The organism is Vibrio sp. S17_S38 (assembly GCF_014694375.1).
In the GTDB taxonomy this organism is placed as follows: domain Bacteria; phylum Pseudomonadota; class Gammaproteobacteria; order Enterobacterales; family Vibrionaceae; genus Vibrio.
Genome location: NZ_JAAUWW010000013.1, coordinates 1 through 57,671, shown reverse-complemented (window position 1 = coordinate 57,671; position 57,671 = coordinate 1). Strand labels below are relative to the sequence as shown.

The window sequence follows — 57,671 nt, the reverse complement described above, 5'->3', positions numbered from 1 at the left end:
AAATATAGTAATGAGTCCTAAAAATATCACGAAAGCAAAAATAATGGATGTAGCGGAAGTGCTATTTGCAGAGCATGGATTTAACGATACATCACTGCGTACCATTACCACCAAAGCAAATGTGAATTTAGCATCGGTTAATTATCATTTTGGCGATAAAAAAACATTAGTACGAGCAGTACTGAATCGTTACTTAGAAGCCTTTATGCCTGAGCTAGAGAAGTCACTTCAATCTCTCAATCAAAAAAATGATTACAGTATGAGAGATGTTTTTAATACGTTAAGCGCACCTTTGATGTCTTTAGATAAAGTGCGGCCGAATGGGGCAAGTCGTTTTATGTTATTGACGGGTAGAGGCTATACCGATGTACAAGGACATTTACGTTGGTTTATCACGACACGATACAGCAGTGTATTGAACTTATTTACAGAATCGGTCAAAAAAGCGAGTCCTGGAATTGAACCTGAAACACTCTTTTGGCGTCTACACTTTACTCTAGGTACGTGTGTTTTCACTATGTCCTCGAGTAAGGCGTTAGCAGAAATTGCATTTAATTCCTATGGAAAAAAAGTGGATTCGGACGCTGTAATTCAACAGCTTATTCCTTTTTTAGCGGCGGGTGTTGCGGCTGATATTTAGGGTTAATAAAAACAATAATAAACGATGGGTATTGATACCTTATATTCGATATGGGCTAGCTGCGATTTAAGTTCATAACAATTAATAACGTGGAAAAAGGAATAGATTATGAGTTCTTTACGACAAAAATGGATTAGTGAACCAGCGTTTAAATGGTTTAAACAAGTTTTACCGCCGCTATCCAATACTGAACGTGAAGCAATGGAAGCTGGAAGTGTCTGGTGGGATGGTGAGCTATTTTCAGGGTCTCCTGATTGGCAAACATTACATAGTTATCCTAAACCGCAGTTAACCCCAGAAGAACAATCTTTTATTGATAATGAAGTTGAAATTTTATTGAACATGCTGGATGACTATAAAATTGTTCAACAAGATCGAGATATGCCGAAAGAAGTTTGGGACTATATTCGCCATGAAAAATTCTTTGCTTTGATCATAGGTAAGGAATATGGCGGTAAGAGTTTTTCTGCACATGCAAACTCTACCATTGTCACAAAAATTGCGACTCGTAGTATCAGTGCTGCTGTCGCGATTATGGTGCCCAATTCATTAGGTCCTGGAGAGTTGCTTTCCCATTATGGTACGCAAGAACAAAAAGATTATTGGTTGCCTCGTTTAGCTGATGGCACTGATATTCCGTGCTTTGCTTTAACAGGGCCTGAAGCTGGTTCTGATGCTGGTAGTATTCCTGATATTGGGGTTGTATGTAAAGGAATGCATGAAGGCAAAGAAGTATTAGGTATTCGTTTAAGCTGGAATAAACGCTATATCACGTTAGCGCCAGTGGCTACTGTTTTAGGACTGGCGTTTAAACTTGATGACCCTGATCACCTTTTAGGCGATAAAGAGCACCTTGGCATTACTTGTGCACTTATACCAACCAACCATGATGGTGTAGAAATTGGTGAGCGCCATGATCCACTTGGTTTGGCTTTCATGAATGGCCCAACACGTGGAGAAGATATTTTCATTCCTATGGATTGGTTAATTGGTGGCGCTGATTATGCCGGTAAAGGTTGGCGTATGTTGGTGGAGTGTTTATCCGCAGGCCGTGGTATTTCACTTCCTGCTCTTGGTACCGCAATTGGCCATTTAACCAGCCGTACTACCGGTGCTTATGCTTATGTCCGTAAACAATTTGGTATGTCGATTGGTAAGTTTGAAGGCGTTGAGGATGCGATGGCACGTATTGGTGGTATGACTTATATACTTGAAGCCGCGCGTACTTTAACTACTACCTCACTTGATATGGGGGAAAAGCCCGGAATTGTTACGGCTATTGCAAAATATCATATGACAGAAATGGGGCGTACGATATTAAATGATTCAATGGATATCCATTCTGGTCGCGCTATTCAAACTGGGCCTATGAATTATCTAGCCCACCATTATTATGGTGTACCGGTTGCTATTACGGTTGAAGGGGCGAATATTTTAACTCGTAACTTGATGATTTTTGGCCAAGGAGCAACGCGTTGTCACCCATTTGTATTACCTGAAATGGAAGCTGCTGCTAACCCTGATGAAGCCGCAGGGGCAAAAGAATTTGATAGTCTATTGTTTAAACATATGGGTTATGCGATCAAAAACAGTGTCGGTGCGTTTAGCATGGCATTAACAGGTTCTCATTTTGCAAAGTCTCAAAGCTCGGGTGAAACTAAGCGTTACTATCAACACATGACCCGATTGAGTAAAGCGTTAGCGGTGACAACTGATTTTGCAATGCTGACATTAGGTGGCGAGCTTAAACGCAAAGAGATGATTTCGGCACGTTTAGGTGATGCGTTAAGTTATCTATATCTAGGATCCGCCGTATTGAAACGTTTTGAAGATGAAGGACGTCAACAAGCAGACTTAGACTATGTACATTACGCTATGACACATTGTTTACACCAAGCATCTAAAGCCTTAGAAGAAGCATACAATAACCTACCCAACAAGATTGCTGCTAATCTTCTCAAGTTATTAGTTTTCCCACTAGGTAACCGTTTTAAAGTTCCAAGTGATCAACAAAAAAATAAGATAGCGACAAGTATGATGATTCCGGGAGCAGATCGTGATCGTTTAACTAGGTTGTGCTTTATTGGCGATGATGAGCACGACAGTGTAGGTCTTATCGAACGCGCTTTTGTTGCGATGTATGATGTCCGCCATTTAGAAAGAAAAGTACATACTGCTGTGAAAGATGGGAAATTACCAAAATCAGGGTTATTGAAAGATCGCCTTGAGATGGCTCTTGAACAAAAAATTCTGACTCAAGATGAGGTAAAAGAAATCTTAGCAGCAGATGAATTACGTTATCGCTCTATTCAGGTTGATCATTTTAGCCATGATATGAGTGAAATTCTCACCCATAAAAAATCAAATGGTAAAGCTGGGGAAAAACAGAATAGTGCAGCTTAGTAAAACTACAACGTCACTGAATGATTAAATAGCTAAACCTCAATTGTGAAATGATCTTAATACTTGGATTAATTGCAATTGAGGTTTTTTGTGTCTAATTTATAGGTTTCTTATGTAAAAGACTCAATACAGGTCTAACCACAAGCCTATTTTGGTAAAAAAAAGAGAAATAGGGTGCGAAAATGGGGATAAACTTTTATCCTACAGATGTTTTTTAAAGGAAGCTGAATATGATTATCAAACCTAAGATCCGTGGATTTATCTGTACAACCACTCACCCTGTTGGTTGCGAAGCAAATGTAAAAGAACAAATTGAATATACTAAAGCTCAAGGTCAAATTGCAAATGCACCAAAACGTGTATTGGTGGTTGGTTCTTCAAGTGGCTATGGACTTTCTTCTCGTATTGCTGCGGCATTCGGTGGTGGAGCATCAACTATTGGTGTGTTCTTTGAAAAAGCGGGCACAGAAAAGAAATCAGGCACTGCTGGTTGGTACAATTCCGCGGCTTTTGACAAGTTTGCAAAAGAAGAAGGCTTGTATTCAAAAAGTCTAAATGGCGATGCTTTCTCAAATGAAGCGAAGCAAAAAGCCATCGATTTAATTAAAGCTGATCTTGGCCAGATTGATATGGTGGTGTATTCATTAGCCTCACCAGTACGTAAAATGCCAGAAACGGGTGAAGTCATTCGTTCAGCATTAAAACCAATTGGTGAGACATACACGGCAACAGCTGTGGATACTAATAAAGATGTGCTTATTGAAGCGAGTGTTGAGCCTGCAACTCAAGAAGAAATTAATGATACTGTAACGGTAATGGGCGGACAAGATTGGGAATTGTGGATGTCTGCACTTTCTGATGCTGGTGTTCTGGCTGAAGGCTGTAAAACAGTGGCATACAGCTATATTGGTACAGAGTTAACTTGGCCAATTTACTGGGATGGCGCACTAGGCAAAGCAAAAATGGATCTCGATCGTGCTGCAACAGCATTGAACGAAAAATTAGCAAGCTTAAATGGTACGGCAAACGTTGCAGTACTTAAAAGTGTTGTGACTCAAGCAAGTTCTGCTATTCCTGTTATGCCACTTTATATTGCAATGGTCTTTAAGAAAATGCGAGAAGAAGGTGTACACGAAGGCTGTATGCAACAAATCTACCGCATGTTTAGTCAGCGTCTTTATAAAGAAGATGGTAGCGCTGCAGAAGTTGATGATACTAATCGTCTACGTTTGGATGACTGGGAACTTCGTGATGATATTCAACAGCATTGTCGTAACTTATGGCCTCAAGTGACAACTGAAAATCTTAAAGAATTAACGGATTACGTTGAGTATAAAGAAGAGTTCTTGAAGTTATTTGGTTTCGGTGTTGAAGGCGTTGATTACGATGCTGATGTGGCGACTGAGATTAACTTTGATGTCCAAGATATTTAATAGCCGTTATTAAAATTCGTGTTAATTAAATATGTAAAAGGCGCTCTTGAGAGCGCCTTTTTTATTTTTAAGTTTTATTGTTTTATAAGATTATTGTTTTATAAGATCGTATCTTAGCGATGATAAGCCTATAGATGAAAAGCAACGAGAGGGCTGCTCTTCAAAATGGTTGGCTAACTTAAGATAATTAATAGTGTTCCTGCCAGCGTCATTAAGATATTGGCAATAGCATAAGTTCCTGCGTAACCAAGTGCTGGAATGGTAGATTTAGCATACTCATTGACGACATCCATTGCAGGTGCACATGTTCTTGCTCCGATAATGGCACCAAATAATAAGGCGCGATTCATTTTTAATACATAAGCGCCAAAAAAATATGCACAAATAACCGGGACAACACTGACAATAAAACCAAAGCCTATCAGTTTAAGACCAACGCTATCTAGATACTCAAACATGTTGCTGCCCGCATTTAGACCAATGCCAACCATAAAAACCATGAGCCCAAGATCTTTCACCATATTTAAGGCTCCTTGTGGAACATAGCCGAAAGTAGGGTGATTAGCTCTCAAGAATCCTAGCATGATCCCAGCAATTAATAGACCAACTGCATTACCAAGTCCAAAGGTTACTTGGCCAAATGTCATCGTAATTAAACCAAATAATAAACCAAGAATAAAGAAGCAACAGAAGGCAAGTAAATCAGCAATTTGGCTATGGACAGAGATGAAGCCAATTCGTTCAGCAAGACCTAATACACGGCTTTTTTCACCACTAACTTGTAAAATGTCGCCTTTAGCCAACACGATATTTAAATCCATCGGCATTTCAATTTGGGCTCTAACAACACGACTTAAAAAACAACCATATTCTGCAATATTTAAATCAGAGAGTTTTTTACCAGCAATACTGTCACTTTTAACCACGATTTCTTCTTCTGCGATACGCAAATCGAGTAGGTTACGATCAAAGACTTCTTTACCGTTACGAAAACTAGGATCTAATCGAGCATGGCTATCTGGGTAGCCTACTAACGCAATTTCGTCACCGAGCTGTAAAATAGCATCGCCATCTGGGTGGGCGAGAATACCGTTACGACGAATACGTTCTATATAGCATCCTGTTTGACGGTAAATACCAAGCTCACGTAGATTTTTACCATCGGTCCAATCGATCAGCTCTTGTCCAACACGATAAGCTCGTATAATTGGTAGATAAACTTTACGTTGTCCTGCGCCACCTAAGCCTCGTTCTTGAGCAATACGCTGGGCTGAGTCACTTAAATTTTCTTTTTGCAATTTAGGAAGTAACTTGGCAAACAAGATCATGCTTATTAAGCCGATAAGATAAGATAAAGCATAACCAACTGAAAGATTCGCTAGGAGCGTTGATAGCTCAGAACCTTCTGGAATAGTTCCAAGGCCTGAATTTAATGCATCTTGCGCACCTACTAAAATAGGAGTTGCAGTCATTGAGCCGGCCATAATACCTGCAGAAAGGCCAAAATCTAAACCAAGAAGATGACCAAGCCCATAGGTTAGTAATAGGGCAGTGACGAGTACGACTAAACTTAAGAAAAAGTAATGCTTACCGTCGCGTAGGAAGATACCAAAAAAATTGGGACCAGCTTCAATTCCGACACAATAGATAAAGAACATGAAACCAATGGTTAAAGCTTCAGCATTAAAATGAAAACCCAGATGCCCCATTATCAACGCGGTGAGCAATACACCAATTGAGTTACCAAGTTGAAATCGAGCAATACGAATTTTGCCAATGGATAACCCAATAGCGAGCACAACGAATAGAAGGAGGATTGAGTTTTGGTCTAGCAGCGATGCGACGTCTATGTTCACAAGTTATCTCAGAAGAATATTTATATAAAACAAAAGATTAGGTTGGCATCAAGGCCAGATTACAATGATTCAAAGTATATGAATGATAAAACGAAGCTCGAATAAATAGTACTAATATACAACCCACGAACATACTTAATATCAACACTGGAAGTGTATAGGATAAAGGAGGATTAAATAAGAGGAAAAGATGATTTTTAGTATTTAATTTTGTTTATGGAATTTAGGTTACAAGCATGCATTAATTTGCATTAAAAACCCACCGAAGTGGGCTTTGTTTATTACAGAATATAATACATCGTTGCTTATTAGCTAAATAGGCCAAGGTTTGCTTTAGCGTAAGCTTCAAATTCAGTAAATCCACCAACATGATCTTGATCTACAAATATTTGTGGCACGGTTTCTACTGGCTTGCCTACTGTCTTTTCAAGATCAGCCTTTGAAATGCCTTCAGCGTGGATATCAACATAACGATAGTTAAAATCATCACGATCTTCTTTTAATTTATCGGCAAGATCTTTTGCACGGACACAAAATGGGCAACCAGGACGACCAAAAATAACGACAAACATGTTTCTCTCCTCTAACTTGAATGCGTTTACTATGCCTTAAGATAAAGTGGTTTTAAAGATGGTTTTAGCTTTTATTTTAATAGATAAAATCGATGAATGATTTTTATCTTATTCGTCACTCAGGAAACAGAGATGTTTTTTCGTAGCGTGATGTTTTTAATGCATCCTTTACTCGCTTTAAGTTTTCTCTGAACCCAGAACCACGACGCAGAGTAAAGCCAGTAGCTAGGACATCAATGACGGTCATTTGAACAATTCGACTTGCCATTGGCATGTATACATCAGTATCTTCAGGGACATCTAAAGAAATAGAAAGTGAACTGACTTGCTCTAATGGTGAACCTTTTGCTGTTATAGCAATAACAGTAGCCCCATTTTCCTTAGCTAAAAGTGCAATTTCAACTTGGCTTTTAGTTCTGCCTGTATGAGATATTAACACCACGACATCATTTTCTGAGCAATTAATACAGCTCATACGTTGCATGAGTGGATCGTCAAAACATGAAATAGGGATGTTGAAGCGAATAAATTTATTTTGGGCATCTTTTGCGACAGATGACGAGGCGCCAAGACCGAAAAAGGAAATTCGTTTTGCTTGAGTTAATAGATCAACCGCACGATTGATTTGAAAAGGGTCGATGGTATTTTTTGCTACATCAAGACATGCCATGGTGGATTCGAAAATTTTATGAGTATATGCATCAGGTCCATCTGACTCTTCTACATTACGATTAACGTAAGGCGTTCCATTAGCGAGGCTTTGTGCGAGATGTAGTTTAAAATCAGGAAAACCCTTCGTATCTAATCTACGGCAAAAACGGTTAACCGTTGGTTCACTCACATCCGCAATTTTGGCTAGCGTGGCTATGCTCGAATGAATAGCCGTTTGTGGTGCTTCAATAATCACTTCTGCCACTTTACGTTCTGATTTACTAAAGATATCGAGGTTTTTTTGAATTTTCTCTAATGTATTCATACTGCTTCTCAGAAAAGGTTTACCAGTATTAAGTCATAAGTAAATAATGTGAGTACTGGTTAATTAGGATCGAGTTAATTTTCGAAACCGACTAGATAAGTTTTATAACAGTAAGTATACCGATTGTGATTACAAAACCGGTCGATTTCCCTATGTTTATTATCAGAATATGACAAAGCTCAAATTTAATTACAGTTTTGGAAGTTTTTTAGGATTTTTAAAGGCAATAAAAAGTAAAAATGAAATTTTCTATGCTTTTTAGAAAGAAAATTTCATTTTAGAACGTAACCCAGTTTGTCTTTTAACTACAGGTTTTTAGATGAGTTCTTTTGCAAGATGCTTTGAGTAAGCTGCTGAATTTTAGGTAAAACCAATGGGCTAGTTTGTGCAATGGCTCGTTGTTCTTCAATGATCGAATGTAATATCTCGATGGTTGTTAGTGGGTTTGCTAATACAACCCTTAATACAATCGTTTCCATTCGCTGCCACTGTTCCGGTGTTAAGCGAGTACGAGAAACAAAGGAACGGCCATTCTCTCGCTGACTTTTTTGAATGAACTGTGTGAGTTCATTTAAATATTGATGGAGTATTTTTAACTCGTCAGCGTCCGCCAAACGTAATGCTCGTTGAGTATCTTTAGGTATATAGCGGTAAGTGAGTAAGCATAATTCAGGTTCGGAAATTAACTCAAAATCGTCCTGCTTTTTAATGAGCTCAGCAAAATAATGGGCTTTTTTAATACTTTCATTAATTAACAGCTCATAACCTGGTCGACTAATAATATGCATACTTGAATAAACTAACATAGCCATGCCAGAGCGTGAACCCTCCAAGGTATGAGAGCCTAAATCTTTTGAGCCTTTACGTAGAATATATTCGGCATGGTGTTCAATGGAATGCATGGCGGTAGGATCTTTAAATAGAACCATACCAGCACCCATTGGAATATAAAGCTGTTTGTGGGCATCAATCGTGACAGAATCTGCAAGCTCAATGCCTTTGAGTAAATGGCGATGTTGATTTGACATTAAGGTTGCGCCACCCCAAGCTGCATCAACATGAAAATGACATTGCTCACGTCTTGCTATTTCGGCAATTTTATCTAAGGGATCAATATTGCCAGTTTCTGTCGTGCCAGCTACACCAATAATGGCAAAAGGTTTGATGCTTTGAGCTTTGAGTTGTTGGATTTTTTCATCCAAGGCTAATGGGCAAATACGATTATGTTGATCTGCTTTTATTGGGATAAGATTTTGCTGTCCAATGCCTAATACATCAGCGGCTTTTTTTAATGAATAATGCCCACGCTCGGAAACAAGAATAGCCATGCCTTTATAGCCATAGTGCATCATGGCATTAAATAATCCTTCTTTTTCGACGCCTTGAAAATGTCCATCGGCTTTTAATGCATTATTACGTGCTACCCAAAGGGCTGTAATGTTTGCAATCGTACCTCCAGAACAGAAAGCACCTAGTGAATGTTGTGCACTGTGCATCCACTGTTGATAGAAATGTTCATTTTGCGTATAGATTAAGCGATGCAGCATTCCTAGTACTTGACGTTCTAATGGCGTAAATGCTTTTGATGTTTCAATTTTTACTAAATTTTGGTTAAGCGCAATCATGATTTTTGATAGCGGCATTAAGAAATAAGGCAGGGCGGAAGTCATATGACCAATAAAACTTGGGGCAGACGTATGCACGGAATGAGAAACTACAGTATCTAATAGATGTTGTGTATGTTCAGATACAAACGTTGGCTGCTCAGGAATAGCGGCATCCGAAAAATCCTTTTCGATCTCTGATAGAGGCTTTTCTTCCGCAACAATATGTTCACGCAAAAATGCATTTAAATTCTGTGAAAGTTTTTGTTCTATATTCCCTAGAGTCGAGTCGGGAGCTTCTGGGACGGTAAAAATCCGTAATAAGCTTTCAAAGTTAACATCTACGATTCTGTCTTCGGATCCCATAAACGGCTTTCTTTAAATAGTAAAATTGAGCGAAACAATTTAGCTGAAAAATTCTGAAAAGTCTCGCCAGATATTAAGGTATTAACCACGAGAGTATTTGTTATCAAAGAATGGTTATTGGCAAACAATATCATTCGTTTTTTCTATCGCTTGGTTATATTTATCTAAAGCGGGGTTGATATTACTTGGATGACTTAATAATTCAGCAAAAGCCGATCGTAATTCATAGTTCATTTTATTGGGCGGAGCTTGGCGGTCATTAAATGTTGTTTTGGCGATTTTTCCGAGTTCATCATTACGTTGAGCAAGTTGCTTGATCTCTGGCTGGGTTAATTTTAACCAAGACTCTACCGGTTCCTTAACTGCAACCTTGGCCGGATCATTTGCTAAATAATAATGAACAGCGGCGCGATTTAACTCAAAGTGATGAGTACGTCCTTCTAAAAACCATTCCCCAACGTTTTTTAATTGAGGGTTTTGTTTGGTTGTAATAGAAACTAGATCTTGATACCACTCTAAAGAGGTTGCGATATAAGCATCATATTTATCATTTAAGCATTGAGAAACAGGCGTAGTGCTGGCCATCGCAACACTTGAGAAACCTGAGAGGGTAAGAATAAGCGCAATAACTGGTTTCTTCATGTTCTATCCTTGAATTATGACTATAAAACAGCCACCTAATAATATTGTCGCATTATTGTAAAGATAAGAAGGTGAGAAGCCAGATATTCTAGTTTTGGTGCGCTCGCTTTGTGATCTGGGGGTTATTTAACAATTGTTTAGTCTGAGATCACAATGTTTTAATCCAAAATTACAATGCATTCACCCCAGAGATACAAAAAATAAGATAAAAACAGGCACTAATAAACTAAGAATAAAACCACTAACAATCGCAATTGGAACACATTTCACACCGCCAGTACTTTGTATTATTGGTAACGTAAAGTCTAATGACGTTGCCCCTGCATAACCAATAGAGCAACATGGATAGCGACGAATAAACATTGGAATGGCCATTAATGCCACTAACTCTCTTAGTAATTCTAAGAAGAAAGACGCGCCTCCATATACAGGGCCGTAAGCATCTCCCATTAGTATTCCTGCCAATGAATACCAGCCAAAACCAGATGCCATAGCTAGAGCGTTAGTCAAAGGGATATTCAATATATATGCAGCAATTAACCCACCACACCATGATGTTAATACGACCACGAGAGCAATGATCATTCCGTGTTTGTTTAATAAGATTTGCTTGAGGGTTAAGCCACTATTACGAAGTTGGATACCAATTAAAAGCAACAACAAAAGTAAAATGCTTTCACTAGCACTGCCAACATAAGGTAATTTGAAAGGTAAGGACAAGCCAACGAATAAACCGGCACCAACCACTAAAATTAACTTTGCTGATTCTAATGCCATCAAATAAGTCGGTAGGGTTTTTGCTTTGCTGCCGGCTTCAATAGGCATTATTTTATCTATTAAAGGTAAGCTGGCTAAATTGCAGAAGCTAATCGCAAAAAAGAATGTTGCAGTATATAAGGCGATAGTTTGTAAATTAGCACCGAGATCGTCTAAAGCAGAAAGACTTAGACCCATCAAAAATAAAATGACATAAATAAGCTGAGATACGGTTTGGTTAATACGGCCTAGCCAATGCTCACTTTTTAAAACAATAAAATAACCGATAATCAATGGTAAGAATATTAGGAAAACACCAGAATACATAAAGGCCTCGGGTTATATGATAAATGACGTACATTTTATGCGAGACATCATAGCCTAATGATTATGCATCATAAAGATGAATTCATTTTGTGAGTGTAGAATTATATTCTATAGGTATTTTTTTATAGTGGTAGAGAGGTAACTTTTTTCTCGACGATTGTTATTTGTTCATATTGGTTGTTTTATTGTCAATGAATTGGTGTTTATGGTTATATTTTGCGACTGACATATCATTTTTTGTGGTTTTAAATCCTTTCGATGTGAGCTGCGCACTTACTTAATTTTCCTCATGAAGTATCATTTGAATTAGAAGTCAGGCATAAAAATGCTAATAAATAAGATGTGATTTTTATACTTGGAAGTACTTTTTATATTAGTTGTATATAAGGATATTTTGCTCGAAAGCCATTATATGGCACTTGTGGATTGATCGGGGGGTTAGTCATAAGTATGGAGGTTTTACAATGGGCACTAGCATGGAGCTGGCATTTTTTGAATACGTAACCAAGTTTGGAATATTTCAAAAACGGTCAATGTTTGGGGGTATAGGTTTATTTAGCGATGATGCGATGTATGCATTAATTTCAGGTAATGTCATTTTCATCCGCGGCGGTGGAGATTTAGATAGCTTTCTGAAAACTAAGGGGTGCAAGCGCTATAAACATGTAAAAAAACAGACAGTAGCAACAGTTAATTATTTTGATGTCACCGAATTGTTTGCCGAGAGAGATGATTCTTTAGACCATTTAATTTATTCATCTATCGAGTATTCTAAGCAAGAGAGAGCATTTCAAAAATCAGAGGAAAGTAAACGTCTTCGTGATTTGCCTAATATGCAATTAACACTAGAACGTATGGTGAAGAAAGCAGGAATACCGGATGTGAGTACATTTTTAAACTTAGGTCCGGAAGATGTATTTCAGCGTGTCAAAGACACTTACGGTGGTGATGTGGATATTCGCTTATTGTGGAAATTTGCAGGTGCGGTAGACGGATGTCATTGGAAACTTATTCAAGAGCCTAGAAAGCAACAACTTTTATCCAATGTTCATCATTAACGATTAGTTTTAGAGCATATTTGCTGATATACAAAAAATGCCTCGTTCTTTTTAAGTCCGAGGCATTTTTATATCGAAAATGTTTAACACTAACATTTATTGTTTTGATTAAAACTTAAAGCGAGTTGTCACCATTAATTGGTCACCATAAATGTAGTTTAATTTACCTTCCAGACCGATTGAGAATAATTCAGTAGCATGAAAGCGACCAAAGATTGTGCCGTATACATCATCAGTATCGTCATTATTGTTAATTTTGTAATAACCTAATTTACCACCAAGCTCAAACTGTGGACCCATCCATTGTCTGATTCCTAGGTTAACTTCCATGCCAGTATCGTTATCGAATTTTTTACGGTCATCAACGACTTTTAAAAGCATCTCACCATTGATATCAGTCCAGTTCGTTACTGGTGCGTGGAACCCCAGACCTGCAGATAGATCGTAATCATTATCAAACTCCGAATCTACAGAGATAATTGCGTGGGCATTAGGGTGGATGGATTTACTGAGGCTAGCACCAAAGGTCATTGGGCTAAGTCCGATACGAGCATCTACATAATCGTAGTTAAAGTTACTCATATTAGCTGTCGAGTTGCTATCAGCGAGAGCTGAAGTAGAAGCCAGTACTAGGCCAGTTAAAATCAATGATTTGCGCATGTTCAAGAAAGTCCTTTCTGAATACGGTCTAAAAAGTGTTGCGAAAATGAGGGTGTTCGAGTCATCATCAAATGATCTGACCATTAAGCTGATATCATCAAACTATTCATCGTGTGTGGCTAAATTACCAAAATTCATCCGGTTATTAAATGATTTAGATAAATATTTACATTTAACTCACCATAATTTGAAGATAACGGGTATCTTTTCATCAAACATGATCAACTTTAGCTTTTATTTGATAAATAATGGCAAGTACAATTGATGTAATATAGGTTTATTCATATTTACTACTCACAAGGATTACAATGAACAGTTTGAAAAAATTCGCAGCCGTTGGTGGCGTGATCGCAATTGTGGCATGTTGGCCGTTAGCCGTTGGACAAATTGCGCAAACCGTTATTTCAGACGGTATAAAGAAATTAGATCAGAAAGAAGTGAAAGTAGAATTAGTTTCTTATGAACGAGGTTATTTAAACTCAACAGCAAAAACTAAAGTTACGGTTATTGACCCTGTTATGAAACAACAGTTAGAGCTGAATGGCTTTCCAACCAGCATGGTGTTTGATAACAAAATTAAACATGGTTTAATTTCAATTGAAACAAATAGCCAAGCTGAAGATTTTTCTCTATTACCACTTAAAGCTCATTCGGTGACGCAATTTAATGGATCGACGTCGATTAATCTGCAATCTGAATCATTTGTGGCTAACTTCTCACATGATGATAAGTCGACATTAACGATTGCACCAATGACATTGAATGTAGATTTAGACTCTGACGGACATGTTAAATTTGATTATAACGTAAGTTCGTTTATTGGTAGCTTTGCTAATGGTGAATTGCTTAAAGTTGATAATATCATTGGAGCTGGAGAGGGTTATAAAGAACAAGGTTTTTGGTTTGGGCACCAAGAAGTCGGTATTGAAAATGTTAAAGCATTAGATTCAACTGGTAATGAGTTGTTCAATCTCCATAAATTTAATTATGTTTTTGATACAGATGAAAACGACAAAAAAGAAACTTTTAATAGTCATCATAAGGTAAGTGCTGACAGTTTAGATTTTGAGTCAGACAAGCTAACTGATCTTGGGATGGAGTTTTCGTTTAATAATATCGATAAATCCTCTTTTACTGAGCTTTTATCGGTATATCAACAGCATGGGCAAGCACTTTCTAATCAAGATATGAAAGTGGCGATGCAGCATGTTGATACACTATTCCAAAAAGGTTTTTCTATTGCTTTGAATAAAATTAAAGTCACTATTCGTAAAGGCAAGTTTAATGGTAATTGGACTCTGAACTTACCAGCCAGTGCGGAGCAAGTGTCTAAAAATTCAACCGCAGTATTTAACAGTGTAACAGGGGATACCCATTTCTATGTTTCCAATGAAATGGTAGATCAATTCCCATTTATTGAAGCGGGTTTAGATAATTTCATCCAGGAAGGTATGATGACTAAGAAAGACGATGGTTATTATATTGATGGTAACGTCGTAAACGGAAACATTGAATTTACTGGTGGGCATAAAGTACCAATGTTTATGCTATTTGCACCATTTTTAATGCGATAATTTAGTCTGTAATAGAATATTTCTATTGTTGCTGAGGGGCCTTATCCTCAAAAATAATATCTAATAAAGTTAAGTAAGAGGCCATTATGGCCTCTTTTTTTATGACAGATGAAAAAGGTATTTTGTACTCATTGTAAAAAGTGGTATTACTGTATATCTAAGTGAGACAGAGATGGTTGGAATGATGAACCAGAAGGCATTACTTAGGCCTATCTTTCAATAAATTATGCAGCAGGAGCAAATTCAATCATGGAACCAATCTATAACTTTAGTGCAGGCCCCGCAGCCCTTCCAAAGCCAGTTATGCAACAAGCTCAAAGTGAATTTGTTAATTGGAATGGTCTTGGCACATCCGTTATGGAAATTAGTCACCGCAGTAAGCCCTTTTTAAAAGTTGCGGCTGAAGCTGAACAAGATCTACGTGACTTATTGTCTATCCCTTCTAACTATAAAGTTCTTTTTTGCCAAGGCGGGGCTAGAGCTCAGTTTGCGGCTGTTCCTATGAACTTGCTGGGGAGCTGTAAATCTGCAGACTATATTGATGGTGGATACTGGGCGGAAAGTGCCATTGAAGAAGCCAGTAAATATTGCCAGCCTAATGTGATTGACGCCACTGTTGAAATTGATGGTAAAAAAGCCATTATTCCTGCGGCTCAATGGCCATTATCTGATGATGCTGCTTATGTCCATTTTTGTCCAAATGAAACGATTGATGGTATCGAGATTAATGATCTCCCGGTAACGGATAAACCTATTGTTGCAGATTTATCTTCGACTATTTTGTCGCGGAAAATTGATGTCTCTCAATATGGCGTGATTTACGCGGGTGCTCAGAAAAATATTGGCCCTGCTGGTATCTGTATTGTTATTGTACGTGATGATTTATTGAATCTTGCGGCTGAAACATTACCAAGTATTTTAAGTTATAAAGTACTGGCCGAGAAAGAATCCATGTTTAATACACCGCCAACTTATGCGTGGTATTTATCCGGTTTGGTTTTTAAATGGCTTAAAGCTGAAGGAGGAGTAGAGGCGATTGAGAAGGTGAATCGAGCAAAAGCAGAAGTACTTTATGGTTATATTGATCAGTCAGCTTTTTATCGAAACATGATCCACCCCAACAACCGTTCTCTAATGAATATCCCATTCCAATTGGCTAAGCCAGAACTCGATGGATTATTCTTAGAGCAAGCCGAACTGCGTGGTTTGCAAGCATTAAAAGGGCATCGCGCTGTTGGTGGGATGCGAGCTTCTATTTACAATGCAATGCCATTAGAGGGTGTTCAAGCTTTGGTGGACTTTATGAAAGAGTTTGAACAAACCAATGCATAGTTTCACTTATTAATATTGAGCTTATAACTAACGCCTAATAAAAAACCGCCAAATTGGCGGTTTTTTATTAATGAGTAACGGAAAGATTATAATCGTTGGTGCAAGCGATGATATAGGCCTTCTTGAGCAATGAGTGCTTTATGGGTTCCTAGCTCGACAATTTCACCCTGTTCCATTAATCCAATCGAGTCCATGGCTTCAAGGCCAATTAATCGATGCGTTACGAATATAACCGTTTTATCCACCGAATGTTTTCCGAGCAACTGCATGATTTGTTGTTCAGTTTGTTTATCTAAACCTTCTGTTGGTTCATCTAAAAGTAATATCGGTGAATTATGTAAAATAGCGCGTGCAATACCTATTCTCCGTTTTTCACCACCAGATAATTGGCGACCGCCATCACCTAACCAAGCCTCAAGACCATTACCATTACTCAAATGACTGAGTCCTACTTCATGTAAAATAGTGTCTAGTTCTTGATCGCTAGCATCAGGTTTTGCTAAATGTAGGTTATCTTTTAACGTACCATTAAGAATATCAACACGTTGGCTCACGACCGAGATATTTTGACGTAATCCTTTTTCTGTCCACAGTTGAATCGGGTGCTCACCAATCGATAACTCCCCAGTTGTTGCGTCAATCTGTCTGGTCAATAGTTGCAATAAGGTTGACTTTCCTGAGCCGGTTTGACCGACAATCGCCATTTTTTGCCCAGCCTGAAGTTGAATGCTGATATTGCTTAAGGCGTGCTCTTTACTGTCTTGATACTGAAAGCTTACATTATTGAGCTGAATGCTAGCTTGCTGGCAACTGTCAGTACCTGATTGAGGATAAATGATATCAGGTGTTGCAGTTAGAACTTCATTTAACCGACGAGCAGATTCTACCGTTTGGCCGAGGTATTGGAACGCGCCAGCAATTGGCATTAATAACTCAAAACATGCCATAGTGGCAAAAGCTAACATTGCAACCATTGGGCCCGGAGGCTGACCGTTCATACCATCAGCTGCCATCCAAATAATTAATACCATTGTCCAGCCATTCGCCAGTAAAAGCAGGGCACTTGCAAGACCAGTTAAATTAGCATTCTTCAATTGGTTTCTGAGCAATTTATCTTGATGATCTGTGATTGCTTGGCGGTATCGAGGTTCTGCACCAAATAATACAAGCTCGCTATGTCCTTGGATCCAATCTAATGTGGCAATACGCAGTTTGGCTTTATTTTGAGTTAAATGAGTCCCGTTATGTTTACCCAGTTTGTAGAACAACACTGGCCAAACTAAAAGCAGCGTGAGTAATATTCCCCCTAAGGTTAATCCGATCGTCATATCGAACCAGCATAAGAAGACTGTAAGCGCGATAATTCCGAGCGTTCCGACAATTATAGGGCTGATTAATCGAAGGTAGACATGATCCATTGCATCGACATCGGCAACTAGTCGATTTAATAAGTCGGCATCACGTAGTTTTGAAAAACGACCAGGAATGAGTGGGGTTAATTTTTTGAAGAAGAAAATTCGTAAATCAGCCAAGAGTTTAAAAGTCGCATCGTGACTAACAACACGCTCGCCCCAACGGCCAGCCGTTCTTCCCATTGCGAAACCACGAACGCCACCACCGGGTAACATGTAATTGAAGGTTTCTCTTGCAATGGTTAAGCCTGCAACTGAAGCCGCGGCAATAAACCACCCGGATAAAGTTAATAAGCCAATAGAAGCTACCAACGTTGCAAAAGCCAATAGCATTCCAAGTGATAGGCTAAACCAATGCTTTTTATAAAGCTTGAGATAAGGTGCTAACTCACGCATCTAAATTCCCCTTATTCTCACTGTCTATTTGTTGTTTTGAAGACAGCATTTGTGCAAATAATCCAGAATGTTTGATCTCATCATAATGGCCGCTTTGAACTATTTTTCCTGATTGCATCACCAGAATATTGGCTACCTGCTTCAGATGTTCAAGTTGATGAGTCACCATCAAGGTTGTCGTGTTTTTCGTGTTGTTGTCTAGCGCTCTCATTACAAGATTTTCACTATGAGCATCTAGACTGGCTGTTGGCTCATCAAGTAGCCAAAAACTGCCTTGTTGTAGCATGGCACGAGCTAAGGCCAATCGTTGCGCTTGACCAACAGATAGACCTCCAGAGCGATCGCTGATGTGATAATCCAGGCCATGTTTGTAAACAAACTCGTCAGCAAAGGCATCCTTTAATACTTTAGAAAGTTGCTCTTCACTGATGTCATGCTGACCGAGCGTAATATTTTCGTAAATACTACCGTTAATCAATAACGGATTTTGACCAACCCAGCTGATGTTCTTGCGCCAATCTTTAAGGTTGAGTTCTTTTACTTCGATTCCATTGATGGTTAATGATCCGGTGTAAGGGAGAAAACCTAAAATAGCGTTGATTAAGCTAGTTTTTCCCGCCCCACTTGGACCAACAAGCGCAGTGGTTTGATTGGCATCTATTACGAAAGATACGGGACCTAATAATTGAGTTTTTTCTGAGCTGAAAACGACAAGATCAGTGGCGGATATAATGATGCTTTTTGGTGATGGCAGGACAGTTGAACCAGACTGAGCTGCTTCAACGTCTGCTTCTAGGAACTCAACTAAGCTTTCTGCTGCTCCTAATGCTTGAGCTTTAGCATGGTAATAAGTGCCTAAATCGCGTAGCGGTTGATAAAACTCAGGGGCGAGAACTAAAACAAACAAACCGGTAAATAAGGTAATACTTGCACCGTAGTAACCAAAGTTAAGTTCACCAATATAACTAAAACCAAAATAAACGGCTGTAATAGCAATGGAAATAGAAGTGAAAAATTCTAGAACGGCAGAGGATAAGAAGGCGATTCTTAGTACATCCATCGTGCTTTTACGCAATACATCTGAAGCGCCACGAAGTAATTCAGTTTCAGCTTGAGCGCGATGGAAAAGACGAATAGTCGTCATTGATTGTAAGCGATCATAAAAATGACCAGATAGGCGTTGAAGCGCTTTAAAATTCTTTTTGTTTGCATCTGCAGCTTTCATTCCAGCTAATGCCATGAAGAGTGGTACCAGTGGCGCAGTAATTAAGAATATAAGCCCTGCAGCCCAGTTGGATGGAAATACGACGACAAGGATAATGAATGGAATAAAGACCGCTAAAGACATTTGCGGTAAATAACGAGAGAAGAAATCTTGCATCTCTTCTACTTGTTCAAGCAATAAGGTTGCCCATGTACCAGCCGGTTTACCCTTAATATACGCGGGGCCTAAATCTCGAAGTTTGTCTAAAATTTGCTGACGAATATAGATTCGAACATATTCACCACAGCGATAACCAGTAATTTCTTTACCCCAAGTACAGACTGCTCGCCCAACAATCATTGCTGCTAGACCGATAAATGAAGGGATTAATTGATGCTTATCAACATGCTCTATAATGATTTGATGGAGAATTGAGGCAAGAAGACCTGCTTGTCCAATTAAAAATAAAGTAGAGATGACTCCAAGAGCGATCGTGGCACTTAACCACATTTTAGCCAGCTTACCTTGCTGCTTTAGCCACTGGTTTAAATGACGTCTTTGTTGTTTATCCATGTAAGACTGATTCCCATCTAAATGAGTATGTGTTTAAAAAACGCATACATAGAATAAGCCCGGAGAGTTGACACCGAACTTATTAATCGAATGGTGTTGATTGTGAGCTAGGGACTACCATGCTCGATAAAGAATAAATTAGCTTAAATTACGTGCTAATTTATTGTTATCGCTAAAATAGTTATTAGCGGTTAAATTTTGATTTTACAGGGTATTCATTTCATCCAAATAGCGCTCAGCATCTAATGCAGCCATGCAGCCGGTTCCAGCAGAGGTAATTGCTTGTCTGTAGTTATGATCCATGACATCGCCGGCAGCAAAAACGCCCTCAATACTGGTTTGAGTTGCGTTGCCGTCTAAACCTGATTTAACCACAATATAACCATCTTTCATTTCAAGCTGATTTTGGAAAATATCAGTATTCGGTTGATGGCCGATCGCTATAAAAGCGCCCATAACATCGATTTGCTCTACGTTATCAGATTGAGTATCTTTAATTCGAACACCGGTGACTCCCATTTCATCACCAACGACTTCTTCTAACGTGCGATCGGTGTGAAGAATAATATTTCCGTTAGCGACTTTATCCATTAGACGTTTAATCAGGATTTTTTCAGCGCGGAAATTATCGCGACGGTGTATCAGGTGTACCTCAGAAGCGATATTAGACAGATACAGTGCTTCTTCTACAGCGGTATTACCACCGCCAACAACGGCAACTTTTTGATTACGATAAAAGAAACCATCGCAAGTTGCACATGCTGATACGCCACGACCTTTAAATGCTTCTTCTGATTCCAAACCTAAGTATTTAGCAGAAGCACCAGTTGAAATGATTAATGCATCGCAAGTGTACTCTACCGAGTCGCCTTTTAAGCGAAATGGGCGTTGGCTTAAATCGACTTCATTAATATGATCAAATAGCATTTCAGTTTCAAAACGTTCAGCGTGTTCTTTCATTCTTTCCATCAGAGCAGGGCCAGTTAAGCCTTCTGCATCACCAGGCCAGTTTTCTACTTCTGTCGTGGTCGTTAATTGGCCACCTTGTTGCATACCTGTAACTAATACAGGATTGAGATTGGCGCGAGCAGCATAAACGGCGGCAGTGTAGCCAGCAGGCCCAGAACCGAGAATGAGTAAATTACAATGCTTAACCTTGCTCATGGAAACTCCGAAATTAAATGAGAGGGAGAGGAATGCGTATGAGCGATTGTAGGGAAAATGCAGGAGTAAAGAAAGTGTTAGATACTAATTCTTAGCACCGCAGCAAAGCTCTATTTACTGCGGGTCTACAATTAATACATTTAGTCGCTAAAAGTCACTTCATAGGAACCAAATTTACGAATATTAATCACGCCAGTATCTAGGATTAGGTATTGCCCTTTAATTCCTTGCAAAATACCTGATACAACAGGGTTTTTATCAAAGTTATGAGAAACTATTTTAACGGGGTGTTGTTCCACGGGATATTCAATTGGCGTAATTTCACCCGATAATATCTTTATTGCATCATCACCATGTTCTTGTTTAATTGATTCAATGACTGTCACAATATGTGGTAACAATTCTGCAAACTTATCTTCCAAAGCAATAGGTTTACCATCTTCTTTTAACAAAGTACGCCAGTTAGTTTTGTCGGCAATATGCTTCGCTAATTCAACTTCGATTAAACCGGAAATATAGCGAGTTTTGACTTTAAAAATAGGTAGGCCTTGAGTGGCACCTTGATCGATCCAGCGAGTTGGGATTTGAGTATGGCGTGTAATACCTACTTTGATACTTGAAGTGTTAGATAAATAGACATAGTGATCCACCATACAATTAGCTTCACCCCATTTAGGCTCACGACAAGTGCCTTCATCATAGTGGCAGGTTTCTGGTTTCATGATGCACATATCACAGCTAGCCAGTTTTTTCATACAGACATAGCAATGGCCTTGGGAGTAACTTTTCTTTGTTTTCTTTCCACATGCAGAACAAAAAATATTGCCGCTGTGAATTAGTGTGATTTCTTTACCAATATAAGGCATAAGGTCAATGACGTCATCGCCCACAGGAAGGCCATATTGAACTTGGTTGTTTTGTTGTGAATCAAGAGATGAACGTAGTTTTGATAGTGTACCAGTAATGGTAAAAGACATAGTAGGGTCCAGTGGAGTTGGCAAGTGTGCTCGTAAAAACAAGGTGTAAGAGGGGTATTAGTTTACAGTAAAAAGAAGGTGGAGTGGATTAGTTTATTGTACCGAACATTTGATAATATTGACTTGCATCTAAGATTGATATGATTAAATAAGGATGATCTTTATTATTGTTGACTAATTTAATAATATTTATTTATTATTTATCTCGGTATATCTAAGGTGTTGAGATGAGTTCAGAAAATATAGTCAATAAATCAATATTATTAGTTGTTATCCTCAATATATTTATTACGGCGATCTATTTATTATTTAATGACCAAAAAAGCCTATTAATTACACCAGAGAAATATGTTTATTCGGTAGCGACAGATCAAGCTCTAGGAGGGAGAAGCCTCGCATCAATTCACTCAGAAAAGGATACAACGACTATGTTCTGTGAGCTTAACAATAGTGAGAACTACCGCTGGCCTTATTGTGAATTGACGATTCATCTTTCTGATAACATTAAAAATGGATTAGATTTATCCCTGTACAGCTCAGTTATTCTTGATGTTGATTACCGTGGCCCTGAAAGTGGCAGCCAAAAAATTAGAGTTAATTTACGTAATTTCGAAGAGGATATATTTAATCCAGATGATAACAATACCATTAAATATAATGGTATTGAGTATGCTCCAGGTCTGCATCAAGGAGCAAGAATAGTTGATTTTGGTAAGTTTCAAGTATTAACGTGGTGGTTGTTCGATTACAACATTGATCTTGAACATTCAGGAGTTAAATTAAATAACGTTCCTTTTCTCCAAATAGCAACAGATTCAGGATCAGAAGCAGGACTTCATCAAATAACCATTAATAAAATAATGTTTATAGGTAATTATATTCGGCGCTCAACCTTTGCATTTATATTGCTTTTTACTTGGATTGTTGGGGCAATTTTTTTGTTTGTTTATCAACGAACTTCTGCTCGAGTTGAAATTGAGAAAATGGAAGCTCGAACTAAATCTTTGGCGTTGATGAATCAGAGGCTAAGTCTGCGCTGTAATGAGATTGAAGAAATGGCGACAAAAGATCAATTAACTGGGGCTGTGAATCGACATGGCATTAAAGATTGGTTGGATAATATTGCTCGGAGAGTTCGTTGGGGGCTTGATTCGGTTTCAATTATTTATGTAGATTTAGATAACTTTAAGTTCATAAACGATCAATTTGGTCATCAAGTTGGTGATGAGATCTTGCGGCAATTTGTAGATTTAACACGTTCAGAGTTACGCGACAGTGATAACTTAGTTCGATGGGGAGGAGAGGAGTTTATTATTTTTTGTTCTGGTTCAAATATTCATATTGCAGCAAGAATTGCGGAAAGAATTCGCATGACAATTGAAAACCATCAATGGGAAATGGCAGTTAAACTTACTTGTAGCTTTGGCGTCACTGAATTGGTGGCGGGTGAACGTGTAACAGAAATGATTGCTCGAGCTGATGAGGCGTTATATCAAGCAAAAAATAATGGGCGAAATAGAGTAGAGACATTAGAAAAACTGACCATTTCGCCTCGTTGATATTGGAAGTGATTTTGATGCTGCTTGTAGTATTGATGACTTGGACTGAATCAGTTATGGATATTTTCATCTCTCTTAGAGTTTTCAGTATTCATAATGTCATGAGGGTTAAAGATCGGTTTAATTGGACCTAGAAATTTTGGTTTTGCATTTAAAATATAAAGATCAAGAAAGGCCTTCGTCCTGGCAAATACTTCTCTTAGCCTGACATGGAACCCTGATGTTTCAAGTGGTCCAGGCACGGCCAAACAACTGGCATCGATATGGTGATATTGTGCAATATACAGAGCACGCTCACAGTGGAAGTCTTGTGTGATGATCAAAAAATGATCAGCTTGGAAAATATCTCTTGCTCGGATGATTGAGTCTAAAGTTCGAAAACCGGCATAGTCTAAATAGATTTTCTTGTCCTCTATACCTGCTTTTAACAAATCTCGTTTCATTGTCCACGGCTCATTATATGAACGGTGAGCATTATCTCCACTTAATAGAAAGGTTTGAACTTTTTTTTGTCGGTATAAACTAATCGCAGCTTCAATACGGTGCGAATAGTAGATATTTAAGGTTCTTCCGATGTACTTGCTGGTACCTAACACTAACCCAATATCATGAGGAGGAACGTCACTAATATTATGATAAATGGAGTCTTGAGTTTTCCAACTGATAATACGATCGATTGCAAAAACGAACAGGCACACAGATAAAATAGCCGATATAAAAACATAAGCTACAATCAGAAAAAAAGAACGGTTAAAGAAAAAAGTTCGTTTATGTTGCATTGACGCAGTATCCATAGCTTGCCTTTTCTTGGTCACGATCATTAAGTGTGGAGACCAAGTAATAATAAATATCCTATCAACATTAAATTGTTGTCGAAGGTTAATCTCAAATACCGATGATACCAGTCCAATGCAATCGTGAAAAATAAAAATGCCCACTAAGAATAGAAATAGTGGGCATGTGTTTTTTTATTATCAAGCACTCGTATTACCAAGTGCTTCTTATTACAGTATATTGCAGTACATTAGGCCGTTTAGAATGCCGTGCGTTTATATTGACGGTACTCCGGTTGCCAGAATCCATTGCTAATTGCAGTTTCAATTGCTTCATCAGTAATCTCAAGAGCAACGCCTTGCTCAATAGCTTTTTTAGCCACGGCAAAAGCGATTTTTTTCGAAACTGCATGTATTTCTTCTAATGGCGGTAATAATGCCCCTTTGCCTTTTATTGCCAATGGTGAGCACTCAGCTAGAGCTCTGCTCGATTCCATCAGCATTTCATCGGTTACGCGAGAGGCTGATACAGCGAGTACTCCGAGTCCAATGCCTGGGAAGATATAACTATTATTGCATTGTGCAATAGGATAATCCTTTCCTTCATACCTTACTGGTTCAAAAGGGCTGCCTGTGGCTACAAGTGCCTGACCTTTAGTCCAGTGGAAAATATCATGTGGTGTGCCTTCAACACGACTAGTCGGATTAGATAGTGGGAAAATTATAGGGCGTTCGCAGTTGCTATGCATTGCCTCGATAACTTCTTGACTAAATAAACCAGGAACACCTGAAACGCCAATCATTACTGTTGGTTTTGCATTCTTAATCACATCAATTAATGCAAAACCTGGTTCTTCACTTTTCCATTTCGAAATATGTTTCTTTTTCTGGATGAGCTTTTGCTGAAAATCAAGTAGGTTTTTCATGCCCTCTTGTAACAGACCCCAACGGTCAACCATGTATACTCGTGACCGTGCTTGTTCATCTGTTAATCCTTCTGCAACCATTTGAGCAATGATAGCTTCAGCAATTCCGCAACCTGCAGAGCCTGCACCTACAAAGGTAATGCGCTGATCAGACAATTGGCTACCTGCTGCATGACACGCGGCAATCAAAGAGCCCACAGTAACGGCTGCAGTACCTTGAATATCATCATTGAAACAACAAATCTTATCTTTGTAACGTTCAAGTAACGGCATCGCATTTTTTTGAGCGAAGTCTTCAAATTGAATCAGGGCATCAGGCCAGCGGTGTTTGATGGCTTGGATAAAATCATCCACGAATTTATTGTATTCATCACCAGTAATACGCGCATGACGCCAGCCCATATACATAGGATCGGCTAATCGCTGTGGGTTATTTGTACCTACATCAAGAACAATTGGGAGAGTGTAAGCTGGGCTTATACCACCACAAGCGGTATATAATGAAAGCTTACCAATTGGAATGCCCATGCCGCCAATACCTTGGTCACCTAAACCTAAAATACGCTCACCATCGGTTACCACAATGACTTTTACATTTTGGCTGGTGGCATTGTTGATTAGATCATCGATGCGATCACGGTTTGGATATGAAATGAAAAGTCCACGTCCACGGCGATAAATATTGGAAAAGTTTTCGCATGCTGCACCAACTGTCGGTGTGTAGATAATTGGCATCATTTCGGTAATATGATTTTGAACTAATCGATAAAATAAAGTTTCATTCGTATCTTGAATGTTCCTTAAATAAATGTGCTTATCCATATCGCTTTCAAAAGCCGTATATTGTCGATATGCACGTTCAACTTGTTCTTGAATCGTTTCCGTAGCTTCAGGCAGTAGCCCTTCGAGGTTAAATGCTTTTCTCTCTTCAGTTGTAAAACCACTACCTTTATTCAGTAGTGGGGTTGCCATTAAGACTGGGCCGGCGTAAGTAATATATAAAGGGCGTTTATCATTATTCATGTGGGACTCTTTTATTTTTCACGAGCAATGGATATTTAGTGGTCGGATTGCACTACTTTATGGGCTGTCGTTATTCTACGATCTTATTTTAAGGCCCCTATGATAAAAGGGATGTTAAGATTGTAAATAATTTTAGCATTATGTTTGGCTCTGGCGCACAAATAATGCGAATTCAACATATTAGCGAGCTTTCAGTTATATAATTGTGACGATAAGATAAAATATTACAATGAAAGGTTATTTTGTTATGTGCGGTATGGCACAATTTTGTTAAATAATGTTTAAATCATTGTATACAATTTATCGCGTGAATAAAAAATAAACCAGAGGGGGGTCTGGCTTATTTTTTATTTTAGAAGTTAACAGTCTATGCCTTAAACGATCAAGTCATATTCTTTTTGTAGGACGTCAATGATTTCTTGCTTTGGATTCTCACTTAGCATGATTGGCTTGCCGATAATCTTCTCTGCAATAGCTAAGTATGTATGCGATATCTTCATGATTTCTTCAGCTGGTAATACGTTATCTTCGGCGAGAGCAAAACGTTCAGGCATACGATTTTTATTTAATAAAATATCTGGTTCAGGGAAGTGTTGTAGTAAAAATTGGCGGAAACCTTCTTTCGAATTTTCGACGATTTTTCCATCTTCGTAAGCATGCTTATCCCAGATACGAGAAGAATCAGGGGTGCCTACTTCGTCCATATAGATAAGTTTTTCATTGCCTGTAGCATCTTGAACATAGCCGAATTCAAATTTAGTATCGACAAAAATTTGGTCAACCTCGTTCAAAGCCTGACTGATGACCTTAAAGCCTTCTTTTAATAGCTTTTCATATAAGCCAATATCTTCAGGCTTGGAGAAGTTGAAGGCCGAAAAGTTATTTTTAATATCATCTCGAGTGACATTGACATCATCAGCTTCAGGGACATTTGGAATGCCCTTTAAAATACCTTTGGTTGATGGTGTCATTAATAATTCAGGTAAAATTTGGTCTTTCCCCAAATTGTCCGGCAGATTAATGCCACAAAATTCGCGTTCGCCTTGGTCGTATGCTCGCCACATTGATCCAGTAATGTATTGACGACAAATTGCTTCAATCATTACAGGTTTCGCTTTTTGGACAATCCATACAAAGGGATGAGGAATATCTAGAATATGGCTATCAGCAAGTCCATTATCTTTAAATAATTGGAACCAGTGATTCGAAATAGCGTTTAGTGCCGCACCTTTCCCTGGGACTCCATTCAAGCCGCCTTCACCACGCCAAATACAATCAAAGGCAGAAATACGGTCACTTATGACCATGATCGCTAATGGAGCATCTGCTGCTACGTTGTAGCCTTTTTCTTGAATTAATCGACGGCTATCTTTTTCAGTTAACCAATAAACAGAACGGACTTTGCCACTATGAACAGGTTTATCTGTACGGATAGGGAGATCATCATTCACGGCAAGGACTTGATTAGCAGGGCTCATTTCCATATTCCTATTTAAAACTAGGCTAATAATGACAGGCATGAAAGACTCACACCGGAAAGCCAAATAGTAACAGAATTATGGTTAACTCATCCAGAGAAAAAGCAAACGTTTGCTTTGGTTTTTAATTTAGAATAAATAATTGAATGTGATGTCATATAGGGCTCAATTTTAGAGCCTAAATTACATTAATGGATATTTCGCATTAAAGTATTTTGCATATCTTGTGTCATAAAAAAGACCTCACATGCCGTTTCTTTTGCTTTTAATTCGATTGCGATACGATCTTTTGTACTGAATGAATCACCGGTTACTATGGCACTTGCCGTGTTGACTGATAAGACTTTCATAATGACATCCGTTTCACTCATTACTTGTGATGATTTCATTTTAATCACTTTTTTAGCTTCGATATTAAAGCAGCGTAATTCACTTACCGTTGGTAACGTTGCTTGGTCGGTGAATATTATCCATTTAGGCTGTTTAGCTAAAAGAGATAACCGAGCAAATAAGGGACTGTTAACTGAATACAGCTCTTGATTTGCCGCTAATAACATCGATGCTTTTGCTTCATTTGAAGAAGAATGAGTCAACATAATACTGTCCATATATCCATACTGTATGCATGAACAGTACTTGTGTTTGGTGCTATTATCAAGTCAATTATTGAGATATTTATTAATAAATGTGATTTTTGTCACTTTTTATTTGTGGTTTCATCAAACTGCTATAAACTTCAAATGTGTGTTAACTGGTTCATAAACAAGTAAATAATCAGATTAATACTCATATTGATTGAAAGTTAGTGATATTAAGGGCAGGAGGCTTATATGGCTTTTTTGTTTTTAAGTTGGTGCAAACTTTTAAATACAAACTATTGTTAGTTTAATGAAATAGATAGGAATGAAACGATGAATAAATATTTAGCGGAATGTTTTGGTACGTTTTGGCTAGTCCTTGGCGGGTGTGGCAGTGCGGTATTAGCTGCTGGTTATCCTGAGCTGGGTATTGGTTTTGTTGGTGTTGCACTGGCGTTTGGCCTAACCGTTTTAACCATGGCTTTTGCTATCGGTCATATTTCTGGTTGCCACTTAAATCCAGCAGTATCTATTGGCCTTTGGGCTGGTGGCCGTTTTCCTGCTAATCAACTTTTGCCATATATTATCTCTCAAGTAGTTGGCGGTATTATTGCTGGTGGTGTTCTTTATGTGATTGCTTCTGGTAAAGCTGGATTTGATCTTGCTGGTGGGTTTGCATCAAATGGTTATGGTGCGCATTCACCAGATGGCTATTCTATGATCGCTGCTTTGGTTTGCGAAATCGTAATGACAATGATGTTCTTGATCGTCATCATGGGTGCGACAGATAAGCGCGCTCCTGCTGGTTTTGCTCCTATCGCCATTGGTTTATGTCTAACTCTGATCCACTTAATCTCTATTCCAGTAACAAATACTTCAGTTAACCCTGCTCGTAGTACTGCCGTAGCTGTATTTGTAGGTGATTGGGCGACATCACAATTATGGCTATTCTGGGTTGCTCCAATCATTGGTGCAATTTTAGGAGCCTTGATTTATCGTGTTATTGGTTGTGAGAAAAGTTGCGAAAAAACTGAAAACGCATAAGCATAAATAATTTGTATTTGAGTGATAGGGTATATCTTACTTTATCCATACAAATAGGATTTATTATCCGAATTCAGGAAGTTAAAAAAGGCGCTTATTGGTTATAAAACCAAGCGCCTTTTTTTATGCATGTCGGGTTGTTCTAAAGCGGGCATTATAAGATTAGTTAAGTCTGCCTTGTTTCTCTCGTAATGCGACTTCGGCTAAGTTGAACTGGCGAACATCAATCTTGGCAAGATCATGACATTCTGAACAAGTGTGGTTACTGATCCCATCAACATAATCTAAACGTACTAAATTAGCGGTAAATTGTTTACACCAATCGCATGTCCCATATTTCTTTTCCATTTTTGTCCTATTTACTGCTAGCTATAATCCACAAGAGTGTAGTGAAGCTTATGTTGCAAGGGAAATTCATTTTTCATGTATTTAGTGCGTTTGATCTCAAAATTAAGTAATGGAGATCACTGGGTTAATTTTTTCTTTTCAGCTGCGCCATCAATAGGGCGATTGACTGAAATCTTACGCCCTTTTTTTAATCCTACTTCATAATCAGCGGTGAGGTTTTTCATCGCCTCTCTTAACTGCTGTTTGAATGTCTCGCGGTCAATGTTGGCAAACTCTTTATCAATATAGTTATTAATTTTATTGGTAGAGTCATCATCAGGTGCAATTAAAGGTAATTTTTCTAGAGCGCCTTCAATCCAACCTGAAACAAACGAATTGACGCGTCTTGTGACTTCGAGACTTCCTGTTCCAGATCCTGAAAAGCTATTGCGGAACTGTCCTGTATGTTCGTTCATTTCGCGGTAAACGATATCAAAAGCAAAAGCGGCAAAAATAGCGCGGTCAGCCTCGCCAATAAACTCGACACGCTTTAGCCCTTTATGATTGAGTAAAACAGCTTCAACACCAAATCGAGTATTAATACCACGAATGATGCGCAATAAATTTGAGCTAATACTAGAAGGCAGTAGATGGCTAGATTGGGTCTTACCAAGCTTAATAAAATCGATATCATCTTTATCTAACCCATATTTCAACATGAGTCGATGAGCCATTTTTATTGCTTGGGCTGCTTCGTTGACATTGGCTGAGTTACCTAGCTCAAGACATTTAGCAATTTTTTTAAGCGCTTTTTGTTTAGACATTCAATTCAGGCTATTTATCGAGTTAAGAAAATGAGCCGAGCATTCTACCGTTTTTCATCTCTTTTATAAAGATGTAAGCCGATTTTGCTTGTGGAATATTGTATTTAATATTTGTAATTTTTACTCCTAACAGTAAGTCAAATGTTGTAAAGTGATGAGATTCAAATAAATAACAACAGATCCCAAATGGAATGGGCGACGCTGTTTTATAAAAACTAATGTAGCGATGATGTTAGGACAGGGAGCAGAAATATAATGGTCGTTAAACGCGATAATTCTATCGATAAAAAGAGTCAAAAATCTTACCGTAACAACATATCTTTACCATCTCTTACTCATGGTTATTCTGTTGACCCAATTGTTGCTACATACCTTGAAGAATTGAAACGGTCAGGATTTGAAGGGCAAGTCGAACAATCTTATGCGAGCCGCCTAGCCGTTGCGACGGATAACAGCGTATATCAGCAATTACCTCAAGCAGTCGTGCTCCCCAAACATACTCAAGATGTACAACTGATTGGCAAAGTTGGTGCTCAAGATAAGTACAATACGGTCACTTTTTCAGCCCGTGGTGGCGGTACTGGTACTAATGGACAGTCGTTAACCAAAGGCATTGTGGTTGATATGTCTCGCCACATGAATAACGTTTTAGAAGTGAATGAAACTGAAGGTTGGGTAAGGGTTCAATCTGGTGTTATTAAAGATCAGCTAAATGATACTGTGCGTCAGTATGGGTATTTTTTCTCACCTGACCTTTCGACCAGTAACCGCGCCACAATTGGTGGCATGGTTAATACAGACGCTTCCGGTCAAGGTTCCTTAAAGTATGGCAAGACTTCTGATCATGTTTTATCGTTGCACGCCGTATTTGCGGATGGCTCATTTTATGATACGGAAGGGAAGAATAAACCTGAAGTTGGAACCTTTGCTAGTCGCGCCTTAATTCAAACAGAACAAATTTGTCGTGAAAATAGGGCAGCGATTGACGCTAAATTCCCTCCATTAAATCGTTTTTTAACCGGCTATGATTTAAAAAATGCTTTAAGTTTTGATAAAAATGAATCTGGTGAGTTTGATTTAGCACGAGTATTGTGTGGCGCTGAAGGTTCACTAGCGTTTATTACCGAAGCAAAATTAAACCTAACTCGAATTCCAAAAGCACGAACTTTAGTCAACGTTAAATATAATTCGTTCGATGCCGCCTTACGCAGTGCGCCATTTATGGTAGAAGCACAAGCCTTATCAGTTGAAACCGTTGATTCAAAAGTGTTGAACTTAGCTAAGCAAGATATTGTTTGGCATACCGTAAGTGATTTGTTGACTGATGTTGAAGGCAAAGACATGCAAGGCATCAACATCATTGAATTTGCCGATGAAAGTGAAACGAAAGTTAAGGCTTTAGTGGATGATTTGGTGGCGACTTTAAACGTTAAATTGGAAACAGAAGAAGGTGGGATCATTGGTTTTCAAGTGTGTAATGATTTATCTGGCATTAATAAAATCTACAATATGCGTAAAAAAGCGGTGGGTTTATTAGGCGGCGCGAAAGGGCGAGCCAAACCGATTGCCTTTGCTGAAGATACATGTGTACCACCTGAAAACCTTGCCGATTATATTGCTGAATTTAGAACCTTGTTAGATGGTAAGTCATTAAATTATGGCATGTTTGGTCATGTTGATGCTGGTGTATTACATGTTCGTCCAGCTTTGGATTTATGCGATCCTGAGCAAGAAAAACTAATGCATCAAGTTTCAGATGATGTAGTTAAACTCGTCGCAAAATATGGCGGTTTGATGTGGGGTGAGCATGGTAAAGGCTACCGTTCTGAATATGGCCCAGAATTTTTCGGTGACGAGCTATTTATGCAGCTTCGCCGGGTTAAGGCCGCTTTTGATCCACTAAACAAAATGAATCCGGGTAAAATTTGTACACCAATAGACAGCCGTGATGAGTTGGTTAAAGTCTCCGGAACAAAACGCGCATTTTATGACAGACAAATTCCAGTTAATGTTCGTGATAGTTTTAATCAGGCGATGGATTGTAACGGTAACGGTTTGTGCTTTAACTACGATGTGAATTCACCTATGTGCCCATCGATGAAAATCACCGCTGATCGCCGACACTCTCCAAAAGGACGCGCCGGTTTAGTGCGTGAATGGTTGCGCCAATTAACCGAGCAAGGAATTGATGTTTTAGATTTAGAGCAGCAAACGTTAACTCAGTCTACGTCGATTAAAACCATGATAGATCGTATACGGCATAGTGTGAATAAGAAGAAACAATATGATTTTTCTCATGAAGTTTATGATGCTTTAAATGGTTGTTTAGCGTGTAAAGCTTGCGCAAGTCAATGTCCTATTAATGTTGATGTTCCTTCATTTCGTTCGCGTTTCCTTAATATTTATTATTCGCGCTACCAACGTCCGGCAAAAGATTATCTCGTTGCTAACATTGAAACCTTATTACCGTTAATGGCGGCCGCGCCGAAAGTCGTCAATAGTATGTTAGGGATGAAATGGGTTCAGGATTTAACCAAAGCCAGCATTGGATATGTAGATACCCCGTTATTATCGACACCAACATTGAAGCAACATTTATCGCAAAATGAATGGGACACCCGCTTTAGTTTGTCGCATTTACAATCTTTATCGGATAGTGAAAAGCGAGATTATGTACTGGTGGTTCAAGATCCTTTCACCAGTTATTATGATGCGCAAGTGGTTACCGATTTTGTTTCATTGGCGATTAAGTTGGGTAAAAAACCAATTGTCTTACCGTTTAAACCCAATGGAAAAGCGCAACATATTAAAGGTTTTTTGAAGCAATTCACTAAGTCTGCGACGACAACTTCTGCATTTTTAAATGACATTGCTAAGTTAGATATCCCATTAGTTGGCGTAGAGCCTGCAATGGTTCTATGTTATCGCGATGAATATCAAGATGTGTTAGGTAAAGATGCTTGTCAGTTTAAAGTTCTTATGGCTCATGAATGGTTACTGCCTAATTTAACCTCATGCACCAATACCCCAACAGAGGAAATAGCAGATTGGTATTTATTTGCTCACTGCACTGAAAAGACCAAGTTACCTAATGCAGAAAAAGAGTGGGGACAAATATTTCAGTATTTTGGCGCGAGATTGCAAAGTATTGCGGTTGGGTGTTGTGGCATGGCAGGAACCTTTGGTCATGAAGCCGACAAGCTTGAAATGTCTCAAGGAATTTATCAACTTAGCTGGCAGCCAAATTTAAATCGTTTACCAAAAGAGCGCTGCCTATCGACGGGTTATTCTTGTCGTAGCCAAGTGAAGCGCTTTGAAGGAGAGAAACTTCAGCACCCATTACAGGCACTTCTATCAATTATATAAATTCTATTTTTGCTTTGTATTTATGAGTGATGATGAATGACGAAAAAGCTGCAGACTGAAAAATTTGCAGCTTTTTTTTATTCCAAAATTCAGGTTCATCAGTTCATCAGATGTAAGCCAGCAGGAATAGAATCGCCGAACACTTTTTTCGATTCATCTTCAGTTAACTCTTTTACTTCGCTGACTAAATCAATCCAAGTTTGACTAGCTCGGTTGAGTTGTAGTTTTTCTATGATTTGAGCACGAATATCGTCGGCAATATCACGACTACGATCACCCGTTTTGCGAGCCATCATAACGGCGGCAAAGGGGATGGTTGGTTCTTGCTTCCAATCCAAATCGAGTATTTTTACCAGCCATTGAGAGACTTGGGCTACAGGAATAGTATTATGTTGGCTGCCATATAATTGAGTGCGAGAGGCTAAACGCGCCAATGCCCACCAATGCGCTTGAACATAGTCATTACTTTTTTGCGCTCGGTTGAAAAACCAAGTGGCGAGTAACACTTTATCTTCACTGTCTAAGTGCTCTAATGATGCAGATAAACGAACCATTGCCTCATAGCCTTGCTCGCTGACGGCACCTTTGGCGCGATGTGCTCCGGGATGTAAATATTTAGCAATATCGGCCAAAATGGTTTCTTGTTGTTCTTGATTAAGTCCACCCGCGATACGGCGCCAGAAGATCCACCAGTCTGACCAAGTTTGACTGGAAGGGAATTGAATTCCTTGTTGGTATAAAGACCACGTTTGTTCACAGCGCCAACTATCAGTTGGATCACCAAATCCTGGGCGTAAACAAAATCCAGCTAAGCGTAGCCATTGTTTTTCATGATCGGCAGAGCGGCGGCGGCGCTTATTACCTAGTGAAAATGCATCGAATAATTGGCGTAAAGTCGAAAAATCCCACAACTCACGTTTGCCTAATTGTTTTTCTAAATCTTTATTCAGTGTTTTAATTAGCTTTGGATTGTCTATTTTTTTATTGGCGGAATAAGCGCTGGCAATCAAACCTTGGGCTTGAGTCAACCTTGGGTGTGCTTGTGCCTGCTCGAACTCTTCATGTTTTCGAGTTTCAAATTCTAATAACCATCTTTGCTTATTATCTTCCAAGCTAACACATTCTAATTTTAATGTGCCCACCTCGGTCAGTTGGCAAGCAAGCATGACCTCGACTCGATCTTTTTGATTGGCTTGCAGAGCATCGCGGGACGTATTGCTATCGAGAGTCGCGATATAAGGTGGCAATGGCCTAAAAGCGGCTTGAGATCGATTTTTATCAACATCAACTAACAAGCTGTTTTGCGGAGGAATTAATAAATTGGTGCTATCAATAAATTGCTCTTGCGTAGAGGTCAGCAGATCGATTTGAATAGGCTCTCCTAACGTGAGTAAAAATTTACGCCCCGTTAGACGTATTTCATGACCCGCTTCACTGCCTTTTGCGAGTAAACATAATGCCTGCGAAGCTTTCTTTTTTTGCTTGAGATGTAAGAAGTAAGAGCGGGCAGATCCACCACCAATTTTAAGCTGTGCGCCACGACGTGCTTTTGCATACGCGACAGCGCCGAATGCCACCGATAAATCTGGGTTTGGATTATCCAATAATGTAATGGGCGCATTGTTCCATTTATTGAATAAATCCACCATGCGGCTTTCAACTAATTGGCTATTAAACACACCACCGTTTAATAATAAGCCCGTGGGAATACGTTGTTCAGGAGCGTGATTTTGAATGAATTCAGCAATATGACGACTGATCGCCGCATCGGTAGCATAAGGCAGACCAAATTCAACGACGGCAGTACGGCGTTTTAGCGACATTTCATTTTTGCCGGTGAGAGGGAAAAAGCCATCCAGTACAATTTGATGGATCTCTTGCTTAGTAATCGGTGCGCTTTTCGTGCCACCAATTAATCGAGAGCCAGAACCTAATACGGATATCTTTGCTTGCTCGGGGGCATCGGGTCGCAGTAGATCTTCTTTTACTTTACGAGTTTGTTGGATTAGCTTCATCAGTGAGGCGGCGTTGAGTTTTTTGCTGGTGCTGTTATCACTTAAACGTTGTTCGGCAAGGTGGGCGAGAGCGAGATCAATATTGTCACCGCCGAGCATTAAGTGATCGCCAACCCCTATTCGATTAAGGCTTAATTTACCATCAACATGGGTCGCAGAGATTAAGCTAAGATCGGTTGTACCACCGCCAACATCGCAAACTAAAATTGATGGGATATTTTCTAGTTGCTCAGATGCTGAATCTAAATGGCGACTATACCAGTCATAACATACCGCTTGAGGTTCTTCCAATAAATGGATGTTCGGCAACCCTGCTAGTTTTGCTGCTTGTAGAGTCAAGTTACGCGCACTTTCATCGAATGATGCAGGGATTGTTATGACCACTTCTTGCTGTTCGAGTTTATGGATCGGGTGATGGTGATTCCAGCTTTGACGCATATGATTTAAGTAGCTAGCACTGGCGATTAATGGTGAAATTTTCTCTACATCATCACTCGATGACCAAGGCAAAATATCAGATTCTCGATCAACAGCATCATGTGAAAGCCAACTTTTCGCACTGGATACTTGGCGACCTTCGACTTTCGCGCCTAATTCACGCGCCCATTCTCCAATAATTGCATTGGGTAAATCATCAACAACCGTTTGATTATCCCAAGGCAGCGTTAAATCATGTTCCTGAAATTGGTTGTTGGCAGGATGAAAACGAAAAGATGGAAGAAGTGGTTTACGTGCTACTTCACCAGCGCCGACAAGCTGATCAATATCGAAAATAGCCACAGGACTGTGGGCAAGGTCATCTTGAATCTCGCAATAAGCCAACACACTGTTCGTGGTTCCTAAATCAATACCGATTAAGTATTGCGCTTTAGTTGAGTGAGAAAGTGTTGATGGCATAGCGATTCCTATTGAGAAAAGAGGGAATAAAACAAAAACGGCACATCATTCTAAGAGTCGAGTGATATGCCGTGCTGTTACTTCATCATAACGTGTACATTAGTGGCGAACACTAAATTCAACGTGCCATTTCTGGCCGTTATCTTTGGCGATGGCCTCAAGCTCAAGAGTGCCAATTTCGGTGATAGTAGCAGCTAAATTAACCACGACGACATCACCAATATTACGATCTTGCTGTGCATCCAATGTCATCTTAATTTCAGGCAATTCTTCAAGTTCTTCTGGCATCCAGAAATCTAAGTGGGTGCCAACACTATCTTCACGACGAGTATTTGAACCGTAGAATTGGAATTGAACTGGTTGGCCAATGACCAATCCAAACTCTTGATTTTCAACTTTAACATGGCTGCCTTCTTCTAAACCAAAGGGCGCGACGCAAATGGCTTCCATTGGTGGCGCCATTCCTGGAATTGCCGGCATTGCGCTTTCAATGCCCACATAATAACTATTAGCAATGCCACCACGGATCCGAACCCCTGCATTGTTATTGGTTATATTATGACGGATGAAACCATAATAAGCCGCGCCACGAGAAACAGCTAAATCAAGATCAACACCAGTTAATGCAGAGATTCCTTTAGCATTATCAGTAGTTAACCAACTATTGATGGTGCTTAAAAGACGATTTGACAGTAATTCTGATTTTAATACACCACCGTTAAATAGCACTTTAGTTGGCTTGATAAAGCTTGAGTTATCATTGTGATGGTTTTGAGCTTGGTTCTGACGAGTTAAGAATGCGGCAATATGACGTGTGATTGCAGCATCTTGAGCATAAGGTAGACCCAATTGCGTTAATGCCGCGCGAGTCGATTGTATTGGGTGCTCAGTCACGGCAACTTGTGGGAAGAAACCATCAACCAGAGTTTGCTGCACATCTTGTTGCGTTAATTCTGTTTTCAATGTGCTGCCAAGCAGTTTTGAACCCCGACTTGGCACGACAATTGGTACTGATGTTAAGTCGCTATCAGAAAGGAGCGCTTCTTTAGCATCACGACATAAATGTGCCAAAGCTTGAACTTGCCAAGGTTGAAGTTGTTTACCTTGCTGCGCCAAATTCATTTTTAGACGATAAGCGAGTGCAAGATCCATGTTGTCGCCGCCAAGCAAAATATGCTCACCAACCGCAATACGCTCTAAGGCCAAGTTACCATTCTGCTCAGTTACCGAAACTAGCGACAGATCGGTCGTACCGCCACCGACATCAACAACAAGTACCAGATCACCCAGTTCAACTTGTTCACGCCATTTGTCATTATTGCTATCAATCCAGCTATATAAAGCCGCTTGTGGTTCTTCTAACAGTGTCACTTGTTTAAAGCCCGCGTTACGCGCTGCTTCGGCAGTTAATTCTTTTGCAGCAGGATCAAAGGAGGCAGGGATCGTGATAGTCACTTGTTGCTGAACTAATGGAGCGCTAGCGTGTTGGTGATCCCAAGCTGAGATTAAATGCGCTAAATATAATTCAGTCGCTTTTAATGGTGACACTTTATCGATGTCATCAGCATCAGTTTGGCCTGATTGTGGTAAAAAGGCTTCACGACGATCAACACCGCCGTGGCACAACCAACTTTTTGCACTGGCGACTAAACGCATTGGAGTTTTGTTACCCATTTGACGTGCAATCGTGCCAACCAATGCATTGGGTTGTTGTGTCCAAGGTAGGGCGGTTGTCCCAGGTGCTAATTCCGTTTCATGGGCTTGATACAAAAATGAAGGTAGTTGATTTAATTCTTGGACTTGTCCTGATGCGATCAATTGCGCAATAGGAAAGACTTTTACCGACGCGTTTTCTTCGCTTATTGAGCGGTAAGATAAGACGCAGTTGGTGGTACCTAAATCGATACCAACAAAAAATTGGGCTTGATCGTTTTGAGACGAATTATTCATATCCATTACAGCTCAACCTCAGCTGGTGCTAATACTGAAGAGTCATAGTTTTCTGATAATTTAGGTAGGGTAATATTATCTGCTTTCCAACCGCGATGAATTAACGTGCCAGTAAATGGTGCTTGGCCTGAAACATGACCGGTTAAGCGAATTGCTTGTGCGTTAAAGCCTTGTTTGATCGTAATGCGTGTTTCTTCATCTTCACTGCGAATGTGAGAAAGAGTGAAGTGGTCGGCCAACACTTTTTGTCCACCAATATGAATCACACGTGCCGCTGCACCGACTTCTTCATCGCTAAAACCAGTAAGATCTTCTGATAAGAAATCAATTAAACGTGCTTCTTGTTGGAAGATAGACATTAATTGTAATGCAGACTCCGTTGGTGAACTTTTAAGCTTAGATTCTACTTGAATAATTTTTTCTACGATTTTTTCAACTTCGATTACTTTCTCGACTTCAACAATTTTTTCTACCGGCTTTTCTATTTCAACGATCTTCTCGACTGGCTTTTCAATGATTTTCTCAACCGTTTTACGGCGCATTGATAGTAATAAAAATAAAACCGTGGTTGCGGCTAAGATGATATGGAGAAGATCAAAAGTAGTTGGCATTGCTGATAAATCAAAAGTCATGGTGATGTCTCTGTTAGAAAATACTCAGTGACTTATCTTTGGGCGGATCTTGAAAAAACAAGGTCAACAAAAAGACAAGAGCAAGTCATAAAATTGGGATTATTTTATCATAATGAAACTCCACACCGTTAAAAATCGCGGTCACATTGCGGATATATTCATCTAAAAGAATGCACTTTTACCCACTTAAGCCTTTATGAGTTAAGTTACTGGTTAAATTATGGGCAAAGCATAGTGGTGATTGGTATTTTCTTGGCATTGGCATGGTTAATTTTGTTAGAATTCTTTTTTTAATATTGAGGCGGAATATTATGAATCATAATAGGAAAAACCATGAATTATAACAGAGTGGTATGCTTCGATTTAGAAATGTGCTGTTGGAGTCAAGATGATATAGAGAACCATCGTAGTGACAAGGTCACGGGTGAAATTATAGAAATTGGCTTAGCAGAGGTCGATCTTGTTCTTGGGACGATTGTGAAACGCGCACAGTTTTATGTAAAACCAGAAGTGGATGAAATTTCTGGTTTTTGTTATGAATTAACGGGAATAACACCTCGTATAGTGCAAAAACAAGGAAGACCACTAGAATCTGTTTTAAAATCCATGATCAAAAATTTTGGTGGTTCGAATAAAATTTATGCAGCTTGGGGACGAGATGATGAGATCTTGCGATTAGAATGTGAACAAAAAGGGCTCGTTTTTCCGTTTAAAGAATTTCTGAATCTTGCCACCTTGTATCGTATTCAATCTCGATTAAAAGATAAGCGCATTGGTCATAAAGAAGCACAAGAGAATTTGAGTATTGAGTGGGAAGGGCGGCAACATTCTGGCTATGTTGATGCATTCAATTTAGCTAAGGTCGCATTGGCTATTTTATAGTTTCATTTTTCATCTTATCAAAATAAGAAACCCACAGTATGTGTATAACATATTGTGGGTTTTCTATTTTAGCTAAGTAATCTATACCAAATTAGTTTCAGGCTATTATAGCGCTTTAATTAATACAGGGCTAATCAGCCTGTATAAAGCCTCAGTCTCGGTAAAGTATTAATCGGCAGTTTGCACTTGAATTGTTTTAAATTCTTGATTGATTTCTTTTTTATTACCCAACAAACGAGAAGTAATTGTGCCAGCTGTCATCGCGCCACTTACATTCAGTGCAGTACGAGCCATATCAATTAATGGTTCAATCGAAATTAACAAGGCAACAATAGTGACGGGTAATCCCATTGACGGTAATACGATAAGGGCTGCAAAAGTTGCGCCGCCGCCGATACCTGCAATACCGAATGAGCTAATAGTGATCATTGCGACTAAAGAAATAATGAAGTTGAAGTCCATTGGATTGATACCGACCGTTGGAGCGACCATCACGGCTAGCATTGCAGGATAAATGCCCGCACAGCCATTTTGTCCAATTGTGGCACCAAACGTTGCTGCTAAATTAGCAATAGCTGGTGGGACATTCAATTTAGTAATTTGAGCTTCAACATTTAATGGAATGGTTGCAGCTGAACTACGTGAGGTAAACGCAAACGTCAGTACTGGCCAGATGCGCTTAAAGTATTCTTTTGGACTCACACCTACGAAAGAAACTAATATTCCATGCACAATAAACATCAAGAAAATAGCAAGATAAGAAGCAACGATGAATCCAAGAAGATTTAAAATATCGCCGACACTTGATGTTGCTACTACTTTGGCCATTAAAGCTGCAATACCGTATGGCGTTAATGAAATAATCATACGAACCAAACGCATCACAATCGACTGAATAGCGTCAACAAAAGTACGAATAGGGGCTTCTAATTCTTTCTTTTCAATCATCACGCGGCGTGCCGCAATGCCCGTTAAAATACCGAAGATAACAACCGCAATAATGGATGTTGAACGAGAGCCAGTTAAATCAGCAAACGGATTAGTTGGAATAAAGCTCACTAGCATCTGTGGAATCGTAAGATCTGCGACGCTACCCATTTTAGTTTCTAACACAGAAATAGTCGCTGATTCGCGAACACCTTCAGTTAATCCAGCAGCTGATAAGCCAAATAAGTGAGTGACAAAAATACCAATAATAGCGGCAATCATAGTGGTGAAAAGGAGTACGCCGATAGTTAAACCACTAATTTTGCCAAGAGAGCCTGAGTTTTCTAATTTGACCACAGCAGCAATCATTGAGACGAGAACCAGCGGCATAATGACCATTTTTAGCAAGCCAACATATCCACTACCAACCACATTCACCCATTCAAGAGTTTGCTTGATGATAGGGTTACCCTCTCCATAAAAAACATGAACAAGCAGACCAAATGCACTACCGAATACTAATCCAAGTAGAACTTGGCGGGATAAACTGTTGTTGGCTTTTCTTTGTTGTAGGAACAAAAAGAGAAGGATGCCCACAAAAATCGCAAGATTAGCGATGACGGCAATAGACATATATTAATCCTTAATTTGTATAAAATTGACAAAATTTATTACTGAATTTATTGATCGCAAATTTACCGCTTTAATCTTGCAGGTACAAAGTGACATAAGGCATTAATTATGACGTTTAGTTATAAGTTCTTTTTTTGAGTAAAAATAAAGCATTAATCGCTTGTTTATTACCCTTGCATGGAGCTAACCAATCATGGCTAACCAAATACCAACAGCAATCATTAGTGTTCCTGCGATGCGGTTGAGAAAGCGTACATTATTTCCTTTACTTAAAAACAACCGTAGGCTCTTTCCTCCTGTGGCATAAGCAAGCATAGAAATAAATTCTGTACACAAAATAATCCCAATTAATACGATCATTTGATGAGAGACTGATTTATCGATATTAATAAAAGGAGGCAATAAAGAGATCATAAATGCCCAGCCTTTCGGATTGGCAATTGCAGTAATGAAACCTTGGCTAATCAACTGTAAACGTTGAGTCGGCTGTTGTTGACTATCTAAGTTGAGAGACATTTTCCCTTTGTTACGCCACATGTTAAAACCGATCCAAATTAGATATGCGCCGCCAATCCATTTTAAAATCATAAACAAGCTTGGGTAATTAAGCATAATTGCTGCAACGCCAATTACAGCAGCGGTAGCAACGACAGCAACACCAACGAGCTCGCCAGCCATCATCCATAGGGTCCGCTTAACACCAATACTCATTCCAAGCGTCAAAGCGAGAGTCATACACATACCGGGAGTAATCGAGACAAAAAAGAACGTAGGGATAAAAGCGGTGAGAAGGGCGTAATCTAGCATGAACGTTGTGCCTCGTGAGTGAATGTCAGAGTAGTGTAATGAATAAAAGTTGAGAGGAGAAGCTTAAAAAATGGCAAATATTTGATGGCATTTTAGAATCTAATGAATATTAGCATTAAAATAAAAAGGATTATTAAATACAAAAGTTCAGCTTTACAGTAAAATACAATGTTATACAAATATGTGTATGAAAAAATATCCACTCTCATTGATCACAATAAATAGGTTATTCCATTCATGATGGTAAAGATAAGAGCCGCGATAAAAAACGATCTCGAAAGTTTGGATGAACTGATGTTTCTTCTTCATGATCATCATTATCAAGCACAGCCTGAACTATTTAAAACAGCGCAAGAAATCGAACAAGAAAAGAGTATTGCACGATATTTAGAACACCCGGAATGTTTGGTCTTTGTTGCAGAAAAGGATGCGGAAATTATTGGCTTTATCACTGCACATTTTTGTGAATTGGTATCTTCGATAAGTAAACCCATTCCAATGGGAAGCATCGATGAGTTTTATGTTCATCCTAAATATAGAAATGGGGAAGTCTCAACTGCTTTATTTCATCGTATAGAGAAAACATTATTTGATTATGGTGTTGCTCAATTATTTGTTGAGGTGTGGAATTTTAACCAAGTAGGGCAAGGCTTTTATAAGAAGATGGGTTTTCAACCACATATACATTGTTTGCGTAAATCCTTAATCAACTAATTACGGCCTATTTATATATTCTAATTATTCAGGGAATATAGCATCCGCCTCATTAACACCCCATTTGCGATATGGAATCAGACATTTGAAACAAGCCGCTATGTTATTTTTTGCTTTATATATACTTTTAACTGCGTCTATAGCCCATGCTAATGAGGCTAAGTTAAAAGGGGCATTGTGTTATATCCAAGCAGATAATCAAATCGTATTTATCCAAGAGGTCATTACTGGAAAGTATTCTCTACCTGGTGGAACTATTGAGGTTGGAGAAAGCCCTAAAGTTGCAGCAGAGCGAGAAACATGGGAAGAAAGTGGCCTTGTTGTGAATGCCAAAGCTTTATTGACGAAAACAAAAACTGCTTATATTTACGATTGCGAAGTGGAGTCTCCAATTTTTGTCTATCATCACCAAAACAAGCGTGGGTTCCACTTTATACCCGCATGGTTCGCTCCTAGTTACGGAGTAGAAACACAGAGCGTTTTTTTGTCACTACCTGAGAATATATCTGCGCAAGAATATCGTTTTCCTGAGCAATGGAAGAAACAAGTTTATGGGCATAAGGTGAGTAATCAGGATGTTCAATATATTTATAACACAGTCAGCTCTGCGCCTTATTTCCAGAAAATGGAACTCTCTTTCATTGAGGTGGTACAAAATAGCATTTTAAGCTTAGATAACACTTTTAGTCGTGGATTCGTTTGGGTTACTTTGATGCTGGATAGCCTTTCTAGTGTCTTCATGATCCTACTTGTATTGCCGTTAATTAATTATTTATTTGGGGCGAAATTTAGTATTCGTTTATGTTTTATCGTTATTGTGACGACAGTAATCGTCTACTTTATACAGTTAGGATTGAAGCTACCAAGACCCGATGCTTATTTTCCTGATATACAAATCTCGCCAAAAACGGGCTTTGGGATGCCAAGTTTAGAATCGACGTTAAGCATGGTTTGGTTGTGTTATGTTTTTAATGCATTGGTGAGAAGATATGGAGAATTCTCACCCTATAAATTTTTGCCATTATTAGTGATTTTTATTGTGTGTAAAGATTTGGCAACGGTTTGGCTTGGAGGGCAGTTTTTCTCTGATATTTTGTGTGGTTATATACTAGGGATACTCGTTGCTTGGCATTATATTCGTATTGAAAATAAAGAAAATACGTATGTCTCTAATGTTATAGTTAACCCTATATTATGGTGGTTATTAACCCTGTGTTTGCATGGTCTAGTTTGGTTTAGTCATGCTTTGATTATTGGTCAGCTGGCTGCAATAGCCTTGGCAATTTCTTTACTGCTTAGCGTGACTTTCAAACATTCAATATTTGATGGTTTTTTCTCACCAAAAGTTCAAATAACGTTGGTATCTATCGTGGCCATCGGAGGGATTATTTTCGCCCAGCAGATGATTGATTTCGTATCGGATAGCAGTATGATGGCTTATTTTGCAAAATGTGCAGTGGTCTTCTTCCTCACTTTGAATGCGATGTTATTAGGGCGAATTAAACCACATGCCAATGCGTCTAATATTAATTTAGGAATATATTTATGAGTAAAGCAGTTGTTGTTTTTAGTGGAGGGCAAGATTCAACTACATGCCTTGTTCAAGCAATACAAGACTATGATGAGGTTCACGCTATTACCTTTGATTATGGTCAGCGCCATAAACAAGAAATTCAAGTTGCTCAACAAGTTGCTCAACAGTTAGGTATTACTGCGCATAAGATAATGGATGTTGGCCTGCTTAATGAGCTTGCGATTAGCTCTCTAACGCGCGATGACATTCCGGTCTCACATGAATTGCAAGAAAATGGCTTGCCAAACTCCTTTGTACCTGGTCGTAATATACTATTTCTAACTCTTGCAGGTATTTACGCTTATCAAATTGGAGCTGATGCGGTTATTACTGGTGTTTGTGAAACCGATTTTTCAGGCTATCCGGATTGCCGAGATGAATTTGTGAGGTCAATCAATCAATCTTTAGTACTCGGAATGGATAGGGCATTTGAAATAAAAACACCATTAATGTGGTTAAATAAAGCACAAACGTGGGCATTGGCCGATCAATATCAAGCTTTAGATCTAGTTCGAACTCAAACACTTACTTGTTATAATGGGGTAATTGGTAGTGGATGTGGTGATTGTCCTGCATGTGATTTACGCAGAGCAGGATTGGATGATTATTTAGAGAATAAAGATACGATCATGGCTGAATTATTGGCAATGCAAGCGGTAACAGAATCTTAATTGGGTTATTAAAAAATAGCCCCACAAAGGTGAATATACTTTTATGGGGCTCTCAGTTAATACATATCAAATGTCTTTAATATTTAGATGTATTGTTTAGCAAGCTCTGAAGGCTCAAGTTCCAGACCTTCAAGCTGATCATTCCAGTTTGTTCCAATCAGTACACCATCTTCGGCAAGAGTAATTAGCCAATCTTCAACAAAAATATCTAGTGGGATTTCTAGTACTTCAAAATCAGACCATTCTTCAACATTGTGCGTTTGAGCGTCTTCTTTTGCTGACCAGAATGGCATGACTTCACTTTCTTCAAATTCAGAAGAGTCACACGATAACCAACCTTCATCATTTTTTAAGCCCCAAACCAATTTGGTTTCTTGAGTCTCTTTTACAAACAAGGCTAGGTTTGCTTCAATATCGTTCGTTAATTTTGACATGCTGTACTCTCTATAAAATAATTGGGTACATAATTAGTACCATAAGATGGTTGTTAATCGATCGAACAGACTCGTTATTAGTTAACCTGACAAGCAAAGCCTTTCAAGTAAAATCCTTCTGGATATGCGCTATCAATGGGGTGATCTGCTGCTTGAGCAAAGCGTTCAATAAATTGTACTCGACGACCCGCGTCTAATGCTGCATCGGCAATGATTTTTTGAAATAAATTAGATTCCATCAAACCAGAGCAAGAATAAGTGAGTAACATACCGCCAGGGTTTAGGATTTGCATTGCTAACATGTTGATGTCTTTATATCCACGACAAGCACCATTTAATTGAGCTTTTGATTCTGCAAACTTAGGTGGATCCATGATCACAACATCAAATTTAGTGCCATTCTCACGATATTCTCGTAATAGCTTAAAGACATCGGCATTTAAAAATTCAGCTTTTGATAAATCGAATCCATTTAACTCAGCATTGGCTTTTGCATTATCTAGCGCAGGTTGAGATACATCCGCATTGATAACATTAGCCGCATTGCCTTTAAGTGCATATAAACCGAACCCACCAGTATATGAGAAACAGTTCAATACTGATTTTCCTTCAACGTATTTCATCGCTTGCTGGCGACTATCACGTTGATCAAGATAAAACCCTGTTTTATGGCCTTTTTGAATATCGACTTGGATTTTGATGCCATTTTCTTCAATGACGATAGAGCTCGGTGGCATTTCACCATGAATAAGACCTTGTCTCTCTTTTAAGCCTTCTTTTTTGCGCACTGAAACATCTGAGCGTTCATAGATGCTACAAGTTGGGAATACTTGTTTCAGTGCTTCAATCAATTCTTCACGTTTCGCTTCAGCGCCTGCACTTAATAACTGACATACTAAGAAATCTTGGTAACGATCAATAGTAATGCCTGGCAAACAATCCGACTCACCTGCGATTAAGCGGTAACCCGTTAAGCCACCACGTTTAATGATTGCTTCACGCATTGTTTGGGCTTCTTGTAAGCGCTTAACAAAGAATACGGTATCGATATTTTCTTTCTCAAATGACCATACACGAGCCCGAATCTGAGACTGAGGCGAGTAGGCGGCTTTCGCTAGCCATTGACCACTGTTTGAAAATACATCCACGGTATCGCCAAGTTCTGGATTACCTTCTACTTTTTGAATGCCACGAGAAAATACCCAAGGGTGACGACGAATAAGGGACTTTTCACGGCCTTTAACAAGGTAAATAGCAGGAGTCATAAGATTGAGTTGCCTAGAATAGAAAGGAAAACCGTATTTTCAGTTAATGTGAAAAGGAAAGCAAATTTAACCGTGATAATTGCTAGAATTTTAATGCTTAAGGAAATAAATGCAGTAAATGGAGGCTATATGGCGTTTTGTAATCGATTATTCATTGTTTCAGGTCTAGTTCAAGGTGTTGGTTTTCGTTATCAAACTGCACATCAAGGCTTGCTGATGGGGTTAACAGGTTATGCAAAAAACTTAAATAATGGTGATGTTGAAGTCTTAGCTTGTGGTGATGAAAACCAAGTTGCTGAGTTTGCTACTTGGCTGAAAAAAGGGCCGAAATCTGCGTTTGTTGAGCGACTAGAAGAAGTTCCGACAGAGAAACAAGCCACGCGAGATTTCGTTATTTTGTGATTTACAAGCATTTAGCTGGCTTGGGTAAGCCTGCAAGTTTAGTTGCTTGTTTAGCTGGGCCTTTTTTGAACAGTTTAAATAAATATTTGCTACTGCCTTTTTCTGGACCATGCGCTTTTTCCATTGCTTTAACCAGCATCCGTACCGCTGGTGATGTTTTGAACTCAAGGTAAAAATTGCGAACAAATAAAATCACTTCCCAGTGAGCATCGGTTAATTCAATATTTTCAGACTCAGCCAAAAGAGGCACTAGCTCTTCGCACCACTGGGTATAATCGAGTAGATACCCTTCACTATCGGTTTCAATAACAGATTGATTAAAGTGATACATGTTTTACCTAATGATTTTAAAATATCAGAATGTGATAAGGGTATCGGAATCTTTCACGAGAGCCAACATATTCACGATATAAAAAAGCCCGAAAGCGACTCTATTCCTAGAGAACACTTTCGGGCTAGTTACATATACCGTTCTTACTTAGGTATAACGAGTCTATGTAATTGTAGATTAATCTCGGCTTGTGATGCCTAGAATGCTCAATAGACTAATGAAAATATTGTAGATCGATACATACAGTGTAATGGTCGCAGAGATGTAGTTAGATTCACCACCTCGGATAATATTTTGTGTAGTCAGCAATATGGCACCTGTTGAAAACAATATAAACATACCGCTTAGTGCAAGGTGGAACATAGGAATATGGATGAAGAAGCTTGCAACCATACCAACTACGATCACAATGAAACCAGCCATCATGACACCGTTCAGTACGGAAAGATCACGTTTAGTCGTAAGGGCGTAAGCTGAAGCAGCCATAAAGGCTAATGCTGTACCACCAAGTGATGTAATGATGATGTCACCCATACCGTTGGCAACATACATATTTAGAATAGGTCCTAAGGTGTAACCTAAGAAACCCGTAAATAAGAACGTAAATACTAATCCTAAGCTAGAGTTACGATTTTTCTCGGTCAAGAAGAGTAAGCCATAGAAGCCAACTAACATGATGATGATTCCAGGGCGAGGTAAATTTAGCGCCATTGATACGCCAGCCACAACCGCAGACCAAAGTAATGTCATGGATAGTAGGAAGTAAGTATTGCGTAATACTTTGTTCGTTTGTACAACGCTTTCGCTTCTTGCTGAGCGTGATGTTAGTGGACTGTTCATAAATTTCCTCATTAGTAACGCTTTCGTTAAGCTAAGTCTGTCATAAAACTAGACGAGCTTATACTTTGTTAGTCCTTAAATGCGGTTATAAGTTCACTTTTTCAAGTGCTAACCACGAATAGAATTATTATAAACGAATGTACTTAAATTATAACGTCAGATTCAATATAAAGTTGTAACAGCTGATGTTGTATTCGGAGGTGAAATTATTATTGAGAGAATATATTTTCATAGTGGTTATGTTTAACCGATAAATAAAAAAACCTCACTATTACCAAAGGTAACGGCAAGGCTGATTTATATTATCTGTGCTTAAAATTCTAATTATTAATGATGCAAAATTTGACTTAAAAAATTAATCGTTCGATCGGATTGTGGATTTTCAAAGAATTCTTTCGGATTATTCTCTTCAATAATTTCACCTGCATCCATGAAAATAACGCGATCAGCAACTTCTTTTGCAAAGCCCATTTCGTGAGTGACACAAAGCATTGTCATACCCTCACCGGCAAGCTCAACCATAACATCAAGAACTTCACGAACCATTTCTGGATCAAGCGCTGACGTTGGCTCATCAAATAGCATGACTTGGGGATTCATACATAAAGAACGAGCAATGGCCACGCGTTGTTGTTGACCACCAGATAGTTGACCGGGGTATTTATCGGCTTGATCTGGAATTTTTACGCGCTCTAAGAACTTCATTGCGATTTTCTCTGCCTCATGTTGCGGCATCTTCTTAACCCAAATCGGTGCTAAGGTGCAATTTTCTAATACGGTTAGGTGAGGGAATAAATTAAAGTGCTGGAAACACATACCAACTTCTTTACGTACGGTTTCTATCGTTTTTAAATCTTCGGTTAATTCAGTGCCCGAAACGCGGATACTACCTTTTTGGTGCTCTTCTAAATGGTTAATACAACGGATCATGGTTGATTTACCTGATCCTGAAGGACCACAAATAACAATTTTCTCACCTTTTTTAACGTTAAGGTTGATGTTTTTTAGCACGTGAAATTCACCGTACCATTTATTCATGTCCTTTATTTGGATCATGTAATCTTGTTGTTCAGTCATAATACTTCCTTGAATTACACTTAACGTTTATGGCCAGTGTTGAGTTTGTTTTCGATATACATTGAGTAACGCGATATACCAAAACAGAAAACCCAAAAGACGAGTGCAACAAATACATAGCTTTCGGTCGAATAACCTAACCAATTTGGGTCGGTATTGGCAGATTGTCCTATTCCTAATACGTCATACATACCGATGATGAGTACTAAACTTGTATCTTTAAATAGAGACAAAAAGTTATTCACAATTGACGGAATAGTGATTTTTAAAGCTTGTGGCAAGACTATCAAGCGCATTTTTTGCCAATAACCTAGCCCTAAAGAATCGGCTGCTTCATATTGACCTTTTGGTATGGCTTGTAAACCACCACGAACCACTTCAGCCATATAAGCGGAATAGAACATAGTGACACCGATTAAAGCGCGAATCAGTTTATCGGTTTGGATACCACTTGAGAAAAATAGCGGTAACATGACTGATGCCATAAATAAAACGGTAATCAGCGGAACGCCACGCCAGACCTCAATATAAATGACACTGAGTTTGTTGATGATTGGCATTGTAGAACGTCGCCCTAATGCCAATACCACACCAATGGGTAGTGATAAAACAATACCAATAATCGCCAAAATCAATGTGACTAATAAGCCACCCCATTGATGGGTTGACACTTCAGGCAGGCCAAACATTGATCCTTCTAGTAAGCCAGCCATCAATATCGGATAAGCGCTACCAAAGAAAATAAAAATCCATGTACGTTTAGGTGTTTTGTCATACGCCATAAGTGCAACAAGTATGGCTAAAGTTGCATAGAAAAAGCGAGGACGCCACAGCTCAGCAGTTGGGTAGAAACCATACATGAATTGTTGCCAACGTACGCTGATAAATACCCAGCAAGCACCTGTGCTAGTGCAGTCATCTCGGGTAGATCCAAACCAATCGGCATTGAATACTCCCCACTCTAAGACTTGCCAAATAATATGGAAAGCAAAGTAAGCCAAGATAACGGTAGTAATGGAATTGGCAGGGCTGCTAAATAGATTTTTACGCATCCAGCCGACAACACCCACAGTATTTTGTGGTGGTGGAAGGCTAGGTTGAAATTGATGTATTTTCATTATTCTCTCCACCTTATCGTTCGACTAATGCGACTTTATTGTTATAAATATTCATTAGCCAAGAGGTGAGTAGGCTTAACGCTAAATATACCCCCATGGTCATAAAGATAATCTCAATCGCTTGCCCGGTTTGGTTTAACGTTGTGCCAGCAAACACGGATACTAAATCAGGATAACCAATTGCCATCGCTAATGATGAGTTTTTGGTTAAGTTAAGATATTCACTGGTTAGTGGTGGGATAATGATTCGCATTGCCTGTGGAATAACAACAAGTTTTAATGTTTTAGTATGGGAGATACCAAGAGCCATGGCAGCTTCAGTTTGACCATGATCAACGGCTTCAATACCCGAGCGAACAATTTCAGCAATAAATGCTGCGGTAAAAATCCCAAGGGCAATCAATAAAGCAAACAACTCAGGCAGGATAGTAATGCCGCCTTTAAAGTTGAATCCTTTTAATTCCGGATATTCAGCTGAAATCGGCATACCAGCTAGAAAGTAGGCAATCAAAGGTAAACCAATACATAAGCCTAGAGCGATCCTACCGAAAGGTGTTTGTTTTCCAGTTAGTTTTTGTTTGTTTTTTGACCAGAAATATAAGCTAATACTGAGTGCTACAGCTACAACTGCTGCGATACCAATGAGCATGCTTCCGCTTTCAAATACAGGCTTAGGAAGGTATAAACCACGGATATTTAAAAAAACGGCTTCACTAAAGCTTAAGCTTTGTCTTGCAGAAGGTAGGGCTTGTAAAACGGCGAAGTACCAGAATAGAATTTGCAGTAGCGGAGGGACATTTCGAACTACTTCTATAAATACAGTAGCTAGGCGATTGACTATCCAGTTAGAAGATAATCGAGCAATACCAACGATAAATCCTATAATAGTGGCAAGAATAATCCCAAGAACGGAAACAAGAACCGTATTTAATAAGCCAACAAAGAAGGTTCGTCCAAAGGTATAGGTTTCGTCATAAGCAATTAATGTTTGGCTAATACTAAAGCCAGCTTCCCGATCGAGAAATCCAAAACCGGTTGAGATACCACGATCATTTAAGTTAGCAACCGCATTACTGATAATGACATAAAAGAAATAACCGACAACGGCAACGGTGATTAATTGGAATGTAATAGATCTAAATGTGGGGTTATAAATTAAGCTTGAAAGCGAATTATTCGTCTCTGACGAATTGATAGCTTCATTTGATTTGATGGGTTTCATACTACAGTAACCTCAAAATCTGATTATAAATAGGGCGGTCGAAACCGCCCCTTAGCTTCTTACGCTATATTTGATTGTATATAGCACGAAGCTTCATATTTTCGAGAACTAATGAAAACTATCGAATAGGTGGAGCGTATTGGAAGCCACCTGCGTTCCATAATTTATTCACGCCACGGTCAACTTTTAAAGGTGAACCTTGTCCAACAGTACGTTCAAACATTTCGCCGTAGTTACCGACTTGTTTCACGATTTGATAAGCCCAATCATCTTTCAGACCTAAACCTTCTCCTTTAGGACCATCAAGACCTAAAATACGTTTGATATTTGGATCATCAGACTTCTTCATTTCATCGACATTTTTCTGAGTAATACCGTATTCTTCAGCATTGATCATAGCGAATAATGTCCACTTAGCGATATTGAACCATTGGTCATCGCCTTGACGAACAGCAGGGCCTAAAGGTTCTTTTGAAATGATTTCAGGTAGTACAATGGCTGAACTTGGATCTTTAAGATTTAAACGTAGTCCGTAAAGTTGAGATTGATCAGAGGTTAATACATCACAGCGACCAGAATCGAAGCCTTTTGAAGTTTGATCCATGGTATCGAAAACAACGGGTTTGAAAGACATGCCTTGTACACGGAAGTAATCAGCAAGGTTTAGTTCGGTAGTGGTACCCGCTTGAACACAGATTGAAGCACCATCAAGTTCTTTTGCGCTTTTCACACCAAGGTCTTTTTTGACCATAAAACCTTGACCATCATAGTAAGTCACACCAGCGAAGTTTAAGCCAAGTGAAGCATCACGCTGTAGTGTCCATGTGGTGTTACGAGAAAGAACGTCGACTTCACCTGATTGAAGGGCAGTAAAACGTTCTTTTGCATTTAGAGGGACATATTTAACTTTCGTTTTATCACCAAGTACTGCGGCTGCAACCGCTTGGCAATATTCAACATCAATCCCTTCCCATTGACCTTTTTCATTTGGGTTAGAAAAACCTGCCAAACCAGTACTCACACCACATTTTAATTCACCCGCTTTCTGTACATCTTGCAATGTTCCTGCAAAAGATGAGCTTGCCATCATTGCAGCCGAAACGGCTATAGCAGATGCTAATAGTTTGATTTTATTCGCCATATGTATTCTTCCTGTATACGTCCATAATAACCAGCTTCCACTGATTGAGGGGTCTCTGTGAATAATTTTCAAGTAAAAATGTCTTGTTAAAACACTTATCTTAATGGTCGATGTATTCAGCTTGAAATTATTATAACCAAACACATTCCTAACTATTTAAGCGTAGGAAAGAATGAGGATTTCACAAACGGAATATAGCAATATGTGTTTGAGTGAAATCACAAATCCTTCAATAAGATTAGAATGAACAAATGTAAATTCGATGTAAATAGTGCAATATTGCGACATCAGTGAACATTGTTGTATTAATTCTGGAAAGTTGAGTATTAATAAAATTATTAATTGTTGGGATAGGGTGTTTTAGAGTTTTTTCTTATAATTATTGAAAATTTCGAAGCAAAATTGTTTGTGATATCGATCGTGTGTTACTAATTTGCACAATTTTGGTAATATCTAAATGTGCTGTTTATCGCAATATAAGGATTCTGATGCGTTATTTTCCAATTTTTATCGATCTCAATAATAAGCCGGTATTGGTTGTTGGTGGTGGAGACGTTGCTTGTCGTAAAGTAGATATGTTACTTCGTGCTGGTGCTAAGGTAACCGTGATTTCACCCCAGGTGCATAAACATCTGTATCAACTTGCGGAACAAGAGTTGCTATTGTGGGTGCAGTCTTTTTATCAAACCGATATGTTGGTCGATTATGTTCAGGTGTGGGCAACAACAGATAATCCAGAACTGAATCATAAAGTCCATTTGGATGCGAAAGCCCAGAATATTTTGGTCAACGTTGTCGATGACACTCCTTACTGTGATTTTATTACGCCTTCGATGATTAACCGTGGTCGGATACAAATTGCCATTTCAAGTGGTGGCGCCTCACCGGTATTAATTCGCTATTTACGCGAAAAATTAGAATCTATTTTACCTCAAAATCTTTCTCTTTTAGCTGATTTTGGCGCATCAAAACGTAACAGCATAAAAGAAGAATTAAACTCTGTTGATGAACGACGTAAGTTTTGGGAACAGTTTTTCACCTCACCAATAATAGATAAAGCGACAGACAGAAAAGATCTTGAGGTTCTTTATAATCAAATTCTTGAGCAAGATTCATGCGTGACAGGGTCGCAAGTATGGATTGAATATGCAGATGATGTAGAGCTATTGTCGATCAAATCATTACGATTAATGCAACAGTCGGAATTGGTGCTTTACCCGCGTGACTGCCCATTTGAGTTCATTGATTTATGTCGAAGGGATGCAGATCGTGAGCAGTACAATGATTACTCACAATTAGCCGCACTTTTAGAACATGCAAAAACAGATCTGCGTAGAGTTTGTATCTTCATTCCGAAAGGCAACCATGATAATGAATTAAAGTTGATGAGAGGCTCGGATGACTTACTCAAAATCGCCGCGAAATAAAATGCTGCGATTAATTCGGTCAATATGTAGCGATAGGTTGCGAAGGTAAAAATGCAATATCACCAATTAATGGATTTTAAACAGGCACGTTGGCAAAAACCTTTTTTTATTATGTCGCTGTTAATGTGCATCCTCAGCGTAACTTACCTCAAGATTGGAGAAGTTGCGCTACCTTGGACTTTTCCATGGTCTGAGTTCCAACAACAAATTTTTGCTAATTTACGTTTACCACGCTTAATTGCCGTTATGGTTATTGGCGCTGCATTGGCGGTATCGGGTGCTACATTACAAGTTTTATTAGGTAATCCATTAGCAGAGCCGGGAATCATCGGTATATCAGGTGGTTCGAGCTTAGCTATGGTGATCTTGTTATTTTGCTTTCCTATGTTGGCGGGTGTGTTTGGTACGATGCTGGCGGCAATAGCCGGCGCGCTCGTTTTTACCTTTATCATTGTCGGTTTGGCTAAAGCGATGAAGCTTACTACTGCAAGATTACTGCTAGTTGGTGTGGCTTTAGGCATATTATCGAGCTCTGCGGTAACGTGGGCATTTTATTTTAGCGACAATTTTAATCTACGTATTTTAATGTACTGGTTAATGGGCAGTGTAGGTGGTGTGACATGGCAACAGCTTAGTGTGGTTGTTTTAATGTTGCCTTGCATTATATGGCTATGCAGCCGAGGTCGGGATTTAGATTTATTGATGCTTGGTGAGAAGCATGCCCAGCAATTAGGTTTAAACGTTATCCATCTACGCTGGAAACTAATTGTTGTTATCGCCATTTTAGTGGGATGCTCAGTGGCGATTGGGGGTGTTATTAGCTTTATCGGCTTAGTGATCCCACATTTGATTCGACTAACCTTGGGCAGTGAAAACCGTTATTTATTACCAATGGCTGCGCTCTCTGGAGCCACATTACTTGTCCTTGCTGATTTACTTGCGCGAATATCTCTACACTCTGCTGAATTACCTCTAGGTGTGGTAACGACCAGTATTGGCGCTCCAATTTTCATATGGATGTTATTGCGCAATTATGATCAATATTAATACAAATATGGATACCACAAATTAGATGATTGATATTGATTCTATTTCCTTGCCACCAAGATTAATGCCAATGTCTTTGAGTATTCAAGCTGGAGAGATAGTGCATGTGATAGGCCCAAATGGTAGTGGGAAAAGCACACTTCTTGAAGCCGTTTCTGGTCTATTAGCTTGCGAAGGCTCTATCTGTATTGACGGAAAAGATATCCGCTCACAAACGTTAGCATCGCTTGCTAACCAGAGAGCATATTTACCTCAACAGTTTCAATCGGCGTTTAGTTTGTCCGTTGCTCATTATCTCTCCTTATCGATTCCTCTTTCTGCACAGCCTTCAGATGTTGCAAAGGCTGTGGGAGATATTACTCAATTATTAAGTATCGCCAATAAATTAGAGCGGCAGACTCGCCAGCTTTCCGGTGGTGAATGGCAACGAGTGCGTTTGGCCGGTATGTGTTTGCAAGTCTGGCCAGAGCTAAACTCACAAGCGAAATTATTAATTTTAGATGAACCTGCCGCGCCATTAGATGTAGGTCAACAAGGATTGCTTTATAAGTTGATTGATTTAATGGCAAGTAAAGGGCTGGCTGTATTAATGGCGAATCATGATCTTAACCGAACATTGCATCATTCCGATACTGTTGTAGTGCTCAAGCAAGGCATTCTGAAAGCACAAGGCAAGACACAAATCATAATGAACGCAGATCTACTTTCTCAAGTATTTGAGACTCGAATTAGAAAGGTGGAGATTGAGCAGAGTGCTTATCTATTAATTGATTAATTCGGTGATCAATTGAGAGGCAAGTAAAATAAAAAGTGGTGCAACGAGTAGGCAAGGGAAACGTTGGTAGAGTGGATTTAATGAATAAATGAAGATGAGTTATTTTATTATCATTAATTTTCAATTGGTTATGAGTTTTTTGTTGGTGATTTAAAAGTTGGCACAGAAATCGCATTATCTAGAGAGATACATTCTCGTCCTATTTGTTGTTATTACAATCACAACAGCTATGCCTGTCTAGTTTTAGACAGGCTTTTTTTTATCGATCGTTTACCAATCTTCAATTCGTGGTTGAATCTGCCGTTTGAGTGGAAGTGTCAGATTGAGGTTCATTGAACAAGCGTTAAAAATAAGAGCTTATTGAGTCAATGACGCAAGATCAGCAGGGCGATAATAAACCGATTTTAGTACTTTTCCTTTACGGACAATTTTACCTTGCATGTCGACATCTTTAGCGCATTTAGCAATGATGTATTCGCCTTTTTCAATACCATCTAACTCAACATTTTGCTTAGCATAAAAAACTTGGGTTTCAGCAAATTCTTGTTCGTTACGACACACTTTACTCATATTGCTTGAATGGACTTCATCCCAACATGGTAAAAAATTAATCCCACGGTTTTTAGCCACATGTAATAACAATTCAATGATGTAACTGATCCCGATATTCGCTTCAAAGGTGCTATCACCACGATGAACAAGACGGCCCATTAAAACGTAAACAGTATCGACGATGGCATCGGCTTGCTCTGTTTTATTATCGGCTTCTGCAAGCTCGGTAAGTTCTTCAATGGCTAAAGAGGTATGCAGAGTATCGGCTTTATCATCAAGGCTATCTAAATCAGCAATAGGAAGATCAAAAGTAAAACGAAACTCCGAAATATCTTGGTATAGATGCGTAAATAATTCAGAAGTGAGTAGTGTGAATTGCATGATATTTGATCCTCATAATAAAATTTTCCAGATGATTGTCACCACCAGTGCAAAAATGATCCACTAACACCAATTGAAAATTGATCCACTTGGTATCATTCAGTTTTAACAAAACTGGATGGTGATTATGTTAAC

At 39.0% G+C, this 57,671-nt stretch carries 48 protein-coding genes; 17 read left to right on the top strand and 31 right to left on the bottom strand.

Annotated elements, in window-relative coordinates:
* Window positions 1-10: 10 nt before the first annotated feature.
* The 3 genes from HC725_RS11290 to fabV all read left to right on the top strand — a co-directional run bounded on the left by HC725_RS11290 (window position 11) and on the right by fabV (window position 4,476).
* On the top strand, window positions 11-640 hold the full coding sequence (locus HC725_RS11290; protein WP_190331924.1) for a TetR/AcrR family transcriptional regulator: 630 nt from the start codon (window positions 11-13) through the stop codon (window positions 638-640).
* Window positions 641-748: 108 nt separating this feature from the next.
* A complete protein-coding gene (locus tag HC725_RS11285) occupies window positions 749-3,043 on the top strand; it encodes an acyl-CoA dehydrogenase (RefSeq protein ID WP_190331923.1) in 2,295 nt (764 codons plus the stop codon).
* A 230-nt stretch (window positions 3,044-3,273) separates the two neighbouring features.
* Complete coding sequence (fabV, locus tag HC725_RS11280) at window positions 3,274-4,476, top strand: enoyl-ACP reductase FabV (protein ID WP_190331922.1); 1,203 nt, start codon at window positions 3,274-3,276, stop codon at window positions 4,474-4,476.
* Between the two features lie 173 nt (window positions 4,477-4,649).
* Here the strand turns inward: fabV and HC725_RS11275 are convergent, their stop codons facing one another.
* From HC725_RS11275 to HC725_RS11250, 6 genes are all read right to left on the bottom strand, one after another.
* Window positions 4,650-6,332 (bottom strand): aspartate:alanine antiporter, encoded by a 1,683-nt coding sequence (locus tag HC725_RS11275; RefSeq protein ID WP_190331921.1) that lies wholly within the window; start codon window positions 6,330-6,332, stop codon window positions 4,650-4,652.
* Window positions 6,333-6,640: 308 nt separating this feature from the next.
* Window positions 6,641-6,904 (bottom strand): GrxA family glutaredoxin, encoded by a 264-nt coding sequence (locus HC725_RS11270; protein ID WP_190331920.1) that lies wholly within the window; start codon window positions 6,902-6,904, stop codon window positions 6,641-6,643.
* Window positions 6,905-7,019: 115 nt separating this feature from the next.
* Window positions 7,020-7,880, bottom strand: coding sequence for a MurR/RpiR family transcriptional regulator (locus HC725_RS11265; protein WP_190331919.1), 861 nt, complete (start codon window positions 7,878-7,880; stop codon window positions 7,020-7,022).
* 305 nt (window positions 7,881-8,185) lie between these two features.
* Entirely contained in the window at window positions 8,186-9,850 is a 1,665-nt protein-coding gene (gene panP / locus HC725_RS11260; RefSeq protein ID WP_190331918.1) for a pyridoxal-dependent aspartate 1-decarboxylase PanP, read from the bottom strand.
* Between the two features lie 114 nt (window positions 9,851-9,964).
* A complete protein-coding gene (locus tag HC725_RS11255; RefSeq protein WP_190331917.1) occupies window positions 9,965-10,492 on the bottom strand; it encodes a hypothetical protein in 528 nt (175 codons plus the stop codon).
* A gap of 180 nt (window positions 10,493-10,672) precedes the next feature.
* Complete coding sequence (locus tag HC725_RS11250; protein ID WP_190331916.1) at window positions 10,673-11,575, bottom strand: lysine exporter LysO family protein; 903 nt, start codon at window positions 11,573-11,575, stop codon at window positions 10,673-10,675.
* A gap of 464 nt (window positions 11,576-12,039) precedes the next feature.
* Between HC725_RS11250 and HC725_RS11245 the strand changes: the two genes are divergently transcribed.
* Window positions 12,040-12,633 (top strand): TfoX/Sxy family DNA transformation protein, encoded by a 594-nt coding sequence (locus HC725_RS11245; RefSeq protein WP_190331915.1) that lies wholly within the window; start codon window positions 12,040-12,042, stop codon window positions 12,631-12,633.
* A 108-nt stretch (window positions 12,634-12,741) separates the two neighbouring features.
* Here the strand turns inward: HC725_RS11245 and HC725_RS11240 are convergent, their stop codons facing one another.
* Window positions 12,742-13,293, bottom strand: coding sequence for a hypothetical protein (locus tag HC725_RS11240; RefSeq protein ID WP_190331914.1), 552 nt, complete (start codon window positions 13,291-13,293; stop codon window positions 12,742-12,744).
* Between the two features lie 308 nt (window positions 13,294-13,601).
* On the opposite strand from HC725_RS11240, the gene HC725_RS11235 reads away from it, so the two are divergent.
* Complete coding sequence (locus HC725_RS11235; protein ID WP_190331913.1) at window positions 13,602-14,867, top strand: DUF945 family protein; 1,266 nt, start codon at window positions 13,602-13,604, stop codon at window positions 14,865-14,867.
* Between the two features lie 249 nt (window positions 14,868-15,116).
* Window positions 15,117-16,199: a 3-phosphoserine/phosphohydroxythreonine transaminase gene (gene serC / locus HC725_RS11230; protein ID WP_190331912.1), complete on the top strand. Its 1,083-nt coding sequence runs from the start codon at window positions 15,117-15,119 to the stop codon at window positions 16,197-16,199.
* An 86-nt stretch (window positions 16,200-16,285) separates the two neighbouring features.
* Here serC and cydC read toward each other — a convergent pair whose 3' ends face one another.
* The 4 genes from cydC to HC725_RS11210 form a co-directional block, all read right to left on the bottom strand.
* Window positions 16,286-18,007 carry a heme ABC transporter ATP-binding protein/permease CydC gene (gene cydC, locus HC725_RS11225; RefSeq protein WP_190331911.1) on the bottom strand — a complete coding sequence of 574 codons (1,722 nt, stop codon included), beginning with the start codon at window positions 18,005-18,007 and terminating at the stop codon, window positions 16,286-16,288.
* Window positions 18,000-19,784 (bottom strand): heme ABC transporter permease/ATP-binding protein CydD, encoded by a 1,785-nt coding sequence (gene cydD, locus HC725_RS11220; RefSeq protein ID WP_190331910.1) that lies wholly within the window; start codon window positions 19,782-19,784, stop codon window positions 18,000-18,002. The genes cydC and cydD overlap by 8 nt, the downstream gene beginning before the upstream one ends.
* A gap of 204 nt (window positions 19,785-19,988) precedes the next feature.
* Entirely contained in the window at window positions 19,989-20,948 is a 960-nt protein-coding gene (trxB, locus tag HC725_RS11215) for a thioredoxin-disulfide reductase (protein ID WP_190331909.1), read from the bottom strand.
* Between the two features lie 140 nt (window positions 20,949-21,088).
* A complete protein-coding gene (locus HC725_RS11210; RefSeq protein ID WP_190331908.1) occupies window positions 21,089-21,925 on the bottom strand; it encodes a DUF2797 domain-containing protein in 837 nt (278 codons plus the stop codon).
* Between the two features lie 227 nt (window positions 21,926-22,152).
* Between HC725_RS11210 and HC725_RS11205 the strand changes: the two genes are divergently transcribed.
* The gene (locus tag HC725_RS11205; RefSeq protein WP_190331907.1) at window positions 22,153-23,484 is read left to right on the top strand and encodes a GGDEF domain-containing protein; all 1,332 of its coding nucleotides are present in this window, start codon (window positions 22,153-22,155) and stop codon (window positions 23,482-23,484) included.
* 50 nt (window positions 23,485-23,534) lie between these two features.
* Here HC725_RS11205 and HC725_RS11200 read toward each other — a convergent pair whose 3' ends face one another.
* From HC725_RS11200 to HC725_RS11185, 4 genes are all read right to left on the bottom strand, one after another.
* Window positions 23,535-24,263 (bottom strand): SanA/YdcF family protein, encoded by a 729-nt coding sequence (locus tag HC725_RS11200; protein WP_190331906.1) that lies wholly within the window; start codon window positions 24,261-24,263, stop codon window positions 23,535-23,537.
* Between the two features lie 254 nt (window positions 24,264-24,517).
* Window positions 24,518-26,206 carry an NAD-dependent malic enzyme gene (locus HC725_RS11195; RefSeq protein ID WP_190331905.1) on the bottom strand — a complete coding sequence of 563 codons (1,689 nt, stop codon included), beginning with the start codon at window positions 26,204-26,206 and terminating at the stop codon, window positions 24,518-24,520.
* A gap of 374 nt (window positions 26,207-26,580) precedes the next feature.
* Window positions 26,581-27,684 (bottom strand): phosphoribosylaminoimidazolesuccinocarboxamide synthase, encoded by a 1,104-nt coding sequence (locus tag HC725_RS11190; RefSeq protein ID WP_190331904.1) that lies wholly within the window; start codon window positions 27,682-27,684, stop codon window positions 26,581-26,583.
* 188 nt (window positions 27,685-27,872) lie between these two features.
* On the bottom strand, window positions 27,873-28,280 hold the full coding sequence (locus tag HC725_RS11185; protein WP_190331903.1) for a hypothetical protein: 408 nt from the start codon (window positions 28,278-28,280) through the stop codon (window positions 27,873-27,875).
* Window positions 28,281-28,577: 297 nt separating this feature from the next.
* Here HC725_RS11185 and aqpZ point away from each other — a divergent pair, with 297 nt between their 5' ends.
* On the top strand, window positions 28,578-29,306 hold the full coding sequence (gene aqpZ, locus HC725_RS11180) for an aquaporin Z (RefSeq protein ID WP_342365949.1): 729 nt from the start codon (window positions 28,578-28,580) through the stop codon (window positions 29,304-29,306).
* A gap of 162 nt (window positions 29,307-29,468) precedes the next feature.
* Here aqpZ and HC725_RS11175 read toward each other — a convergent pair whose 3' ends face one another.
* Window positions 29,469-29,654 carry a hypothetical protein gene (locus tag HC725_RS11175; protein ID WP_190331901.1) on the bottom strand — a complete coding sequence of 62 codons (186 nt, stop codon included), beginning with the start codon at window positions 29,652-29,654 and terminating at the stop codon, window positions 29,469-29,471.
* Window positions 29,655-29,770: 116 nt separating this feature from the next.
* On the bottom strand, window positions 29,771-30,457 hold the full coding sequence (locus HC725_RS11170; protein WP_190331900.1) for a DUF2786 domain-containing protein: 687 nt from the start codon (window positions 30,455-30,457) through the stop codon (window positions 29,771-29,773).
* Between the two features lie 255 nt (window positions 30,458-30,712).
* On the opposite strand from HC725_RS11170, the gene ydiJ reads away from it, so the two are divergent.
* The gene (gene ydiJ, locus HC725_RS11165; protein WP_190331899.1) at window positions 30,713-33,823 is read left to right on the top strand and encodes a D-2-hydroxyglutarate dehydrogenase YdiJ; all 3,111 of its coding nucleotides are present in this window, start codon (window positions 30,713-30,715) and stop codon (window positions 33,821-33,823) included.
* Between the two features lie 98 nt (window positions 33,824-33,921).
* On the opposite strand, the gene HC725_RS11160 is transcribed toward ydiJ, so the two are convergent.
* The 3 genes from HC725_RS11160 to HC725_RS11150 all read right to left on the bottom strand — a co-directional run bounded on the left by HC725_RS11160 (window position 33,922) and on the right by HC725_RS11150 (window position 39,317).
* A complete protein-coding gene (locus tag HC725_RS11160) occupies window positions 33,922-36,735 on the bottom strand; it encodes an Hsp70 family protein (protein ID WP_190331898.1) in 2,814 nt (937 codons plus the stop codon).
* Between the two features lie 99 nt (window positions 36,736-36,834).
* Window positions 36,835-38,691: an Hsp70 family protein gene (locus HC725_RS11155; protein ID WP_190331897.1), complete on the bottom strand. Its 1,857-nt coding sequence runs from the start codon at window positions 38,689-38,691 to the stop codon at window positions 36,835-36,837.
* Entirely contained in the window at window positions 38,691-39,317 is a 627-nt protein-coding gene (locus HC725_RS11150) for a DUF2760 domain-containing protein (RefSeq protein WP_190331896.1), read from the bottom strand. The genes HC725_RS11155 and HC725_RS11150 overlap by 1 nt, the downstream gene beginning before the upstream one ends.
* A gap of 333 nt (window positions 39,318-39,650) precedes the next feature.
* Here HC725_RS11150 and HC725_RS11145 point away from each other — a divergent pair, with 333 nt between their 5' ends.
* Complete coding sequence (locus HC725_RS11145) at window positions 39,651-40,199, top strand: 3'-5' exonuclease (RefSeq protein ID WP_190331895.1); 549 nt, start codon at window positions 39,651-39,653, stop codon at window positions 40,197-40,199.
* Between the two features lie 168 nt (window positions 40,200-40,367).
* Here HC725_RS11145 and HC725_RS11140 read toward each other — a convergent pair whose 3' ends face one another.
* Window positions 40,368-41,759: an L-cystine transporter gene (locus HC725_RS11140; protein ID WP_190331894.1), complete on the bottom strand. Its 1,392-nt coding sequence runs from the start codon at window positions 41,757-41,759 to the stop codon at window positions 40,368-40,370.
* Between the two features lie 183 nt (window positions 41,760-41,942).
* Window positions 41,943-42,566 carry a LysE family translocator gene (locus HC725_RS11135; protein WP_190331893.1) on the bottom strand — a complete coding sequence of 208 codons (624 nt, stop codon included), beginning with the start codon at window positions 42,564-42,566 and terminating at the stop codon, window positions 41,943-41,945.
* Between the two features lie 237 nt (window positions 42,567-42,803).
* Between HC725_RS11135 and HC725_RS11130 the strand changes: the two genes are divergently transcribed.
* The 3 genes from HC725_RS11130 to queC all read left to right on the top strand — a co-directional run bounded on the left by HC725_RS11130 (window position 42,804) and on the right by queC (window position 45,524).
* Entirely contained in the window at window positions 42,804-43,280 is a 477-nt protein-coding gene (locus tag HC725_RS11130; protein WP_190331892.1) for a GNAT family N-acetyltransferase, read from the top strand.
* Window positions 43,281-43,365: 85 nt separating this feature from the next.
* Window positions 43,366-44,829, top strand: coding sequence for a phosphatase PAP2 family protein (locus HC725_RS11125; RefSeq protein WP_190331891.1), 1,464 nt, complete (start codon window positions 43,366-43,368; stop codon window positions 44,827-44,829).
* Window positions 44,826-45,524, top strand: a complete 699-nt coding sequence (gene queC, locus HC725_RS11120) for a 7-cyano-7-deazaguanine synthase QueC (RefSeq protein ID WP_190331890.1) — start codon at window positions 44,826-44,828, stop codon at window positions 45,522-45,524. Before HC725_RS11125 ends, queC begins: the two co-directional genes overlap by 4 nt.
* Window positions 45,525-45,607: 83 nt before the next feature.
* Here the strand turns inward: queC and HC725_RS11115 are convergent, their stop codons facing one another.
* Complete coding sequence (locus HC725_RS11115) at window positions 45,608-45,958, bottom strand: DUF2750 domain-containing protein (protein ID WP_190331889.1); 351 nt, start codon at window positions 45,956-45,958, stop codon at window positions 45,608-45,610.
* A gap of 77 nt (window positions 45,959-46,035) precedes the next feature.
* Complete coding sequence (locus HC725_RS11110; RefSeq protein ID WP_190331888.1) at window positions 46,036-47,223, bottom strand: class I SAM-dependent methyltransferase; 1,188 nt, start codon at window positions 47,221-47,223, stop codon at window positions 46,036-46,038.
* Between the two features lie 129 nt (window positions 47,224-47,352).
* Between HC725_RS11110 and yccX the strand changes: the two genes are divergently transcribed.
* Window positions 47,353-47,625: an acylphosphatase gene (yccX, locus tag HC725_RS11105; protein WP_190331887.1), complete on the top strand. Its 273-nt coding sequence runs from the start codon at window positions 47,353-47,355 to the stop codon at window positions 47,623-47,625.
* 1 nt (window position 47,626) lies between these two features.
* Here the strand turns inward: yccX and HC725_RS11100 are convergent, their stop codons facing one another.
* The 6 genes from HC725_RS11100 to HC725_RS11075 form a co-directional block, all read right to left on the bottom strand.
* On the bottom strand, window positions 47,627-47,956 hold the full coding sequence (locus tag HC725_RS11100; RefSeq protein WP_190331886.1) for a TusE/DsrC/DsvC family sulfur relay protein: 330 nt from the start codon (window positions 47,954-47,956) through the stop codon (window positions 47,627-47,629).
* 177 nt (window positions 47,957-48,133) lie between these two features.
* Window positions 48,134-48,796: a Bax inhibitor-1/YccA family protein gene (locus tag HC725_RS11095; protein ID WP_190331885.1), complete on the bottom strand. Its 663-nt coding sequence runs from the start codon at window positions 48,794-48,796 to the stop codon at window positions 48,134-48,136.
* 327 nt (window positions 48,797-49,123) lie between these two features.
* A complete protein-coding gene (locus HC725_RS11090; protein ID WP_190331884.1) occupies window positions 49,124-49,873 on the bottom strand; it encodes an amino acid ABC transporter ATP-binding protein in 750 nt (249 codons plus the stop codon).
* Window positions 49,874-49,893: 20 nt separating this feature from the next.
* Entirely contained in the window at window positions 49,894-50,991 is a 1,098-nt protein-coding gene (locus HC725_RS11085; protein WP_190331883.1) for an amino acid ABC transporter permease, read from the bottom strand.
* Between the two features lie 13 nt (window positions 50,992-51,004).
* Entirely contained in the window at window positions 51,005-52,213 is a 1,209-nt protein-coding gene (locus HC725_RS11080) for an amino acid ABC transporter permease (RefSeq protein WP_190331882.1), read from the bottom strand.
* 118 nt (window positions 52,214-52,331) lie between these two features.
* A complete protein-coding gene (locus tag HC725_RS11075; protein WP_190331881.1) occupies window positions 52,332-53,354 on the bottom strand; it encodes an amino acid ABC transporter substrate-binding protein in 1,023 nt (340 codons plus the stop codon).
* A gap of 488 nt (window positions 53,355-53,842) precedes the next feature.
* Between HC725_RS11075 and HC725_RS11070 the strand changes: the two genes are divergently transcribed.
* Genes HC725_RS11070 through btuD form a run of 3 tightly spaced genes read left to right on the top strand, consistent with a single transcriptional unit; the run spans window position 53,843 to window position 56,603 of the window.
* Entirely contained in the window at window positions 53,843-54,781 is a 939-nt protein-coding gene (locus tag HC725_RS11070) for a precorrin-2 dehydrogenase/sirohydrochlorin ferrochelatase family protein (RefSeq protein ID WP_190331880.1), read from the top strand.
* Window positions 54,782-54,832: 51 nt separating this feature from the next.
* Window positions 54,833-55,828, top strand: a complete 996-nt coding sequence (btuC, locus tag HC725_RS11065; RefSeq protein WP_190331879.1) for a vitamin B12 ABC transporter permease BtuC — start codon at window positions 54,833-54,835, stop codon at window positions 55,826-55,828.
* A 25-nt stretch (window positions 55,829-55,853) separates the two neighbouring features.
* Window positions 55,854-56,603 carry a vitamin B12 ABC transporter ATP-binding protein BtuD gene (btuD, locus tag HC725_RS11060; protein ID WP_190331878.1) on the top strand — a complete coding sequence of 250 codons (750 nt, stop codon included), beginning with the start codon at window positions 55,854-55,856 and terminating at the stop codon, window positions 56,601-56,603.
* Between the two features lie 357 nt (window positions 56,604-56,960).
* On the opposite strand, the gene HC725_RS11055 is transcribed toward btuD, so the two are convergent.
* On the bottom strand, window positions 56,961-57,536 hold the full coding sequence (locus HC725_RS11055) for a nucleoside triphosphate pyrophosphohydrolase family protein (RefSeq protein WP_190331877.1): 576 nt from the start codon (window positions 57,534-57,536) through the stop codon (window positions 56,961-56,963).
* Between the last annotated feature and the right edge of the window lie 135 nt (window positions 57,537-57,671).

What these genes read in the sequence shown, in the direction of transcription:
- HC725_RS11250 (WP_190331916.1), bottom strand. Translation starts at nt 11,575, where the DNA reads ATGTATTCTGGTGTTTTCCTAATATTCTTACCATTGATTATCGGTTAT.
- HC725_RS11145 (WP_190331895.1), top strand. Translation starts at nt 39,651, where the DNA reads ATGAATTATAACAGAGTGGTATGCTTCGATTTAGAAATGTGCTGTTGG.
- HC725_RS11255 (WP_190331917.1), bottom strand. Translation starts at nt 10,492, where the DNA reads ATGAAGAAACCAGTTATTGCGCTTATTCTTACCCTCTCAGGTTTCTCA.
- HC725_RS11195 (WP_190331905.1), bottom strand. Translation starts at nt 26,206, where the DNA reads ATGAATAATGATAAACGCCCTTTATATATTACTTACGCCGGCCCAGTC.
- fabV (WP_190331922.1), top strand. Translation starts at nt 3,274, where the DNA reads ATGATTATCAAACCTAAGATCCGTGGATTTATCTGTACAACCACTCAC.
- HC725_RS11290 (WP_190331924.1), top strand. Translation starts at nt 11, where the DNA reads ATGAGTCCTAAAAATATCACGAAAGCAAAAATAATGGATGTAGCGGAA.
- HC725_RS11110 (WP_190331888.1), bottom strand. Translation starts at nt 47,223, where the DNA reads ATGACTCCTGCTATTTACCTTGTTAAAGGCCGTGAAAAGTCCCTTATT.
- queC (WP_190331890.1), top strand. Translation starts at nt 44,826, where the DNA reads ATGAGTAAAGCAGTTGTTGTTTTTAGTGGAGGGCAAGATTCAACTACA.
- btuC (WP_190331879.1), top strand. Translation starts at nt 54,833, where the DNA reads ATGCAATATCACCAATTAATGGATTTTAAACAGGCACGTTGGCAAAAA.
- HC725_RS11240 (WP_190331914.1), bottom strand. Translation starts at nt 13,293, where the DNA reads ATGCGCAAATCATTGATTTTAACTGGCCTAGTACTGGCTTCTACTTCA.
- HC725_RS11090 (WP_190331884.1), bottom strand. Translation starts at nt 49,873, where the DNA reads ATGACTGAACAACAAGATTACATGATCCAAATAAAGGACATGAATAAA.
- HC725_RS11135 (WP_190331893.1), bottom strand. Translation starts at nt 42,566, where the DNA reads ATGCTAGATTACGCCCTTCTCACCGCTTTTATCCCTACGTTCTTTTTT.
- HC725_RS11085 (WP_190331883.1), bottom strand. Translation starts at nt 50,991, where the DNA reads ATGAAAATACATCAATTTCAACCTAGCCTTCCACCACCACAAAATACT.
- HC725_RS11265 (WP_190331919.1), bottom strand. Translation starts at nt 7,880, where the DNA reads ATGAATACATTAGAGAAAATTCAAAAAAACCTCGATATCTTTAGTAAA.
- HC725_RS11160 (WP_190331898.1), bottom strand. Translation starts at nt 36,735, where the DNA reads ATGCCATCAACACTTTCTCACTCAACTAAAGCGCAATACTTAATCGGT.
- HC725_RS11235 (WP_190331913.1), top strand. Translation starts at nt 13,602, where the DNA reads ATGAACAGTTTGAAAAAATTCGCAGCCGTTGGTGGCGTGATCGCAATT.
- HC725_RS11150 (WP_190331896.1), bottom strand. Translation starts at nt 39,317, where the DNA reads ATGACTTTTGATTTATCAGCAATGCCAACTACTTTTGATCTTCTCCAT.
- HC725_RS11100 (WP_190331886.1), bottom strand. Translation starts at nt 47,956, where the DNA reads ATGTATCACTTTAATCAATCTGTTATTGAAACCGATAGTGAAGGGTAT.
- HC725_RS11115 (WP_190331889.1), bottom strand. Translation starts at nt 45,958, where the DNA reads ATGTCAAAATTAACGAACGATATTGAAGCAAACCTAGCCTTGTTTGTA.
- HC725_RS11055 (WP_190331877.1), bottom strand. Translation starts at nt 57,536, where the DNA reads ATGCAATTCACACTACTCACTTCTGAATTATTTACGCATCTATACCAA.
- yccX (WP_190331887.1), top strand. Translation starts at nt 47,353, where the DNA reads ATGGCGTTTTGTAATCGATTATTCATTGTTTCAGGTCTAGTTCAAGGT.
- panP (WP_190331918.1), bottom strand. Translation starts at nt 9,850, where the DNA reads ATGGGATCCGAAGACAGAATCGTAGATGTTAACTTTGAAAGCTTATTA.
- HC725_RS11270 (WP_190331920.1), bottom strand. Translation starts at nt 6,904, where the DNA reads ATGTTTGTCGTTATTTTTGGTCGTCCTGGTTGCCCATTTTGTGTCCGT.
- HC725_RS11205 (WP_190331907.1), top strand. Translation starts at nt 22,153, where the DNA reads ATGAGTTCAGAAAATATAGTCAATAAATCAATATTATTAGTTGTTATC.
- HC725_RS11095 (WP_190331885.1), bottom strand. Translation starts at nt 48,796, where the DNA reads ATGAACAGTCCACTAACATCACGCTCAGCAAGAAGCGAAAGCGTTGTA.
- HC725_RS11075 (WP_190331881.1), bottom strand. Translation starts at nt 53,354, where the DNA reads ATGGCGAATAAAATCAAACTATTAGCATCTGCTATAGCCGTTTCGGCT.
- ydiJ (WP_190331899.1), top strand. Translation starts at nt 30,713, where the DNA reads ATGGTCGTTAAACGCGATAATTCTATCGATAAAAAGAGTCAAAAATCT.
- HC725_RS11200 (WP_190331906.1), bottom strand. Translation starts at nt 24,263, where the DNA reads ATGCAACATAAACGAACTTTTTTCTTTAACCGTTCTTTTTTTCTGATT.
- HC725_RS11070 (WP_190331880.1), top strand. Translation starts at nt 53,843, where the DNA reads ATGCGTTATTTTCCAATTTTTATCGATCTCAATAATAAGCCGGTATTG.
- cydC (WP_190331911.1), bottom strand. Translation starts at nt 18,007, where the DNA reads ATGCGTGAGTTAGCACCTTATCTCAAGCTTTATAAAAAGCATTGGTTT.
- HC725_RS11245 (WP_190331915.1), top strand. Translation starts at nt 12,040, where the DNA reads ATGGGCACTAGCATGGAGCTGGCATTTTTTGAATACGTAACCAAGTTT.
- HC725_RS11175 (WP_190331901.1), bottom strand. Translation starts at nt 29,654, where the DNA reads ATGGAAAAGAAATATGGGACATGCGATTGGTGTAAACAATTTACCGCT.
- HC725_RS11210 (WP_190331908.1), bottom strand. Translation starts at nt 21,925, where the DNA reads ATGTCTTTTACCATTACTGGTACACTATCAAAACTACGTTCATCTCTT.
- HC725_RS11170 (WP_190331900.1), bottom strand. Translation starts at nt 30,457, where the DNA reads ATGTCTAAACAAAAAGCGCTTAAAAAAATTGCTAAATGTCTTGAGCTA.
- btuD (WP_190331878.1), top strand. Translation starts at nt 55,854, where the DNA reads ATGATTGATATTGATTCTATTTCCTTGCCACCAAGATTAATGCCAATG.
- HC725_RS11185 (WP_190331903.1), bottom strand. Translation starts at nt 28,280, where the DNA reads ATGTTGACTCATTCTTCTTCAAATGAAGCAAAAGCATCGATGTTATTA.
- HC725_RS11155 (WP_190331897.1), bottom strand. Translation starts at nt 38,691, where the DNA reads ATGGATATGAATAATTCGTCTCAAAACGATCAAGCCCAATTTTTTGTT.
- HC725_RS11130 (WP_190331892.1), top strand. Translation starts at nt 42,804, where the DNA reads ATGATGGTAAAGATAAGAGCCGCGATAAAAAACGATCTCGAAAGTTTG.
- serC (WP_190331912.1), top strand. Translation starts at nt 15,117, where the DNA reads ATGGAACCAATCTATAACTTTAGTGCAGGCCCCGCAGCCCTTCCAAAG.
- HC725_RS11285 (WP_190331923.1), top strand. Translation starts at nt 749, where the DNA reads ATGAGTTCTTTACGACAAAAATGGATTAGTGAACCAGCGTTTAAATGG.
- HC725_RS11080 (WP_190331882.1), bottom strand. Translation starts at nt 52,213, where the DNA reads ATGAAACCCATCAAATCAAATGAAGCTATCAATTCGTCAGAGACGAAT.
- trxB (WP_190331909.1), bottom strand. Translation starts at nt 20,948, where the DNA reads ATGAGCAAGGTTAAGCATTGTAATTTACTCATTCTCGGTTCTGGGCCT.
- HC725_RS11190 (WP_190331904.1), bottom strand. Translation starts at nt 27,684, where the DNA reads ATGAGCCCTGCTAATCAAGTCCTTGCCGTGAATGATGATCTCCCTATC.
- cydD (WP_190331910.1), bottom strand. Translation starts at nt 19,784, where the DNA reads ATGGATAAACAACAAAGACGTCATTTAAACCAGTGGCTAAAGCAGCAA.
- HC725_RS11140 (WP_190331894.1), bottom strand. Translation starts at nt 41,759, where the DNA reads ATGTCTATTGCCGTCATCGCTAATCTTGCGATTTTTGTGGGCATCCTT.